This window comes from Janthinobacterium sp. P210006 (assembly GCF_036231885.1).
GTDB classification, from domain to species: Bacteria; Pseudomonadota; Gammaproteobacteria; order Burkholderiales; family Burkholderiaceae_D; genus Janthinobacterium; species Janthinobacterium violaceinigrum.
On the sequence record NZ_JAZARD010000002.1, the window covers coordinates 456,416 to 512,260 of the forward strand.

The 55,845-nt window shown below is 64.1% G+C and carries 56 protein-coding genes (1 of these 56 running past the window's edge); 38 read left to right on the forward strand and 18 right to left on the reverse strand.

Going from position 1 to position 55,845, the window contains the following annotated elements; genetic code table 11:
- Positions 1-237 precede the first annotated feature (237 nt).
- The 9 genes from VPH41_RS10450 (at position 238) to VPH41_RS10490 (ending at position 6,418) form a co-directional block, all read left to right on the forward strand.
- Positions 238-426: a hypothetical protein gene (locus tag VPH41_RS10450; RefSeq protein ID WP_152280931.1), complete on the forward strand. Its 189-nt coding sequence runs from the start codon at positions 238-240 to the stop codon at positions 424-426.
- A gap of 228 nt (positions 427-654) precedes the next feature.
- Positions 655-846: a hypothetical protein gene (locus VPH41_RS10455; RefSeq protein WP_328569942.1), complete on the forward strand. Its 192-nt coding sequence runs from the start codon at positions 655-657 to the stop codon at positions 844-846.
- Between the two features lie 77 nt (positions 847-923).
- Positions 924-1,937 carry an ATP-grasp domain-containing protein gene (locus VPH41_RS10460; protein WP_328569943.1) on the forward strand — a complete coding sequence of 338 codons (1,014 nt, stop codon included), beginning with the start codon at positions 924-926 and terminating at the stop codon, positions 1,935-1,937.
- Positions 1,919-2,797, forward strand: a complete 879-nt coding sequence (locus tag VPH41_RS10465) for an SDH family Clp fold serine proteinase (protein WP_328569944.1) — start codon at positions 1,919-1,921, stop codon at positions 2,795-2,797. The genes VPH41_RS10460 and VPH41_RS10465 overlap by 19 nt, the downstream gene beginning before the upstream one ends.
- Entirely contained in the window at positions 2,791-3,324 is a 534-nt protein-coding gene (locus VPH41_RS10470) for a MauE/DoxX family redox-associated membrane protein (protein WP_328569945.1), read from the forward strand. Before VPH41_RS10465 ends, VPH41_RS10470 begins: the two co-directional genes overlap by 7 nt.
- The gene (locus VPH41_RS10475; protein ID WP_328569946.1) at positions 3,324-3,878 is read left to right on the forward strand and encodes a TlpA family protein disulfide reductase; all 555 of its coding nucleotides are present in this window, start codon (positions 3,324-3,326) and stop codon (positions 3,876-3,878) included. The genes VPH41_RS10470 and VPH41_RS10475 overlap by 1 nt, the downstream gene beginning before the upstream one ends.
- Complete coding sequence (locus VPH41_RS10480) at positions 3,875-5,647, forward strand: ABC transporter ATP-binding protein (RefSeq protein WP_328569947.1); 1,773 nt, start codon at positions 3,875-3,877, stop codon at positions 5,645-5,647. The genes VPH41_RS10475 and VPH41_RS10480 overlap by 4 nt, the downstream gene beginning before the upstream one ends.
- A gap of 11 nt (positions 5,648-5,658) precedes the next feature.
- Positions 5,659-6,060: a GFA family protein gene (locus VPH41_RS10485; protein WP_328569948.1), complete on the forward strand. Its 402-nt coding sequence runs from the start codon at positions 5,659-5,661 to the stop codon at positions 6,058-6,060.
- Between the two features lie 109 nt (positions 6,061-6,169).
- Positions 6,170-6,418, forward strand: coding sequence for a DUF3297 family protein (locus tag VPH41_RS10490; RefSeq protein WP_010398340.1), 249 nt, complete (start codon positions 6,170-6,172; stop codon positions 6,416-6,418).
- A gap of 65 nt (positions 6,419-6,483) precedes the next feature.
- Here the strand turns inward: VPH41_RS10490 and VPH41_RS10495 are convergent, their stop codons facing one another.
- From VPH41_RS10495 to VPH41_RS10525, 7 genes are all read right to left on the reverse strand, one after another.
- Positions 6,484-7,383 (reverse strand): DNA-binding domain-containing protein, encoded by a 900-nt coding sequence (locus VPH41_RS10495; protein ID WP_328569949.1) that lies wholly within the window; start codon positions 7,381-7,383, stop codon positions 6,484-6,486.
- A complete protein-coding gene (gene bufB / locus VPH41_RS10500; RefSeq protein ID WP_328569950.1) occupies positions 7,373-8,296 on the reverse strand; it encodes an MNIO family bufferin maturase in 924 nt (307 codons plus the stop codon). Before bufB ends, VPH41_RS10495 begins: the two co-directional genes overlap by 11 nt.
- Before the next feature lie 11 nt (positions 8,297-8,307).
- On the reverse strand, positions 8,308-10,332 hold the full coding sequence (locus VPH41_RS10505) for a ferritin-like domain-containing protein (RefSeq protein ID WP_328569951.1): 2,025 nt from the start codon (positions 10,330-10,332) through the stop codon (positions 8,308-8,310).
- A gap of 281 nt (positions 10,333-10,613) precedes the next feature.
- On the reverse strand, positions 10,614-11,261 hold the full coding sequence (locus VPH41_RS10510; RefSeq protein WP_328569952.1) for a hypothetical protein: 648 nt from the start codon (positions 11,259-11,261) through the stop codon (positions 10,614-10,616).
- Positions 11,258-12,112, reverse strand: a complete 855-nt coding sequence (locus tag VPH41_RS10515; RefSeq protein ID WP_328569953.1) for a hypothetical protein — start codon at positions 12,110-12,112, stop codon at positions 11,258-11,260. Before VPH41_RS10515 ends, VPH41_RS10510 begins: the two co-directional genes overlap by 4 nt.
- 81 nt (positions 12,113-12,193) lie before the next feature.
- Complete coding sequence (locus VPH41_RS10520) at positions 12,194-13,024, reverse strand: glutaminyl-peptide cyclotransferase (protein WP_328569954.1); 831 nt, start codon at positions 13,022-13,024, stop codon at positions 12,194-12,196.
- Between the two features lie 26 nt (positions 13,025-13,050).
- Positions 13,051-13,959 carry a LysR family transcriptional regulator gene (locus VPH41_RS10525; RefSeq protein WP_328569955.1) on the reverse strand — a complete coding sequence of 303 codons (909 nt, stop codon included), beginning with the start codon at positions 13,957-13,959 and terminating at the stop codon, positions 13,051-13,053.
- Positions 13,960-14,062: 103 nt separating this feature from the next.
- On the opposite strand from VPH41_RS10525, the gene VPH41_RS10530 reads away from it, so the two are divergent.
- Both VPH41_RS10530 and VPH41_RS10535 read left to right on the forward strand, forming a co-directional pair.
- On the forward strand, positions 14,063-14,530 hold the full coding sequence (locus VPH41_RS10530) for a CidA/LrgA family protein (protein WP_328569956.1): 468 nt from the start codon (positions 14,063-14,065) through the stop codon (positions 14,528-14,530).
- Positions 14,527-15,216: an LrgB family protein gene (locus VPH41_RS10535; RefSeq protein WP_328569957.1), complete on the forward strand. Its 690-nt coding sequence runs from the start codon at positions 14,527-14,529 to the stop codon at positions 15,214-15,216. Before VPH41_RS10530 ends, VPH41_RS10535 begins: the two co-directional genes overlap by 4 nt.
- Here VPH41_RS10535 and VPH41_RS10540 read toward each other — a convergent pair.
- The gene (locus VPH41_RS10540) at positions 15,213-15,896 is read right to left on the reverse strand and encodes a TetR/AcrR family transcriptional regulator (RefSeq protein WP_328569958.1); all 684 of its coding nucleotides are present in this window, start codon (positions 15,894-15,896) and stop codon (positions 15,213-15,215) included. The genes VPH41_RS10535 and VPH41_RS10540 overlap by 4 nt on opposite strands.
- Positions 15,897-15,985: 89 nt before the next feature.
- On the opposite strand from VPH41_RS10540, the gene VPH41_RS10545 reads away from it, so the two are divergent.
- From VPH41_RS10545 to VPH41_RS10610, 14 genes are all read left to right on the forward strand, one after another.
- Positions 15,986-17,128, forward strand: a complete 1,143-nt coding sequence (locus VPH41_RS10545) for an FAD-dependent oxidoreductase (protein WP_328569959.1) — start codon at positions 15,986-15,988, stop codon at positions 17,126-17,128.
- Positions 17,129-17,206: 78 nt separating this feature from the next.
- A complete protein-coding gene (gene mnmH, locus VPH41_RS10550) occupies positions 17,207-18,298 on the forward strand; it encodes a tRNA 2-selenouridine(34) synthase MnmH (protein ID WP_328569960.1) in 1,092 nt (363 codons plus the stop codon).
- A gap of 43 nt (positions 18,299-18,341) precedes the next feature.
- Complete coding sequence (gene selD / locus VPH41_RS10555) at positions 18,342-19,406, forward strand: selenide, water dikinase SelD (RefSeq protein WP_287773746.1); 1,065 nt, start codon at positions 18,342-18,344, stop codon at positions 19,404-19,406.
- A 26-nt stretch (positions 19,407-19,432) separates the two neighbouring features.
- Complete coding sequence (locus tag VPH41_RS10560; RefSeq protein WP_193317333.1) at positions 19,433-20,311, forward strand: putative selenate ABC transporter substrate-binding protein; 879 nt, start codon at positions 19,433-19,435, stop codon at positions 20,309-20,311.
- A 112-nt stretch (positions 20,312-20,423) separates the two neighbouring features.
- Positions 20,424-21,236 carry a phosphonate ABC transporter ATP-binding protein gene (locus tag VPH41_RS10565; protein ID WP_328569961.1) on the forward strand — a complete coding sequence of 271 codons (813 nt, stop codon included), beginning with the start codon at positions 20,424-20,426 and terminating at the stop codon, positions 21,234-21,236.
- The gene (locus VPH41_RS10570) at positions 21,230-22,060 is read left to right on the forward strand and encodes a PhnE/PtxC family ABC transporter permease (protein WP_152280911.1); all 831 of its coding nucleotides are present in this window, start codon (positions 21,230-21,232) and stop codon (positions 22,058-22,060) included. Before VPH41_RS10565 ends, VPH41_RS10570 begins: the two co-directional genes overlap by 7 nt.
- Positions 22,057-22,857 carry a phosphonate ABC transporter, permease protein PhnE gene (phnE, locus tag VPH41_RS10575; RefSeq protein WP_328569962.1) on the forward strand — a complete coding sequence of 267 codons (801 nt, stop codon included), beginning with the start codon at positions 22,057-22,059 and terminating at the stop codon, positions 22,855-22,857. Before VPH41_RS10570 ends, phnE begins: the two co-directional genes overlap by 4 nt.
- A 28-nt stretch (positions 22,858-22,885) precedes the next feature.
- Positions 22,886-23,251 (forward strand): hypothetical protein, encoded by a 366-nt coding sequence (locus tag VPH41_RS10580; RefSeq protein WP_152280909.1) that lies wholly within the window; start codon positions 22,886-22,888, stop codon positions 23,249-23,251.
- Entirely contained in the window at positions 23,248-23,760 is a 513-nt protein-coding gene (locus VPH41_RS10585; RefSeq protein ID WP_328569963.1) for a GNAT family N-acetyltransferase, read from the forward strand. The genes VPH41_RS10580 and VPH41_RS10585 overlap by 4 nt, the downstream gene beginning before the upstream one ends.
- Positions 23,761-23,941: 181 nt before the next feature.
- Entirely contained in the window at positions 23,942-24,298 is a 357-nt protein-coding gene (locus tag VPH41_RS10590) for a hypothetical protein (RefSeq protein WP_328569964.1), read from the forward strand.
- A gap of 14 nt (positions 24,299-24,312) precedes the next feature.
- Complete coding sequence (locus tag VPH41_RS10595; protein WP_328569965.1) at positions 24,313-24,807, forward strand: GNAT family N-acetyltransferase; 495 nt, start codon at positions 24,313-24,315, stop codon at positions 24,805-24,807.
- A 29-nt stretch (positions 24,808-24,836) separates the two neighbouring features.
- Positions 24,837-25,472, forward strand: a complete 636-nt coding sequence (locus VPH41_RS10600; RefSeq protein ID WP_328569966.1) for a hypothetical protein — start codon at positions 24,837-24,839, stop codon at positions 25,470-25,472.
- A 102-nt stretch (positions 25,473-25,574) separates the two neighbouring features.
- The gene (locus tag VPH41_RS10605; protein WP_328569967.1) at positions 25,575-25,745 is read left to right on the forward strand and encodes a hypothetical protein; all 171 of its coding nucleotides are present in this window, start codon (positions 25,575-25,577) and stop codon (positions 25,743-25,745) included.
- Between the two features lie 87 nt (positions 25,746-25,832).
- A complete protein-coding gene (locus VPH41_RS10610; RefSeq protein ID WP_328569968.1) occupies positions 25,833-26,315 on the forward strand; it encodes a hypothetical protein in 483 nt (160 codons plus the stop codon).
- Positions 26,316-26,327: 12 nt separating this feature from the next.
- Here VPH41_RS10610 and VPH41_RS10615 read toward each other — a convergent pair whose 3' ends face one another.
- From VPH41_RS10615 to cyoA, 7 genes are all read right to left on the reverse strand, one after another.
- Positions 26,328-26,864, reverse strand: a complete 537-nt coding sequence (locus VPH41_RS10615; RefSeq protein WP_034788474.1) for a response regulator transcription factor — start codon at positions 26,862-26,864, stop codon at positions 26,328-26,330.
- Positions 26,854-28,203 carry an ATP-binding protein gene (locus VPH41_RS10620; RefSeq protein ID WP_092797722.1) on the reverse strand — a complete coding sequence of 450 codons (1,350 nt, stop codon included), beginning with the start codon at positions 28,201-28,203 and terminating at the stop codon, positions 26,854-26,856. Before VPH41_RS10620 ends, VPH41_RS10615 begins: the two co-directional genes overlap by 11 nt.
- On the reverse strand, positions 28,187-29,020 hold the full coding sequence (locus VPH41_RS10625) for an SURF1 family protein (RefSeq protein WP_442906253.1): 834 nt from the start codon (positions 29,018-29,020) through the stop codon (positions 28,187-28,189). The genes VPH41_RS10620 and VPH41_RS10625 overlap by 17 nt, the downstream gene beginning before the upstream one ends.
- Positions 29,017-29,403 (reverse strand): cytochrome o ubiquinol oxidase subunit IV, encoded by a 387-nt coding sequence (gene cyoD, locus VPH41_RS10630; protein WP_099667923.1) that lies wholly within the window; start codon positions 29,401-29,403, stop codon positions 29,017-29,019. Before cyoD ends, VPH41_RS10625 begins: the two co-directional genes overlap by 4 nt.
- Positions 29,400-30,038 (reverse strand): cytochrome o ubiquinol oxidase subunit III, encoded by a 639-nt coding sequence (gene cyoC / locus VPH41_RS10635; protein WP_086144570.1) that lies wholly within the window; start codon positions 30,036-30,038, stop codon positions 29,400-29,402. The genes cyoD and cyoC overlap by 4 nt, the downstream gene beginning before the upstream one ends.
- The gene (cyoB, locus tag VPH41_RS10640; protein ID WP_328569970.1) at positions 30,031-32,034 is read right to left on the reverse strand and encodes a cytochrome o ubiquinol oxidase subunit I; all 2,004 of its coding nucleotides are present in this window, start codon (positions 32,032-32,034) and stop codon (positions 30,031-30,033) included. The genes cyoC and cyoB overlap by 8 nt, the downstream gene beginning before the upstream one ends.
- Positions 32,035-32,118: 84 nt before the next feature.
- Entirely contained in the window at positions 32,119-33,102 is a 984-nt protein-coding gene (gene cyoA, locus VPH41_RS10645) for a ubiquinol oxidase subunit II (RefSeq protein WP_226938890.1), read from the reverse strand.
- A 217-nt stretch (positions 33,103-33,319) separates the two neighbouring features.
- Between cyoA and VPH41_RS10650 the strand changes: the two genes are divergently transcribed.
- Positions 33,320-34,666, forward strand: coding sequence for an MFS transporter (locus VPH41_RS10650; protein ID WP_328569971.1), 1,347 nt, complete (start codon positions 33,320-33,322; stop codon positions 34,664-34,666).
- Positions 34,667-34,755: 89 nt separating this feature from the next.
- On the opposite strand, the gene VPH41_RS10655 is transcribed toward VPH41_RS10650, so the two are convergent.
- Entirely contained in the window at positions 34,756-35,208 is a 453-nt protein-coding gene (locus VPH41_RS10655) for an Hsp20/alpha crystallin family protein (protein WP_328569972.1), read from the reverse strand.
- Positions 35,209-35,516: 308 nt separating this feature from the next.
- Here VPH41_RS10655 and VPH41_RS10660 point away from each other — a divergent pair, with 308 nt between their 5' ends.
- From VPH41_RS10660 to VPH41_RS10675, 4 genes are read left to right on the forward strand one after another with little or no spacing between them, the layout of a single operon-like run.
- Positions 35,517-39,011 (forward strand): response regulator, encoded by a 3,495-nt coding sequence (locus VPH41_RS10660; RefSeq protein WP_328569973.1) that lies wholly within the window; start codon positions 35,517-35,519, stop codon positions 39,009-39,011.
- 28 nt (positions 39,012-39,039) lie between these two features.
- A complete protein-coding gene (locus VPH41_RS10665) occupies positions 39,040-39,918 on the forward strand; it encodes a CheR family methyltransferase (protein ID WP_328569974.1) in 879 nt (292 codons plus the stop codon).
- Complete coding sequence (locus VPH41_RS10670; RefSeq protein ID WP_328569975.1) at positions 39,915-41,105, forward strand: hybrid sensor histidine kinase/response regulator; 1,191 nt, start codon at positions 39,915-39,917, stop codon at positions 41,103-41,105. The genes VPH41_RS10665 and VPH41_RS10670 overlap by 4 nt, the downstream gene beginning before the upstream one ends.
- Positions 41,106-41,112: 7 nt before the next feature.
- Entirely contained in the window at positions 41,113-44,013 is a 2,901-nt protein-coding gene (locus VPH41_RS10675; protein WP_328569976.1) for a hybrid sensor histidine kinase/response regulator, read from the forward strand.
- 23 nt (positions 44,014-44,036) lie between these two features.
- Here the strand turns inward: VPH41_RS10675 and VPH41_RS10680 are convergent, their stop codons facing one another.
- Positions 44,037-47,276 (reverse strand): PAS domain-containing protein, encoded by a 3,240-nt coding sequence (locus tag VPH41_RS10680; protein ID WP_328569977.1) that lies wholly within the window; start codon positions 47,274-47,276, stop codon positions 44,037-44,039.
- 113 nt (positions 47,277-47,389) lie between these two features.
- Between VPH41_RS10680 and VPH41_RS10685 the strand changes: the two genes are divergently transcribed.
- The 5 genes from VPH41_RS10685 to VPH41_RS10705 all read left to right on the forward strand — a co-directional run bounded on the left by VPH41_RS10685 (position 47,390) and on the right by VPH41_RS10705 (position 52,363).
- On the forward strand, positions 47,390-48,304 hold the full coding sequence (locus VPH41_RS10685; RefSeq protein WP_328570514.1) for an alpha/beta hydrolase: 915 nt from the start codon (positions 47,390-47,392) through the stop codon (positions 48,302-48,304).
- A 12-nt stretch (positions 48,305-48,316) separates the two neighbouring features.
- Complete coding sequence (locus VPH41_RS10690) at positions 48,317-48,838, forward strand: demethoxyubiquinone hydroxylase family protein (protein WP_328569978.1); 522 nt, start codon at positions 48,317-48,319, stop codon at positions 48,836-48,838.
- 115 nt (positions 48,839-48,953) lie between these two features.
- Positions 48,954-50,132: a DUF7832 domain-containing protein gene (locus tag VPH41_RS10695; RefSeq protein WP_328569979.1), complete on the forward strand. Its 1,179-nt coding sequence runs from the start codon at positions 48,954-48,956 to the stop codon at positions 50,130-50,132.
- Positions 50,133-50,301: 169 nt separating this feature from the next.
- Entirely contained in the window at positions 50,302-50,886 is a 585-nt protein-coding gene (locus VPH41_RS10700; protein ID WP_328569980.1) for a LysE family translocator, read from the forward strand.
- A 10-nt stretch (positions 50,887-50,896) separates the two neighbouring features.
- Positions 50,897-52,363 (forward strand): aminotransferase-like domain-containing protein, encoded by a 1,467-nt coding sequence (locus VPH41_RS10705; protein ID WP_328569981.1) that lies wholly within the window; start codon positions 50,897-50,899, stop codon positions 52,361-52,363.
- 217 nt (positions 52,364-52,580) lie between these two features.
- On the opposite strand, the gene VPH41_RS10710 is transcribed toward VPH41_RS10705, so the two are convergent.
- A complete protein-coding gene (locus VPH41_RS10710) occupies positions 52,581-53,111 on the reverse strand; it encodes an SRPBCC family protein (RefSeq protein WP_328569982.1) in 531 nt (176 codons plus the stop codon).
- A 130-nt stretch (positions 53,112-53,241) separates the two neighbouring features.
- On the opposite strand from VPH41_RS10710, the gene VPH41_RS10715 reads away from it, so the two are divergent.
- The 3 genes in view from VPH41_RS10715 to VPH41_RS10725 are tightly spaced (at most 17 nt apart) and all read left to right on the forward strand, a layout consistent with a single transcriptional unit that may run on beyond the window.
- Positions 53,242-53,676 (forward strand): MarR family winged helix-turn-helix transcriptional regulator, encoded by a 435-nt coding sequence (locus VPH41_RS10715; protein ID WP_328569983.1) that lies wholly within the window; start codon positions 53,242-53,244, stop codon positions 53,674-53,676.
- A complete protein-coding gene (locus VPH41_RS10720; RefSeq protein WP_328569984.1) occupies positions 53,673-55,247 on the forward strand; it encodes a DHA2 family efflux MFS transporter permease subunit in 1,575 nt (524 codons plus the stop codon). Before VPH41_RS10715 ends, VPH41_RS10720 begins: the two co-directional genes overlap by 4 nt.
- A gap of 17 nt (positions 55,248-55,264) precedes the next feature.
- On the forward strand, positions 55,265-55,845 hold the beginning of the coding sequence (locus tag VPH41_RS10725) for an efflux transporter outer membrane subunit (RefSeq protein ID WP_328569985.1). 871 nt of this gene lie beyond the right edge of the window; only the first 581 of its 1,452 coding nucleotides appear in the window; its start codon is at positions 55,265-55,267; its stop codon lies off the right edge, out of view.

Here is a 55,845-nt window from a genome sequence, read left to right on the forward strand (position 1 = left end):
GATAGTGCAGCGCAATAATCAATCGGCCTTCCGCTCATTTAAAACCGCACCATGATTATTTATCGCACCGCAATAACTTTTTATTCCACGTGACATTTGGTGAGTATCTGCGGAAGATAATCGTAAATACGATTCATTTTCAAGTTGACGCCTATTTATTCCGGCGCTAATATCGAATGGCCATATACCATGGCATACAACGCAAGCAGTACTTAACCATCACAAGAGGATAGTACAATGCAAAACCAACCAAAATTGTTCGCATTCAAACTGGCTGAGAAACAGGAACAAAAACCGGCAGTGCCCGCCACCGCCTGGAAAGTGCGCGACGGCGTCGCCGTGGCCGGCTGCACCGCAGTCGGTACCAATGACCAGTACCGCGATTCTTCGCGCTTCCAGCCAAACGACCGCGGCCAGTATTGCTGATACTCGCGGCGCATTCACCCCGCCTGGCGCGGGGTTGCATACCATCCCATCCATTAAAACTGGCGCGAATTGCGGCGCGGCTATTGCGTGCGTGCCGGATTCATATGCGGGATATCGTATTTCCAAAATGGCCGGCCATTCGCTGATGCAATATTGGCCTGAAATAGGCATTTGAAATGCACGCCATTTTCCGGCAGCGGCTGTTAACCATCACAAGAGGATAAAAACATGCAGAAGCAAAATCAAACAAAATTGTTCGCATTCAAGCTGGCAGAAAAGAAAGAACAGGAAAAACCGGTCCTTCCTGCGCCCTGGAAGGTGCGCGATGGTGTCGCCGTGGCCGGCTGCACGGCAGTCGACAGCGAAGAGCAATACCGCTATTCGCGCATCGGTTCGAGCGACGGCGGAGAGTTTTGCTGATCTTTGCTGACCTTTGCGCCAGCTGAAAGCCTTGCCACGGCAAGGCTTTTTCATCTTCCCTTACGCAGGCTCCCTACATGCACAAAAAGGTTTTGATTATCAGCCATAGCGGCGACCTGCACGCCGACCTGGTCGAAGCCATCCTCGCCGAGCGCGGCCATGCCCCTTTCCGTATCGATCTCGACGCCTTTCCCCGCGATTACCAGCTGTGCCAGCGCCTGCTGGACGGCCAGGCCCGCTCCCGGCTGCGCCGCCTGCCCGACGGCGACTGGCTGGACCTGCGCGCAGTAGGCGCCGTCTGGCTGCGCAAGGCCGCCGACTATGCCTATGCCAGCGCCAACCTGACGCCGCAGGAACGCGCCTATGCACAGCTGGAAACGGAGCAAGCCATCTTCAGCGTGCTGTACACACTCGATTGCTACTGGCTCAGCCATCCTCTGGCCCTGCGCGGCGCGCAATGGAAGGGCGAACAGCTGGAACGGGCTGCGCGCATGGGCTTTCGCGTACCCGCCACCGTGATCAGCAACGTGGCCGACGACGTGCGCGCCTTCCGCAGCGCCGTTGGCGGCCCCATCATTTTCAAGAGCATGTCCACGCCCAGCCTGGCCGCCGAGACCGTCGATGCGGCCGAGCGCATCAGCGGCGGCATCGGCACCACCATCGTCGACGACGCCATGCTGGAAAACCTCGACGCCGTCGGCGAACTGAGCTGCCAGTTCCAGGAATACATCGCCAAGCAATACGAGCTGCGGATCACCGTCATCGGCAAGCAGCTGTTTGCCGCCTGCCTGTATTCCCAGGACGATGCCCGCACGGCCATCGATTCGCGCGACATGTCGGCCCCCATCCGCTATGAAGCGGCGGCCTTGCCCGAGGAAATACGGCAGCGCTGCCTCGATTTCGTGCACAGCTATGGCCTCGAATACGGCGCGCTGGACCTGATCGTCACGCCCCAGGGCGAATACGTTTTCCTGGAAAACAATCCTGTCGGTCAATTTTTATATGTACAACAACTGGTGCCCGCCTTGCCCATGCTGGAATGCGTGGCCGACACCCTGATCGAAGGAGCGCTATGCCACAGCCAGACCTGAGCCTGCTCCCGCTGCGGCTGCGCGAACTGGAACAGCAGCGCGACAGCCGGGCCATCGTGCTGGCCGCCTCGCACCTGGACATGGAGCTGCTGCCCGCCCTGTACGAGCTGTGCCAGGGAATCGGTCCCGTGGCACGGCTCGACGTGGTGCTGCACGGACGGGGCGGCATCGTCAACGCGGCGCGCCGCATCGCCATTCTGCTGCGCCAGCATGCGCGCCACCTGAGCTTTATCGTACCCTTCCACTGCCAGTCGGCGGCCACCCTGCTGGCCCTGGGCGCGGATGACATCATCGCCGGCGACCTGGCCCTGTTCTCGCCCATCGACCCGCAGCTCGAAGGCGCGGACGGCGGCGCCTTTTCCAGCCTCGACATCAAGGTCTTCGGCGACATGGCGCAGCAATGGTTCGGCGTGGATGCAGCCGACGCGCGCCAGCAATCGCTGTCCCTGCTGTGCGGCAGCATCTTCCCCCCTTCCCTGACGGCCTTTTACCGCACCACACTGGAGCTGGCGCAGATCGGCGAGGAATTGCTGGCCTGGCAATTGCCCGATGCCACACCCGAGGCGCGGCGCGCCATCGTCGCCCAGCTGGTGACGGGCTACCACTCGCATAACTATGCGCTGACGCGCGAGGAACTGGCCCGGCTGGGCCTGAACATGGCGCGCGATGCCCACGCCGAACGGCTGGGCTGGGCCATTTCGACGCAATTGCAGGCAAGCATAGGAGGCGCCCTGCGCAGCGCGCCCGACGAACCATGGACGGACGCCCTGCTGGCCTCGCGCGACGGCGTGCAGCTGCGGCACCAGCGTCCGGGCGGCTACGCGCCCGTATGGAGCACGCCAGCGGAGTGCGCATGCTGACGCCGCTTTTGGCCCCGTCCTTGACTGCCTTGCTGCCCCAGGTGGCGCGCTGCTGCATCGCCTGGCTGCTGCTGGCGGCGGGCGTGGGCAAGCTGCGCAGCTATGGCGCCTTCCGCAACAACCTGGCCACCTCGTTCGGCGTGCCGCCTGCCGCCGCCACGGTGGCGGCACCGGCCCTGGTGGCAGCCGAGCTGCTGCTTGCCGGCTGGCTGCTGGCCGGCGGCGCGGATCTGCCCATGCTGCTGTCGTTCTTGCTGCTCGGCACGCTCACCGCCGTGCTCGCCTACCGCTATTTCACGCACAGCGTGGTGCGCTGCAGCTGCTTCGGCGAAGCGGCGCGGCCCGTCTCGCAGTACGACCTGCTGCGCAACGTGCTGGTGGTCGGCATCAACGGCGCCTACTTTGCCTTTGCGCCAGGGGCGGCTCTGTCCATGGCCACCAGCGTACTGGCCGCCGGCCTGGCGGCCATCGTGTGCGTGGCCACCATTTCCCTGCACGACATCGCCACCCTGGCAAAGGCCGACTGATGGATTCCACCACATTGCAATGGGTACTGGCGGCGCTGGCGTTTGCCGTCGCCGGCAATATCTGGCTGACCCTGGCCGTGCTGCGCGCCAGCCGCCGCGAACGTATCACGCCGGCGACGCTGGTGCCGGGTGAGCCCCTGCCTGCCGTGCAAGCCCGTCCGCTGGACGGCAGCCCCCCATTTCAGCCGGGCGCGGCCGGCCAGGCCACCGTGCTGCTGTTCCTGGCCAGCCGCTGCCCGAAATGCGGGGAAAAGCTGGCCGGCGTCGAACAGCTGATGCCGCTGGCGCGCGAAGCGGGCCTGGCCCTGTGGCTGCTCAGCGAAGAGCCGCCCCGCCGCTTGCGCGCCTTCTTGCCCAGCAACAGCCTGCGGGCGGCCACGGCGCGCCTTGCGCTGCGCGACTACCGGCGCGTCAATCCCCTGATGAGTTCGCCCTCGTATGTCTTTGTCAATTACCAGGGACAGGTGGAAGCGGCCGGCCTGATCGGCGACGAAGACTGGCTGGCCCTCGTCGGGCAATTAAACGCCGAACCGGCACAGGAGCGCGCCGCATGAGCCATCTGAACATCGCTCCCCACCTGGAACGCCTGCGCCTGCTGTATCCCGTGCGCTGGCGCATCGCCGCCGGCCTGCTGTGCATGGCCCTCACCGTGGGCGCGCAGCTGGCCTTCCCGCAAGCCATCGCCTATTTCATCGACAACGTGGCCGCCCTCACCAAGCGCGGCGTCACGCCGGGCATGGTGGCCGCCATGCTGGCCTTCAGCGTGCTGTATGCGCTGGCTTCGGCCGCGCGCTTCTACCTGCTGCAATCGGGCGGCCACATGATCGTCATGGGGGTGCGCCGGCGCCTGTTCGACGTGGTGATCAACCAGCCCATCGCCTTTTTCGACAAGCACCATGGCGGCGAGCTGAACAGCCGGCTCACGTCCGACGTGTCGGCCCTGCATGAAAGCCTGACCATCGGCGCGGCCAATGCCCTGCGCTCGCTGTGCGTGTTTGTGGGCGGCATCGCCATGCTGCTGCAGCTGTCGCCCATGCTGAGCCTGCCGCTGGCCCTGTTCATTCCCATCAGCCTGTATCTGGGCAAGCTGTCTGGCAGCAATTACCGGCTGCGCGCACGGGCCATTTCCGCCAGCCTGGCCGCCAGCGGCAAGGTGGCGCAGGAGTATTTTGCCCATGCGCGCCTGGTGCAAGCGTTCAACCAGCAGGGCGGCGCCATGGCCCGCTATGCGCAAGCCATGCGGCAACTGCTGGACGTGTCCCTGGCCGGCACGCGGCTGCTGGCCGTGTTCCAGGGAGCGCAGGGGCTGCTCGCCTTCGTTGCCCTGCTGACCACCCTGTGTTTCGGCGCGCACCTGATCGGCCAGGGGCGCCTGAGCGTGGGCGAGCTGACGGCCTTCGTCATCTATGCCAGCATGGTGACGGATACGGCCGGCTCCATCAGCGAATTCTGGAACACCTGGATGCGCACCATGGGGTCGACCGACCGCATCTTCGACATCCTGCGCAGCCACCGTCCCGTGCCCGAATCGGCGCCGCAGCCGCCGCTGGCGGGCCATATCGCGCTGCGCGAAGTGCGTTTCGCCTACCCCGAGCGCACGCAGGTCACGGCGCTCGACGGCGTCAGCCTGGCCATCCGCGCGGGCGAAAAGATCGCCCTTGTGGGCGCCTCGGGCGCGGGCAAGTCCACCATCGCCAGCCTGGTGCTGGGCCACTACCAGCCCGACGCGGGCAGCCTGCAGTTCGACGGCATCGATGCGCGCGTGCTGGGCGTGGCGCAGCTGCGCCGCCAGATGGCCGTGGTGGAGCAGGAACCGGCCCTGTTTTCCGGCAGTATCGCCGACAATATCGCGTTTGCCGTGCCGGACCGCCAGGTGACGCGCGAAGAGATGCTGGCGGCGGCGCGCCTGGCGCATGCGCACGATTTCATCACGGCCTTCCCGGACGGCTACGAGACCCTGGTGGGCGAACGGGGCGTGCAATTGTCGGGCGGACAGAAGCAGCGCATCGCCATTGCCCGCGCCATCCTGCGCGCGCCGAAGATCCTGATCCTCGATGAAGCCACCAGCGCGCTCGATGCGGCCAGCGAACAGCTGGTGCAGCGCGCCCTCGATACCCTGATGCAGGGGCGCACCACCATCATCATCGCCCACCGCTTTTCCACCATCGTGAAAGCGGACCGCATCATCGTGCTGGACAATGGCAGGATCTGCCAGCAAGGCACGCACGCCCAGCTGCTGCGCGCGGGCGGCCAGTATGCGCGGCTGATGCAGCAGCAGCTGTCGCAATTCCAGCAGTTGCATGACAGTACGGCAACGCTGTAAAGTAGGACACGATGAAAAGAACCTGTCATGGCAGTTGCCACTGCGGCGCCGTGCGCTTCGCGGCCGAGATCGACCTCGCGGCGCCCAGCCTGCGCTGCAACTGCTCCTATTGCCTGAAAATCCGCTGCTGGGCCAGCCAGGTGCCGGCCACGGCCTTCCGCCTGCTGGCCGGCGAGGCGGACTTGAGCGAATACCGCTTCGGTGCCGGCCGCGAACGCCACTATTTTTGCCGCCACTGCGGCGTGCGCCTGTTCGGCCGCGGCGACTCCGCCCGCAGCGGAGCGTTTGTCGGCATCGGCGTCAACTGCCTGGACGACGTGTCGGCGGCCACACTGGCCCAGGTACCCGTCACCTTTGTCGATGGCATGCATGACGAGTGGAATGTGCCGCCGCAGGAAACACGGCATCTGTAGGGGCGGAACGACGGCGGATATAGGAAATGCGGGGCGCCGCGCCGCGGGCCGCCAGATAAGCATGCGCACCCCGTTGTCTGGATCGGCATTCTGGGCGATAATTACGCCCATGAACGATACCACCACCTTACCCCCATTGCCCGATCGCCTGTCGATCGACCCCAGCAGCCCTTACCACGTTGCAGCCGTGTTCGAGAACGACGTCGGCATCCGCTTCAACGACAAGGAACGTCTTGACGTGGAAGAATATTGCATCAGCGAACGCTGGATCAAGGTCGCTTCCACCAAGTCGCTGGACCGCCGTGGCCGTCCGCTGCAGATCAAGCTGAAGGGCAAAGTCGAAGCGTTTTACCGCTAAGCAACACATTCAGCCGTCATCGGGGCCGATTTTCATCGGCCTTTTTTGCGTCCGCCGCTTTTCGCTCAGGCGTGGCTGCTGACGAGCCCTGCCGCGGCCGCCATGGGCAGCCACAGCATGGCGTCCGCCTGCACCTCGTCCAGCGTCCTGCCGCCCGCGTGCGCCGCCTGCCGCGCGCACTGCGCCAGCGGCGCGCCGCCGTCCAGCGCCTGCAGCCAGTAAAACTGCCATGGCTGCAGCTCCTGCATGACGATCCGGTAATGCATGCGTGAAATGGCAACAAAAGCGGGACTGGCCTGCGGCTGGGCCGGCACGGCGTCGCCGGACGCGGCCTGCGCCTGCTGCCAGTAGTCGCACAAGGGGAACGACAAGGCCAGCAGCCGCGCGCACGGCGCCAGACGCCATTGCTGCAACGGTCCCAGCAGCAACTCCAGGCCGGAAGGCAGCATGGGCGGCGCCAGCTTTTCCAGGCCGGGCGCCCTGCCCGCCTCGCTGCGCGCCCGTTCCAGCCGCGCCAGTTCCACGGGGAAACGCAAGGCCTCCTGCCGTTCGCCGGCGTCACGCTGGCTGGCGGCGAGAAAATCGGCAAAGCCGCCGCCCAGGTCATGCAAGGTCGCGGAGGCGGACGGGTAGCGCCAGACATAGGCGCGGGCAAAGAACGCAAACAGCTCGTCGCCCATGACCTTGCGCAAGACGGGATAGTCGGCTTGCAGGCATTCGAGCAGGCGCTGCACATAGCCGTCCGCATGGATATGCAGCGGCGCCGGCCCGCCCCTGGCCCGTTTCAGCACTTGCTCCTGCGTCAATCCATGGCGTTCGCCGGCCAGCTGGGCGCCCCGCGCCGCGCCGCCCGGCGCCGTCATCGCCGTCAGGAACCACGCCTGCAGTTGCGCCAGCGGCACGGGGGCGTCGCCAGCGCCGTCTTCAGCTACGTCAACCTCGCTGCCGGCGGCGCTACGGTGCATGGGCAGCCTCCAGGTGAAATCCCAGCGGCGCCGATACGGCGCCCGCAGCGCCGGCCATGGCGGGCGCCGCATCGGCGAATTCTCCCCGTTCTGCCGCGCGCGCCTTGCCCAGTTCGGCCAGCATCTGCGGGTACGGGGGGATGTCGGCATCCCATTCCAGCAGCGCCGACACGCCGCCCGTCAACTGCTGCGCCAGCGCGTACAGGCGCCACACGGCGGTCGGCACGGGGGCGTCGTGGGTGTCGATCAGCACGGCGCCGCAGACGGTGGGGCCGGCCAGGTGGATCTGCACGATGTGCGCGTGCGGCAGCTGGCGGATGTAGTGGGCCGCGTCATAGCCATGGTTATGCGCGCAAACGTGGACATTGTTGACGTCCAGTAAAAGTCCGCAACCCGTGTCTTCGGCCAGGCGGCCCAGGAACTCCCACTCCGGCATGCTGGACTGGGTAAATTCCACGTAGCTGCTGGGGTTTTCCAGGACCAGGGGACGGCCCAGGAACTCCTGCACCTGGCGCACCCTGCCCGCCACGTGGCGCAGGCTGGCCTCGTCCAGCGGCAGCGGCAGCAAGTCGTGGCTGTTCAGCGAGGCGGCGCCCGTCCAGCACAGGTGGTCGGAAATCCACGCGGGGCGTATCTCCCCGGCCAGTTGGCGCAGCTGACGCAGGTAGGCAAGATTGAGCGGATCGCTGCTGCCGATCGACAGCGAGACGCCATGCATGACGATGGGCACCTGCGCCGCCACCTGCTCCAGCACATGGCGCGCATAGCCATGGTTGTCGATGAAGTTCTCGCTGATGATCTCGAACCAGTCCACCTGCGGCCCGTGGCGCAGGATGTCCGCATAGTGCGGCGGACGCAGCCCCACGCCCAGGCCCAGGTTCGGCAGGCCCAGGCGCGGCGGCACGTCATGCATGGCGCGCGGCATCAGGTCGATGGCGGCAAGGCCAGGCGCAGGTCGGTGGGCGGCGGCGGTGCCCCCACCGGCGTGCCGCGCGCCGCCATCACCTTGCCGTAGGCTTCCCAGGCCTTGTCGTAGACATTGTCGCCCAGCGCAAAGCTCATGGTCTGGCCCAGCGCAATGCTGCGGTGGTCGGGCGCGGGACCGAAATCGTACAGGGTCATGGTGGCAGGCTCGGGCGGTTCCTTGCCCGTCGTGTTCGGATACAGCTGCGAGGCCGAAATCGGCACGGCGCAGCCGCCGAAGCCGCCGCATTTGTTGTCGCTGGGCGCGCTGTAGACCTTGTCGGGCTGCGGCGGCGGTGGCGGCACGTAGCACGGCGTGCCGGGCGACGCGGCAAGTTTGACCGAGTGGCCGCAGGACGAGCCGCCCGTGTCGGCCTGGGCAAAGCCGCAGCCGCCCTGGGCATGGCAGCCGTTCGAGCCGCGGCAAGTGTGGTAGACGGCCAGCGCGGCGCAGGTGGACGAGGCCTCGCCCTCCAGGTGCATGCCCTGGCAGGCGTGGTACAGCACGCTTTTCTCGGCCAGCGGCACGCCCGTCGCCAGGTTCGGCGCCTGGCCCAGCACGGCCCAGCAGATGGCCATGCGGTCGCCCGCGCCCACCATCGACGGATACGGGAAGTCCAGGTCCTGGTTCAGCCAGTACTTGTCCAGCACGGAAGTGATGCCGTAGATGGCACCCGTGGCGACCGTGCTCAGCATCTGCAGGGTACCGCTGGCGTCCTTCAGGCGGTTCAGGGCGCCTGCCACGGCGGCGGGCGCAGGGATGTTCTTTGGCGCGGTGGCCGGGTTATAGCGCTCGTTGGTCAGCATGGCCTCGGTCCAGCGCTGGCCCTCGCCGTGCCAACTGGCCCAGGTTTTTACCGGCAGCATGGCCTTGACCTGGCCGAAACGCTCGTAATGGTCGAACGGCGCGCTGTCGTGGCGCGCTTGCGCGTCGCGCGATTCCGCATCCTTGCCATTGTTCGCGTACGACGGATAATCGCATTTCAAGGCGGCCAGGTCTTCGCGGTAGTCGGGCTGCACGGCCATCAGGCGCTGCGCCGCGTCGCGCCGGTAGCGCCGGATGGCCGCTTCGCTGCCCTCGCCCTGGTCCGTAATGGCCGCCATCATGTCGATGGCCTTGTTGAACGAGCCCGTCTGGCCGCCATCCTGGTCTTGCGGGCCGAAGCAGGTGTCGAACTTGGGAAATTCCGCGCGCGCATGGCCCTGCACCTGGCTGTTGAACATATCCTGCTGCACCGAGCCGTTGACGAACAGCTTTTGCCACAGGGTCTGGCCATCCGCGTATTCGATGCTGATGTAGCGCGCATAGCATTCATACATGTAGCCGATGGTGCCGAACAGGGGCAGGTCCTGCACGTGCTTGCCCGGCGTCCAGCCCACGAACGGCACTTCGGGGAAATATTTGGTGTGGTTGTGCTTGTCGAACTCGGCCAGCTGGGCCCGTGCCTGCTCTTCGGGCTGTTCGATGGCGAGGAACAGGTCGCACTGGTTACTGTTCAATTCTTCCAGGTTGACGCGCACGTGGCGGTAGCCCGAGGTGTCCTGCAAGTCGACGATGTGCGGGATCACCGTGCACTGCGTGCCATAGCAGGTCCAGCCGTGGTCCTGCGACTGCAGCTCCGACCCCGTGAAGCACGGCGCCGTGCCGATGGCCGTGGCCAGGTTGGCCGCCATCTGCAAATGCAGCATTTCCTGGATGAAGACGCTGAAGATGACGTTGAACGCCTTTTGCTCCTTCAGTTCAGGGCGGGCAGTGGTGCCCATGCCCGGCCACTGGCGCCCCTCATAATAGGTGATGCCTTTCGAGTTGATCTGGTGCGTGCCATGGATCGAGTACATGGTGGCCATGTACAGGGGAATGGTGAACAGTTCGACGCTGACGGCCGCCTGGGCGATGGCGCGCACGGCGGCCTTGTCCGTGTCCAGCATGTCGAGGGGGCGCCTGGTGATGGCTGGCTGGGTGCTGCCTAGAACGGGCATTTTCATTCTGTCTCTCCACAGGAAGGATGCGTTTCGGATATCGGGCCGGGACGCGCCATCTGCGTGCGCTGCTCACGGCAAGGAAATCATACGCTTGAGAAAGATATTTTTGCGGCAAGATTTATGCGCTGGCCCAGGCATGGTTGTGCGTCAGTCCAGCCTGCCTTTCGCCATGAAAATAGCCGTTGTACGCGGCCATTCGATGACAATTGAATAGAATCGGCAAAACGCGCGCGTGTATAAGCACGGCGCCGGCAAGCGCCGGCCCGTGGCTTGCATGATGCAAGTCAGGTGCCCGGCGGCGGCAGGAACGCGCAGAAACCGGGCCACTGGTCGCGGCTGTCGCATACTTTCAGGCAGCCTTTGTTATCCTTGAACGTGGCGACCACCTTGATGGCAAAGCCGTAGATAGGCGTGGTGGCCAGGAAGGCGGACGGGCAGCTTTGCTCGTTGCTGAAGCGGAAAGTGATTTCTTCGCGGCGGCCCTTGCGCTCAAAGCCCAGCATGAAGGTCTCATTGCTGTTCCACTGCGCCTTGCCCGGCACGCGGAAGCGGTAGCGGGGGCTGCCCTGCTGCTGGCCGTCAAGTTTCTGGCCGAAGACGCGGCTGCTGGCCGTGGCCGTCTCGACCTTGGCGATCGGATAGGGCACGGCAAACATGTAGGTGCCGGCAAAACCCTGGTCGAAGCCGAGTCCCTTCTGGTAAAACGGCACGACGATATGCGGCGCGCCCGTGTATTCCACGGTATTGCGGGCCGTCACGCGCGACGTCAGCTTGTCATCGGGCGCTTGCCCGAAGACCACGTCCAGTTCCAGCAAGGCTTGCTGCTTGTCGATGTCTTGCGCCAGATAATCCTGGGCGAATATTTCCCCGTGCACGCAGCCGGCCAGCACAGAGGCGGCGAGGCAGCCGGCGATCAGTCTCGGTATGCTCATGGCTGTTCCCCCTCGGGCGGCACGGAACTGAGGCCCAGCCCCGTCACCTGCAAGCCGTTCTTGCCCTGTTTCCATTGAAATTGCTGGCCGAACCAGGCCAGTTCCAGCTCGCGCTGGATGCGGTTCGAATCCGTGCGGCCCTGGCGCGCCTTGATGGCGGCGCCCGCCTGCTCGGCAGCGGCCTGCGACAAGGGCTTCAGCCACCGTTGATAGGTGTCGGGCGGCAAGGCCAGCACGCCTGCCACGCCGTCGTCGCGCGTGGCGACGACGACCTCCACGCTGGTCGCCCTGCGGACCAGATAGGCGCCGCGCCGGCTGTCGGGCGAGACGGAGACCAGCATGGCGGGCGCGTAATCGCCCGTGACGATGCCCGGCATGTCAAACCACAGCAGTTCGCCCGAGTCCGTGTCGAGCGCGCGGCCGTCGCGGGCAAACAGCAGTATTTCGCTGCGGCCCGGCTGCGGCACGCCCCATTCGGGGTCGCGCTCCGTGCGCACCATGTCGTCGCGCCGCAAAGGACTGACGGGGCGCATCAACGGTTCGCCGTTCTGCACGCCGATCAGGATGGTCCCCTGCCCCGTATAGCCCTTGGTAAAGGCCAGCAGCATGGGCTGGCCATCGCGCGTGGCCTTGAGGGGCCGCACTTCCACCACTTCGCGTGCGCCGCCGGGCCAATAGCCGTGCTTGCGGAAAGACAAGTTGACGAGCGGGTCGTGGCGGTCGCGCGTGACGACAAAGTCGCCGTATTGCTTCATCACGGGCACGTATGGTGTTTGCGCCTGTGCGGCGGGCAAGACGGCGGCAAGCAAGCCGGCGGCGGCCGCCAAACGGCATAAAGGAAGAGACAGCATGGCATCCTGCAAGGGTCGCGCAAGGCGAAGGAACCGCATCATAGACGATTCCTCGTCAGCAACACTGTCCGATAGGAAACATCAGTGACGCTGGATTTCGATCAGTTCGATCTCGAACAGCTTGGGCCACAGTTTGCCCGTGACAAACAAACGCTTGCCGCGCGCATCCCAGGCGATGCCGTTGAGCACGGCGTCGGGATTGGCCGTGCCCCGCTGCTCGGGCGGCAGCAAGCCCGTCAGGTCGATCCAGCCCACGACCTTGCCGCTGGCCGGGTCGATGCGGGCGATCACGTCCGCGCCCCACACGTTGGCAAACAGTTCGCCGTCGACCATTTCCAGCTCATTCAGGCGGTCGATGGCACGGCCCTCGGCCTTCACCTCGATGCGGCGCACCTCGGCCATGGTTTTCGGATTGAGCACGCGGATGGCGGACGTGCCATCGCTCATGTAGACGAAATGACCATCGCTGGCCAGGCCCCAGCCTTCGCCCTGGTAGCTGAATTTGCGCTTGAGCTTGAACGTCTTCAGGTCGAACACATAACCGGTCTGCGAAATCCACGTCAGGCCCAGGATTTCGTCGCCCACGTCCGTGATGCCTTCGCCGAACACATTCTTGTCCAGCATGCTTTTCTGCAGCACCTTGCCCGTCGTCAATTCCACCTTGCGCAAGGAGGACTGGCCGTTCTGGCCCGTGCTTTCATACAGATGGCCATCCTTGAACAGCAAGCCCTGCGTGAAGGCCTGGGGATCGTGCGGATAGGTATTCTTGACGAAATAGCCATATACGGGAAGCGCGGCCTGGGCGTAGCCCATTTCGCTCATCAGGCCCACGGTGCATAACAATCCCAGCAGCAGCGAGCCGGCGGTACGTTTGATTTTGGCTGTAACCTTGGCATTGACGTTGATGTTCATCTGGTCGGGCGGAAGTTGGCGAGCGCCTATTGTAAACGTGCCGCGTCCGCCATGCGTGCCCTGACGAGGTCCAGCCACGCGCGCCCCGCGAACGACAGCCGCCCGCCGCGGCGCCAGGCCAGCATCAGATTCCACTCCACGGTCGGTCCCGCCAGGGGAATGACGGCAAACTGCGATTGTTCCAGGGTGTCGCAATACATCTTCGGCAGCAGGCAGATGCCCACGCCCAAGCGCACCAGCGAGGCAATGAAGTCCCACTGGCCGCTGCGGCCCGTGATGCGCGGCGCAAAGCCGGCCCGCTGGCAGGCATCCTGCACGATGTCGTTCAGGGCAAACGCGGCGCCATAGAAAATGAAGGGGCTATCGGCCAGCTCGGCCAGGGCCACGGAGGAACGGCCCTGCCACGGCGAGCCGGGCGCGGCCAGCAGGCACAGGGGCGAACGCAAGAGGGGCAAGGCTTCGAAATCCTGCCAGGTGGCCGCATTGCCCGGATAGTCGAGCATGGTGCCCAGCTCCACCGTGCCCGTGCGCAAGTCGCGCTCGATGGCCTGCGTGCCGCTCTCGTACATTTTCAGCTCGATGCCCGGATAGCGCTGGTGGTATTCGGCCAGCCATGGCGCCAGGGTGGAATGGGTCTGCGGCGACACGCCCACGCGCAGCTCGCCCCGCTCCATCTGCTGCAGGTCGCGCAATTCCACCTTCAGTTCCCCGTGCAGGGCCAGCAATTCATGCGCGCGCGACAGCACCACCTTGCCCGCGTCCGTCAGGGTAAAGCGCTTGCCCGCGCGGTCCAGCAAGGCCAGGTCCAGCGACTGTTCCAGCTGGGCAATCATCTTGCTCACGGTCGGCTGCGTCACGTGCAGCTTGGCGGCCGCGCGCGTAAAACTGTTTTGCTCGACCACTTCGACGAAGTAGCGCAGGGAGCGGATATCCATGATGCATTCCAATATCGAATGATGATCATGAGTTTAAGTCATTTTATCTTTTGATGTCGGGTCCCTACAATGAAGCCTTCCCCCAGCCGTTTGAGAGTCCGCCGTGAAAGCCCCCGTCCTGCACCACCCCGCCGCCGTCTCCCGGATGCCTGCCCCCGCCTGGCGCCAGCCGGCGCAGACCTTGTGGCAGGTGGGCGTGCTGATCGCTGCCTGGTGGCTGGCCGACGCAGCCGCCGCCGCCCTGCACCTGCCGTTTTCCGGCGGCGTGGTGGGCCTGTTCGCGCTGGTGGCCCTGCTGCTGGCGGACTGGGTACGGCCCGCCGCCATCGAACTGGGCGCGAACTGGCTGCTGGCCAATATGCTGCTGTTCTTCATTCCGCTGGTGGTGTCCGTGGTGCAATTTACGCAACTGCTGAAGGCGCAGGGGTTGATGCTGTTCTTCAATATCGGCCTGGGCTTTGCCAGTGTGATGCTGGCCACGGCCTTGACCGTGGAATGGGTGTGCCGCTATGAACGCAAGCTGCGCCTGCAAAGACTGCGGCGCCAGCGCGCGGCGAGGACGGCCGCATGAATACCCTGGTCCTGTCGCTGCTGTTTTTGCTGCTGACCCTGGTGCTGTTCTATGCCAACCAGGCGCTGCACAAGCGCCACCCGCATTTCCTGCTCACGCCCGCCATCTGCACCTCGGCCATCCTGATCGTCATCGTGCAGGCGACCTCGACGCCGTTCGCCACGTATTTCGGCGAGACGCGCTGGCTGCCGTGGCTGCTGGGCCCGGCGACGGTCGCGTTCGCGCTGCCCATCTTCCAGGAGCGCAAGCTGATCCGCAAGCACTGGCTGGCCCTGAGCCTGGGCAGCTGCGCCGGCATCGTGGCCTCGGTCGCCGCCACCCTGCTGCTGGACCGGCTGCTGGGCGTGCACGGCGACATGGCGCGCAGCCTGCTGGCCCGCTCCGTGTCCACGCCGTTCGCACTGGAAGCGTCGCGCCACATGGGCGGCTCGGCCCAGCTGACGGGCATCTTCGTGGTAATGACGGGTTTGTTTGGCTTGATGCTGGGCAAGCCGCTGCTGAAACTGCTGCCCCTGCGCATGCGCATCGCCCGCGGCGCCCCGTATGGCGCGGCCGCGCACGGTTTCGGCCTGTCCGTGGCGCGCCGGGTGGGCACGGAAGAAGGCGCCGTGGCCAGCCTGACGATGATCTTTTCCGGCGTCGTGACGGTGCTGCTGGCGCCGCTGCTGGGGCATCTGCTGGGCTAGCGGTCCGCTTGCAGCGCCTGCATGCCATGCACGATCAGGTCGATGCCCGCGAGGAAATCCTCGCGGTCGTCGTGCGCGCGCAACTGCCCTGCCACCTTGCGGGCAAATGGAAACGCCTGCGCGTCGAGGCGCGACCATACGCCCGCCATGGTGTCGAGGAAATGCGCGCGCTCCAGCCCCTTTTCCCGCGCGATGGCGGCATTGGCTGCATTCTGTCCGCTCACGCCCAGCAAATAATTCAACAGGGTGCATGCCGCCAGCCATTGCCCTTCCGGCGGCACGCCCAGCGCGTCCACCTGCCGGCCCAGGCGCTCGAGGATGCGCACGGTGGGCAGCTGGCCCGGCGCGCGCGACAGGGCCGAGCCCAGCCACGGATGCGCATCCATGGCCTCGAACATGGCCAGCGCCACGGCGCGGATGCCAGCCTGCGGCGTATCGCCGTGCGGCGCCCCATCCATGGCGCGGGCCACGATGGCGTCGCTGGCGGCTGTAAACAAATCGTCCTTGTCGGCCACGTGCCAGTAGATGGCGCCCGCCCCCGTGGCCAGGCGCGCGGCCAGGGCGCGGAAGGTCAGGCCGCCCTCGCCGGCCGTGTCGAGCAGGGCAATGGCGGCGTCGATGATGGTGTCGCGCGTCAGCGAGTCAGCGCGTCGTGGTGGGGTCGCTACGGTATCGGGCATCGCTTATCTTGACACAGATGCCGGCGTGCCGCAAAATTCTTGTGGAACGTCGTTCCAGTTCCATTTTAAAACCACCTTAAAGGATCACCATGCATATCGCCATCATCGGCGCAGGCCTGGGCGGGCTGATGCTCGCCCGCGTGCTGCACGTCCACGGCATCGCCGCCACCGTGTATGAAGCGGATGCGTCGCCGCAGGCCCGCAGCCAGGGCGGCATGCTCGACATTCATGCGGACAGCGGCCAGCGCGCGCTCAAGGCGGCGGGCCTGCATGACGCGTTCCGCGCCCTTATCCATGCGGGCGGCGAAGCGAGCCGCGTGCTCGACCGGCACGGCACGGTGCTGCTCGACGAAGGGGACGATGGCACGGGCGGCCGTCCCGAAGTGCCGCGCGGCGAGCTGCGCCGCCTGCTGCTGGACGCGCTGCCGGCCGGTACCGTGCGCTGGGGCCACAAGCTGGCCAGCGTCGCAACGTTGGGCGGCGGCCGGCACATGCTGGGCTTTGCAAATGGCGCCACCGTGACGAGCGAGCTGCTGGTGGGCGCGGACGGCGCCTGGTCCAGGGTGCGGCCCCTGCTCTCCAGCGCGCAGCCCGCGTACAGCGGCATCACCTTCATCGAGACGTATCTGCTCGACAGCGACCGCCGCCACGGGGCCAGCGCGCAAGCCGTGGGCGCCGGCGCCCTGTTCGCGCTGGCGCCTGGCAAGGGCATCCAGGCCCACCGCGAAGCCGATGGCGTGCTGCATGCATACGTGGCCTTGCGCAAGCCCGAAAGCTGGCTGGCCGGCATCGACTTTGCCGATCCCGCCGCCGCCCGGGCCTGCATCGCCGCGGAATTTTCCGGCTGGGCGCCCGCGCTCACGGCCCTGATCACGGACGCCGACACGCCGCCCGTCCCCCGTCCCGTGCACATGCTGCCCGTTGACCACCGCTGGCAGCGCGTGGGGGGCGCGACCTTGCTGGGCGATGCGGCCCACCTGATGGCGCCGGCCGGCGAAGGCGCCAACCTGGCCATGCTGGACGGCGCCGAGCTGGCGCAGGCGCTGGCCGCGCACCGGGGCGACGCGGAAGCGGCCCTGCTGGCGTATGAAACGGTGCTGTTTGCGCGCAGCAGCGCGGCCGCGGCGGAATCGGAACGCGTGTTGCGCCTGTGCCTGGACGACGATGCACCGCACAGCCTGGTCCGGTTCTTCACGGCCATGCAGGACGGCGGCCAGGCGCGGGAAGCGTAAGGGGCGGCGTTTGCCCCCACGCCGGCGGCCTTTATCGGGGATAATACGTCTTTCCCCATTCCAAGCAGCCGCGCCACGATGAAATACCCTGCAGTCCTGCCTTTCAGCGACATCCTGCCCCGCCTGAGCGAGTTCGATGCCATCATCGATGTGCGCAGCCCGTCCGAGTTCGCGGAAGACCACTTGCCGGGCGCCATCAACCTGCCCGTGCTGGACGATGAAGAACGCGTGCGCGTGGGCACCCTGTACAAGCAGACGAGCGCCTTCGAGGCAAAGAAGCTGGGCGCGGCGCTGATCGCGAAAAATATCGCGCGGCATATCGAGGAAGGCTTTCTCCGCCACCCGCAGCACTGGAAACCGCTCGTCTACTGCTGGCGCGGCGGCAACCGCAGCGGCGCCATGGCGCACATCCTGGCGCGCATCGGCTGGCCCGTCACGCAGCTCGACGGCGGCTACAAGGAATACCGGCGCCACGTGAACGCGGAGCTGGCCACCCTGCCCGCCCGATTCGATTTCATCAACGTGCTGTGCGGCCCCACGGGCAGCGGCAAGAGCCGTTTGCTGCAAGTGCTGGACCGGCAAGGCGCGCAAGTGATCGACCTGGAGCAACTGGCGGCCCACCGCGGCTCCGTGCTGGGCGGCTTGCCCGAGGCCGAGCAGCCTGCGCAAAAGGCGTTTGAAAGCGCGCTGTGGCAGCAGCTGCGCCATTTCGACCCTGCGTTGCCCGTGTTCATCGAGTCCGAAAGCAAGAAAGTGGGCCGCTTGCGCGTGCCCGACGCGCTGATGGACAAGATGCGCGCGGCGGCCTGCACGGACGTGCAGCTGGCCACGGAGCAGCGCGTGCAGCTGCTGATGCAGGATTACGAACATTACGTGGCCGATGCGGCGCGCCTGAACGTGCAGCTGGCCCTGTTGACGCAGCTGCATGGCAAGGAGAAAATTGCCCATTGGCAGCAGTTGGCGACGGCGGGCCGCATGGCCGAGCTGGTGGAAGAATTACTGGTGCAGCATTACGACCCCGTCTACCGGCAATCGATCGCCCGCAACTTCAGCCGCTACGCCCAGGCGACGCCGCTGCACTTGCCCGACATTTCAGAACATGCCTTTGAGCAAGCCGCGCGCGCATTATGTGCTATCGTCGGCGACAACCGTACCGCCAGCGCCGCGTAAGCCGGCGCAGCTTTCAATGACCTTTTTGAGCAGGATGACGACCATGTCCGATAGCGCAGCAACACCAAATACTCCCATCCGGTTGACCGAATTTGCCCATGGCGGCGGCTGCGGCTGCAAAATTGCGCCGGGCGTGCTGGCCGACATTTTAAAAGGCAGCGGCGGCTTTCCCCTGCCGAAGGAATTGCTGGTCGGCATAGAAACCTCGGATGACGCGGCCGTCTACCAGCTCAACGACGAGCAGGCGCTGATCGCCACCACGGATTTCTTCATGCCCATCGTCGACGATCCGTTCGACTTTGGCCGCATCGCCGCCACCAACGCCATTTCCGACGTGTACGCCATGGGCGGCACGCCCATCATGGCGCTGGCCCTGGTCGGCATGCCGATCAACAAGCTGCCCGTGGAAACCATCGGTCTCATCTTGAAAGGCGGCGAAACCATCTGCGCCCAGGCCGGCATCCCCATCGCGGGCGGCCACACCATCGATTCCGTCGAACCGATCTACGGCCTGGTCGTGCTGGGCCTGGTCCACCCGTCGCAAGTGAAACGCAACGCGGGCGCGCGCGCCGGCGACAAGCTGGTATTGGGCAAGCCGATCGGCGTGGGCATCCTGTCGGCGGCGCTGAAGAAAAATGCGCTGGACGCGCAGGGCTACGCTTCCCTGATAGCCAACACCACCAAATTGAATACCCCGGGCAAGAAACTGGCCCTGCTGGACGGCGTGCATGCGCTGACGGACGTGACGGGCTTCGGCTTGCTGGGCCACACCCTGGAACTGGCGCGCGGCGCCAGGTTGCAGGCGCGTATCGCCATGCAAGACGTGCCCCTGCTGCCGCAAGTGCAGCAACTGGCGCAGAACGGCAACATCACGGGTGCCTCGGGCCGCAACTGGCAGGGCTATGGCGCGCAAGTGCAGCTCGATGACGGCTTGAGCGCCATCGACAAGGCGATCTTGACGGACCCGCAGACGGCCGGCCCCCTGCTGGTGGCGTGCGCGCCGGAAGCCGTCGAGCAAGTGCTGGCGATTTTCCGCGCCGAAGGCTTTGGCGACGCCGTCGTCATCGGCGAGATGCAGGAAGGCAGTACCGGGGTTTCCGTAATCTAATGAATATTTTTTGCAAAGGCAGTCCCATGACCACATTCTCCAACTCATTTTCCAAGTTCCCCGCCATCCTGGCCACCGTCGCCGCCACCCTGGCCATCCACAGCGGCCTGGCGCAGGCACAGCAAGTGCTGCGCGTCTCCGCCATCCCCGACGAAGCGCCGACGGAATTGCAGCGCAAGTTCAAGCCGCTGGGCAGCTACCTGGAAAAAAAACTGGGCATGAAGGTGGAATTTACGCCCGTGACCGACTACGCGGCATCCGTGGAAGGCTTGATCAATAACAAGCTCGACATGGTCTGGTTCGGCGGCTTTACCTTCGTGCAAGCGAACGTGCGCAGCGGCGGCAAGATCGTGCCCCTGGTGCAGCGCGAGGAAGACACGAAGTTCCGCTCCGTATTTGTTACCACCAGCAAGGACATCAACCAGTTGTCCGACCTGAAAGGCAAGAACTTCACGTTCGGCTCGGAATCGTCGACGTCGGGCCACTTGATGCCGCGCTACTACTTGCTGGCCGCCAAGATCAACCCGGACACGGACATGAAGCGTATCGCGTTTTCGGGCGCGCATGACGCCACCGTGGCGGCCGTGGCCGGCGGCAAGGTCGATGCGGGCACCTTGAATATCTCCGTGTGGGAAAAGCTGGTGGAAGCGAAAAAGGTCGATCCCGCCAAGGTGCGCGTGTTCTACACGACCCCCGGCTACTACGACTATAACTGGAGCGTGCGCGCCGACATGAACCCCGCCGTGCGCAAGAAGCTGACGGACGCCTTCCTGGCGCTCGACCCATCCACGCCTGAAGGCAAGGAAATCCTCGAACTGCAGCGCGCCACCAAGTTCATCCCCACCAAGGCGGAGAACTACAAGGATATCGAAGCGGCTGCGCGCAATGCGGGTTTGCTGAAGTAATTTCCGACACGCGGCAGAAATCTGGGGTCAGACCCGTCGGGTCTGACCCCGGCTCTTTGCCCCGGACTTCAATAGATGTAACAACTCTCCAGCAATCGTAGCCAACAAACGCATGACATTCCAACTTCACAAGGTCAGCGTCCACCACGCGGGCGCCGCCGGCAATGCGCTGGCCCTGCGCGAGCTGAGCCTGGACGTGGCCCAAGGTGAACAGATCGCCCTGATCGGCCCTTCCGGCGCCGGCAAGACCAGCCTGCTGCATACCCTGGCCTGCGCGCTGCGCCCCGAGTCCGGTACCTTGACCATCCTTGGCACTTCTCCGTGGCAAATCGGTAGCGGCGAACGCCACGCCTTGCGCGCGCGCCTGTTCCTGGCGCCGCAGACGCCGCCCTTGCCGCCGCGCCAGCGGGTCGTCAACGCCGTGCTGGCGGGCCGCTTGCCCCAATGGAGCTTGTGGACGGCCATCCGTTCGCTGCTGGCGCCCGTCGACCCGCGCGCCGCCTGGGACGCCTTAGCTAAATTCAACCTGCAGGATAAGCTGTATGCGCGGGTCGACCGCCTGTCCGGCGGCGAACGCCAGCGCTGCGGCATGGCCCGCGCGCTCGTGTCGGATGCGCACGTGTTCCTCGTCGACGAACCGCTGTCCGCGCTCGACCCCACGCTGGCCTTGCAGACCATCCATGTACTGCAGGCGGAAGCGACGGCGCGCCACGCCACCCTGATCTGCAGCCTGCACCAGGTGGACATCGCCCGCGCCTGTTTTCCCCGCATCGTCGCCCTGCGCGACGGCAGGATCGTTTTCGACTTGCCTGGCGCAGAAGTCAGCGACGCCATGATCGAAGCGCTGTACCGCAACAAGGCCGATACGGCCCCGCAGTTCGAAGCCGTGGAAACGCAGCTGGACGCCGCGAGGCCCCTTTGCTGACCAGCACCGCCATTCCGCGCGACCCCGCCTGGCGCGGCCGCCTGACCGGCGCCGCCGTCGTGCTGCTCGTGCTGTGGCCGATGCTGGTGCAAGCGGAATTCAAGCCCTGGATATTATGGGATGCGCAAAGCCTGGCCGCCACCTGGCAATTCCTAGCCAGTTTCGTGCCGCCCGCCCACTCGCTGGAATTCCTGCAACTGGTGGCCATTTCCAGCTGGGAAACCATTGCCATGGCCACGGCCGGCATGGCGCTGGCGATGCTGGGCGCCATCCCCCTGACCTTGCTGGTGACGGAGCGCCTGTCCATTTCGCGCATCGGCTCCGGCCGGGTATCGCCGCTGGCCGCCGCCCTGCGCCACGCAATCCGTGCCCTGCTGGTGCTGCTGCGCAGCGTGCCGGAACTGGTGTGGGCCTTGTTATTGGTGCGCATCGTGGGACTGGGGCCGACGGCGGGCGTGATCGCCATCGCCCTCACCTATTGCGGCATGCTGGGCAAGGTCTATGCGGAAATCCTCGAATCGTCGGACGCAGCCGCCTGCAACGCTTTATTGCACAACGGCAGCGGCAGACTGAAAGCCCTGCTGTATGGCGCCCTGCCCGAATCGGCCGCCGAACTGGTGTCCTACACGATCTACCGCTGGGAATGCGCGATCCGCGGCTCCGTCGTCATGGGTTTTGTCGGTGCGGGCGGCCTGGGCCAGCGCATGGATGAATCGATGAAGATGATGGCGGGCAGCGAGCTGGCCACCATGCTAATGGTCTTCGTGCTGCTGGTGGCGGGCGCCGATGCCGTCTCGGCCATGCTGCGCCGGAGGCTGGCATGAAGAGCGATACGTCCATGCTGCCTGTTGCCGAGCCCGTGCGCTGGTCCACCTGGGCCCTGCTGGCCTGCTTGCTGCTGCTGGTCATCGCCAGCTTTGCCACCCTGCCCCTGAAATGGGGCGAGTTCTTCAGCGCCGACGCCGTGCGCACGAGCGCCGACTTTCTGCACGGCTTCGCGCCGCCCGAGCTGGCGCCGAACTTCCTCATGAAAGTAGGCGTGGCCACCTTCGAGACCCTGGCCATGTCCGCCATCGGCACGGTGATTGCCGCCGTGCTGGGCGCGCTGCTGGCCCTGCCCGCCAGCGGCCGTTTTGGCAATGTGGCGCGCAACGCGACGCGGGGCGTGTTGAATGTGCTGCGCTCGATTCCCGAACTGGTCTGGGCCTCGATCCTGCTGATCGCCGCCGGCCTGGGTCCGTTCGCGGGCACCCTGGCGCTGGCCCTGCACACGGTGGGCGTGCTGGGCCGCTTGTTTGCCGACGCGTTCGAGAATTGCCCGCCCTTGCCGGCCGCCACCTTGCGCATCAATGGCGCGCGCCCCGCCGTGGCCTTCCTGTACGCCACCTTGCCGCAGTGCAGCCCGCAAATGATGTCGTACACCCTGTACCGCTGGGAAAACAATATCCGCGCCGCCGCCATCCTCGGCGTCGTCGGCGCGGGCGGCCTGGGGCAGATGCTCAAGTATCACCTGTCGCTGTTCCAGATGCCGAGCGCCGCCACCGTCATCGTCGCCATGCTGCTGATGGTGGCCGCCGTCGATGGCCTCAGCTACCTGCTGCGGCGCGCCATGACCCGCTGATCCGTATAATTTTTCACAAGGAAACCCCATGTCCGGCTGGTGGACCATTATCTCGACAGAAACGCCCGAACAGATGGCAGATATGACGAAAGTCGGCAAGCAGGCGTTTCTCGCCACCTGGGAAGCGGGCCTGTCCGGCGCGGACTGGATCGCGCAACTGTGTACGCAAGGCAAGGCCACCCAGCTGGCCTTCAACGGCTTCCCCAACCGCTACACGGCCACGGCGGACGTCATCGCGCCCCTGCTGCAGGCAGGCATTGCCGAAACGCACGATGACGAATTTCCACAGGACCGGCCCACGGGCTGGCCCGGCACCATCACCGTGCACGGCGAACGCATCGCCGCCTGCACGCCCGGGCAATTGCTGACCATCGAAGTGTGGGACCAGTCATGACGCAAGCGTTGATCATTCGCAAGGAAACCGCGGCCGACATCACAGCCATCGACCAGCTCACGCGCGAGGCGTTCCTGAATGCCGAACACACGGACCACACGGAACAGTTCATCGTGCACGCGCTGCGTGCCGCGGGCGCCTTGAGCGTGTCGCTGGTGGCCGAACGGGAAGGCGCCATCATCGGCCACGTGGCCGCCTCCCCCGTCAGCATCAGCGACGGCACGCCGCGCTGGTATGGACTGGGTCCCGTTTCCGTTGCCCCTGACCATCAGCAACAGGGCGTGGGCAGCCAGCTCATCGGGCGATTGCTGGACGACTTGCGCCAGCTGGGCGCGGCCGGCTGCGTGGTGCTGGGCGATCCACGGTATTACGGGCGTTTCGGCTTCCGTGCGGACGCTGCCTTGGTCCTGCCGGGCGTGCCAGCCGAGTATTTCCAGGCACTGCATCTGGCGGGGCCCTTACCAACAGGTAACGTGACCTACCACCGCGCGTTTGAGGTCAACAGCTAGGCAAAGTCTTACGCGCATACAACACCGCAGCATGCACGGGTACCGACAAGGCGGTGATGCTGTTAATATTGCCAAATACTTAAATGACTGGCGCCATCCATGGACGCGCGCCACGCCATTCAAGCATGACGGACGTCTTTCCCGCCTATGCGGGCCACCCTTGCATGGAATTGCCGGCACCATGAAAAAATTGTTTTTTGGTATTACCACCGCCTGCTGTGGGCTGTTCACCAACGCCAGCGCCGCCCCTGTCGAAGACTTTATCGGCACCTGGAAACTGGAACGCACCACCGTGCCGAACTATGTCGTCATCAAGCACGATGGCGACCGGCTCGTGGCCCTGCGCTACTCGCGCAATGTCCTCACCAGCAAGATCGTCGAGCGGCGCTTTCCCGCCAGCTATGCGGACGGCGACGTGACCATCGCCGCGGGCGAGACGGTCATCGAAGCGCGCAGCGTGAACGACGTGGCGACCGTCACGATGCTGGCGGAAGCGTACAGAAAGATTTCCTCGTCCACGGACGCGCCCACCAGTTAAGGAATGTTACCGACTTGAATCACATCGTCATCCGTCCCACCAGCGCCGCCGACTGGCCGGCGCTAAAGTCCACGCGCCTGGCCGCCCTGCTCGACGCCCCCACGGCCTTCGGCGCCAGCCACGCCAGCGCGGCCCGTTTTTCCGATGCGGACTGGCAGCAACGCGCCGTCAGCACGCCGCAGCGCACGTTTTTTCTCGCCTTTGATGGAGAGCAAGCCATCGGCCTCGCCGCGCAAGTGGTGGGCGCCAATGGCGAGTGCCATCTGATCGCCATGTGGGTGCATCCCGAATATCGGGGCCTGGACGTGGCGCGCAAGCTGGTCGATGCCGTAAAACAATGCGCCGTCGACAATGGCCATCCTCGGCTGGTGCTCGACGTGGCGCCGGACAACACCCGCGCGGCCGCGTTCTACCAGAAACAGGGCTTTGTCTTTTTGCCGGAATGGGAGCCGCTGGAAAGCCATCCCCATATCCAAGTGCAAAAGATGGAGTGGCAGGAACATGCATAGGCATTAACAGTGGAAAGATAAAAAACGCGATGCGACGATCTATTGCAACACTCCTGCTATTAATAACTGCCCTTGCCGGCAAGGCGAACGCTGGCAATATTCCAGCCATCGTTCTTGACTACGCCAGCGCTTTCGCGCAAACGCAGGCAGCGGACAAACAATCGCCCGCGCTGCCAGCCGAATACGCGCAATGGTTCTTTCAAGGCTTGATCCACCCATCGGGCGGAATCGTGACGCAATCGGCCCCCATGCGCGATGCCTACACGAATGGCCAGCGCTATTGGCGCGATCATCCGTCCGAACGCGCCAATATCATGGCAGGCTATGGCTACCTTGCCATCGAGCGCGAAGGCATCTGGTCGCGGGGCTTTGAAAAGAGCACTTTTCAAGCTGCCCATGTTGACCTTGGTACTGACGCCGGCGCATGGTGGCTTGACTCCTTTGGCGGCGTTGCGTGGCGGGACGTGGGCCTGGTGCCGCCCGATTCAATATATGACCATCCGCGCGTGCATATTGTCGGCTATCTCAGTCCCAAAGGTCATTATGGCCATCTGGGCGCCTATGAGCGCGAGGTATTGGTCATTTCGGGAAATACCGTGACAGCCATCTCACCGATGGCGAATCCGGAAAACAGCGGTTTCCAGCATTCCATTCATCCCAATTGACACTCTGTCTTAAAAACCGCCATGCACCTTCATTTCTTTCTACACTCATGCCAAGGTTAACTTGACAAGCAATGATTTGAGATTCAAATGAACAGGATGAATATGCATGCAATCAAAAAAGCCGGTCTTCTGCTGTGTTTATATGGCGCCGTGGTGCAGGCTTATGCTGATACGGAACAAACCACGGAGCAAACCGCCCAGGAGGCGGCCGCATCCGTCAATGTCAAAGGCATCCGGGATCCGGACTGGAAACCCTACAGCGCCATGCTCTAGGGCGTCAAACGGTTTGAAGAAAAGCATGCGCTGGCGCCCGGCGCCGAGCTGCGTTTCATCCTGGAGCCGCGCCGTGCCGATGTCGACATGCACGCCATCGCGCTGCGGCTGGAAAGCGACGACGCGGGCATGGCGATACCGCTGGGGGAACGCAATATCTTCAGCTTGCCCGTCGAGCAGGGTCCCCTGTATGACAAGGCCGAGCTGACCTTGAACCGCAAGGCGGGGTCCGTCAGGTGGATACCCTACGTCAGGAGTGCGGCCACCAGCGACACGATCCGCCGCCTGGGCGACCTGCGGCTGGCGTGCGAAGTCCATTGGGCCATCGACAAGGAAACCTTGCCGTTTGCGATGCGCACGGCGATGGGCGCGCTGGGCGGGCCGTGCAATTTCGTGTCGCAAAAGGGTACCTACAGCTTTGCCGAACCGCGGCGCATCGCGGCGGCGACGATCAGTTTCAACGGCAAGAGCGCGCCCGTGCCCTTCAGCGGCTCATCGTTCACGCCGCCGCTGCGGGAACAGGATTGGAGCGACGACAGCGTGCTCGAACTGACGTTCGCCGACGACTAGCCGGCGCGGCGCCTATTTCACCCGCTGCTTTTCCAATTTGCGCGCCAGGGTGCGCCGGTGCATGCCCAGCCTTCTCGCCGTTTCCGAGATATTGAAATCCGTCTCGGCCAGCATTTCGTGGATGCGTTCCCATTCCAGGGTCTTGATGTTGGTGGCGCGGTTCGTCAGTTCGATGTCGGCGTTGCCGGCCACGTGGCCGAAGGCCGCTTCGATATCGTCCGTGTTCGACGGTTTCGCCAGGTACTGGCAGGCGCCCAGCTTGATCGCTTCGACGGCCGTGCCGATGCTGGCATAGCCCGTCAGCACGACGATCAGCATCTCCGGGTCGTGCTGGTGCAGCATCTGCACGCAGGCCAGGCCCGAGGTATTGCCGTTAAGTTTTAAGTCGACGACGGCGTAGTCGGGGCAATGCTGCTCGAGCAAGGCGCTCGCTTCGTCGAAATTCGTGGCCAGGATGACCTGGTAGCCGCGCCGCTCGAACGAGCGGCCCAGGGTGCGGGCGAACGCGGCGTCGTCTTCCACGATCAGTAACAGACGGTCATCCTGCATGGTGGTCGCTTTCTCTTTCCAGTTTGATGGCCGCCAGCGGCAGGGCCAGGTGCACCACCGCCCCGCCCTGCACCCGGTTGCGCGCCGTCACCGTACCGCCCAGGGTGCGCGCAACGTTGACCACCAGGAACAGACCGAGGCCGCCGCCGGGCTTGCCCTTGCTGCTTTGATACGGTTTGCCCAGGTGCGTCAGCATCGATGGCTCGAAGCCGGGGCCCGCATCGGTAATGACCAGGTGCAAGGCGTCCGCTTCGCGCGTGGCTTCGAAGCGCAGCCAGTCGGGCGACGCTTCCAGCGCATTGTCGAGCACATTGCAAATGGTTTGTTTCAGGGTCGAATCAAAGACGACGGGCACGTCGTGCTCGATGCGGTTATCGTACTCGAAATCATGGATGGGCCGGCTGCTGCGCCACTCGTCGACCAGGTCGTTGAGGAAGGTGTTGATCGTCGTCTTCACGGACGATTCGCCGCGCGCCTCGCCTGCCGACAGCAAGATGCCGCTGACGATGCTCTTGCAGCGCTGCAATTGCGCCTGCATTTCCGTGATTTCTTCCAGCAATTCGCTGTTCTTGCTCAATTCCGGCATGCGGCGCCAGTCGCCGAGGATGACGGACAAGGTCGCCAGCGGCGTGCCCAGCTCGTGCGCAGCGCCCGAAGCGAGCAAACCCATGCGGATGATGTGCTCCTCTTCCGCCGCGCGCTGGCGCAAGTCGGCCACCTTGGCGTCGCCGGCGCGCTGGTTGCGGTTGATGCGCGTAATAAAGACCACCAGCAAGGCCGCGTTGAGGATGAAACAGATCAGCAAGCCCTGCACGTACAGGCTGGAAAAGCCCCGTTCCGGGTCGATGGGCAGGATCAGGGGGCCGGGCAGCAAGGCCAGGCCGGCCAGGCACAGGCTGGTGATGGCCACCATGATCCAGGTCGACCACACTTCCAGCAGCACGGCGCTGAGGATGACTTGCAACAAGTACAGGAAGGCAAACGGGTTGCTGATGCCGCCGCTCAGGTAGAGCTGGGCCGTCAGTACGGTGACGTCGACCAGCAGGGCGAGGAACAGGGCCGTGTTGGACACGGGCTGGCGCTCGTGCCAGCGCAGCAGGCTGGCCAAATTAAAGGCGATCAGGCAAGACAGCACTTCCAGCATGTAGGGCACGGGCAAGGCGATGCCCAGTCCCACGCCCACGCCGAAGATCGTGCTGATCTGGCCGATCACGGCCAGCCAGCGCAGCTGAATCAGCAGCTTCATGTTCTGGTGGCCGGCCGGATGTTCCATTTCGGCCGCCACCGCACCGCGCTCCAGCACTTCGCGGTTGGGCAGGATCTCAATCCTGCCCGGCATGATCACTTTCTTGGGTACTGTTGCCGCCGGCACGGCGCGCGCGGCGGCGCTTGTCTTCGCGCACGATCCACCACGTGATGCCGGCGACCATCAAGGCCAGCGCGAACCACGTCAGCGCGTACACGAGGTGGCTGTTATGGAAGGAAATCACGGTCAGGCCGCCGACGGGGGCGTCGGCAGCCGTTTCCGACTTTGCCTTGGCGTCGACAAAATATGGCGCCACATTGCTCAGCATGTGCGAGGCGCCGATGGCGGCCACGTCGCGCGAATACCAGTGCTGCGTGGCAGGACTGTTTTCGCGCAAGAAACCGCCGCCCGTCTCGCTGATGCGCAGCAAGCCATCGACCTCGACAATGCCGGCCGGCGTGCTGGCGCCAATGCTTTCGCGCTTGGGCACGAAGCCGCGGTTGATCAGCACGGTGCTGCCATCGGCCAGGCGCAAGGGCGTCACCAGCCAATAGCCGCTGCCCAGTGCCGTCGTTGCTTGCACCAGGGTATTGAAAATGGGGAGATACGTACCGGAGAGTCGCACATGGCGGTATTCATCCGTTTGCTGCGTGACACTGGCCCAGGCTGCGGGTCCAGGTGCGTCCGTTGCGGGCGCATGTACGCGTTGTTCGACGCGCTCGATCAGGTCAAGCTTCCAGAACAGGCGCTTGACTTGCCAGGTGCCCAGGGCACAGAAACCGGCAAACAAGATCCCCGCCAGCAAGGCCAGTGCATACCGCACAGCCATGCCGCGTGGGCCTGGCGCGGCATCTTGCGATGCGGCGCCAGGGGCGCGCCCGGTGTTGCTTGGGCGCGGTTGACTCATCATGGAGCCGTTTTCGTATGCATGTACTCAGGCATCAGATCCGGCATCATGTTGTGGTTCATGTGGTACATGACCCACAGGGAACCAGCCATGGCAATACCCACGATCATGATCGTGAAGATCAGCGCCATCATGTTCCAGCCGCCTTCGGACTTGGTGTTCATGTGCAGGAAGTACACCATGTGTACCACCACTTGAACCGCCGCGAACGCCAGCAGGACCAGGCCCATGGTGCCCGAGTTGGTGATGGCTTTCGTCATCACCAGCCAGAAAGGAATGGCCGTCAGGATCACCGACAGGATGAAGCCGATGGTATAGCTTTTCAGGCTGCCATGATCGTGATCGTCATGGTGGTGGCTATCGCCGTGTGTGTGGTGGTCGCTCATGGCAGCACTCCCATCAGGTAGACAAAGGTGAAGACGCCGATCCAGATGACGTCCAGGAAATGCCAGAACAGCGACAGGCACATCATGCGACGGCCGTTTTCCGGGGTCAGACCATGCTTGTTCAACTGGAACATCAGGGTCACGAGCCAGATCACGCCGAACGTCACGTGCAAGCCGTGGGTACCGACCAGGGCGAAGAACGACGACAGGAACGCGCTGCGCTGCGGACCGGCGCCTTCGTGGATCAGATGAATGAATTCATACATTTCCAGCGACAGGAAGGCCAGGCCGAACAGGCCCGTGATGCCCAGCCAGACCAGGGTGCTGCGCAATTGCTTGCGCTGCATTGTCAGCATGGCGAAGCCGTAGGTGATCGACGACAGCAGCAGCATGGCCGTGTTGACGGCCACCAGCGGCAGGTCGAACAGCGCGGCGCCCGTCGGGCCGTCCGCGTAGCTGCGGCCGACCACGGCGTACGTGGCGAACAGACAGGCGAAGATCAGGCAATCGCTCATCAGGTAGAGCCAGAAACCCAGCAGGCTGCCGTTTTCCGGGTGGTGCTCGCGCACAAAGTAGCTGCGCGTGCTTGGTGCGGCGCCAGCGGCGCCGGTGTTATGGGCGATGGTATCAGACATGGCTGCTCAGCAATTTAGTATAAGCGTCTTCGGTACGGACCACTTCTTCCGCAGGAATGTAGTAATCGCGCTTGTAGTTAAAGGTATGGACGATGATGGTGACCATCATGATCACGAAGCCAATGCTGGCGACGAGCCACATTTGCCAGATCAGGCCAAAACCGACCAGTGCGGACAGTGCGGCGATCACGAAACCAGCCCAGGTGTTCTTCGGCATGTGGATCTTCGTGAAACCGGACATCGGACGCTGGTAACCGTGTTTCTTCATGTCAGTCCATGCATCGAGTTCGTGCACTTGTGGCGTGAAGGCGAAATTATAGTCTGGCGGTGGCGACGACGTCGACCATTCCAGCGTACGGCCGCCCCATGGGTCGCCGGTCACGTCGCGCAGGGCGTGACGATTGCGGTAGCTGACGAAGAACTGGATCAGCATGGAAGCGATGCCCAGTGCGATCGAGACGGCGCCAAACCAGGCGATGATGGTCCAGATTTGCAGCGATGGATCTTCAAAGTGGTTGACACGACGGGTCACGCCCATCAGGCCCAGTACGTACAGCGGCATGAAGGCCAGGTAGAAGCCGACGAACCAGAACCAGAACGAGCACTTGCCCCAGAACGCGTCGAGCTTGTAGCCGAAGGCTTTCGGGTACCAGTAGTTGATCGCAGCGAAGACACCGAACACCACGCCGCCGATAATCACGTTATGGAAGTGGGCGATCAGGAACAGGCTGTTGTGCAGCACGAAGTCCGCTGGTGGTACGGCCAGCAACACGCCGGTCATGCCGCCGATGGTGAAGGTGACCATGAAGCCAATCGTCCACAGCATGGGCAACTCAAAACGGATACGGCCGCGGTACATGGTAAACAGCCAGTTGAAGATCTTCGCGCCCGTCGGGATCGAAATGATCATCGTCGTGATGCCGAAGAAGGAGTTGACGCTGGCGCCCGAACCCATGGTGAAGAAGTGATGCAGCCATACCAGGTACGACAGGATCATGATGACGCAGGTGGCGTACACCATCGAGGCGTAGCCGAACAGGCGCTTGCTGCTGAACGTGGCGACCACTTCCGAGAACACGCCGAACAGCGGCAGTATCAGAATGTACACTTCCGGGTGACCCCAGATCCAGATCAGGTTGACGTACATCATGGCGTTGCCGCCCAGTTCCGTCGTGAAGAAGTTAAAGCCGGCAACGCGGTCCAGCGACAGCATGGCCAATACAGCCGTCAGCACCGGGAAGGCGGCGACGATCAGGATGTTGGTGCACAGTGCGGTCCAGGTGAAGACTGGCATTTTCATCCAGGTCATGCCTGGCGCGCGCATCTTGACGATGGTGGCGATCAGGTTGACACCGGACAATAGCGTCCCGACCCCGGCAATCTGCAGGGACCATATGTAATAGTCTACCCCCACATCCGGACTGCCGACGATGCCAGACAGCGGCGGATACGCCAGCCAGCCCGTGCGGGCGAATTCGCCGACGAACAGCGAAGCCATCACCAGGACGGCGCCCATGGAGGTCATCCAGAAGCTGAAGTTGTTAAGGAAAGGGAAAGCCACGTCGCGCGCGCCGATTTGCAGCGGCACCACGTAGTTCATCAGACCCGTCACGAAAGGCATCGCGACGAAGAAGATCATGATCACGCCGTGGGCGGTGAAGATCTGGTCGTAGTGATGCGGTGGCAGGAAGCCGGCATTGTCGCCAAAGGCGATTGCCTGCTGGGTGCGCATCATGAGCGCGTCGGCAAAGCCGCGCAACAGCATGACGAGGCCCAGGATCATGTACATGATACCGATTTTTTTATGGTCGATACTGGTGATCCAGTCGCGCCACAGGGTACCCCAGACGCGGAAATACGTCAGTGCCGCAACGAGTGCGATACCGCCCAGGGCGACCATTGCAAAGGTCGCCAGCAGGATAGGTTCGTGAAATGGAATTGCATCCCAAGTCAGACGGCCGAATATAAGCTTCGTCAGATCAATATGGTCTAGCATTGTTACTCTCAGAGAAAAAAGGGAGGCGCCAGGCAAGCGGCGCCAGTATCTGCAGCGCATTGCGCTGCGGGATTCATGCAGTCGTTACTTGGCTTGAACGCCCTTTTCAACTACTGCATCGCTAGCGACTACTGCCGTTACGGCCGCTACCGGGCTATTTGCCATCGTCAATTTGTATGGCTCGACCGGCGTCACGCACAGGGCGTCGGAAACGATGGTGCGGTTCAGGATTGCCTTGTACAGATCGCTAGGTACGGCGCTGTAGCGGCGGACCGGGTCGCGTTCGCTCGGCTTGGCCAGTTCCAGGTAGTCGTCGCGGTTCAGCGCGCCGCCACCGGCACGTGCCGATGCCACCCATTTATCGAAGTCCGCATCGTTCACGCCGTGGAACTTGAAGCGCATGCCCGAGAAACCGGCACCGCTGTAGTTGGCGGAAAAGCCCTTGTATTCGCCAGGCTTGTTGATGACGGCATTCAACTGGGTTTCCATGCCCGGCATGGCGTAGATCTGACCTGCCAGTGCGGGGATGAAGAACGAGTTCATGACGGACGAAGCGGTGATCTTGAAGCGGATCGGACGGTCGACGGGCGCGTACAGCTCATTCACGGAAGCGATGCCTTGCTCCGGGTAGATGAACAGCCATTTCCAGTCCAGGGCCACGACTTCGACGATCATCGGTTTGTGGCTGGCAGGAATCGGACGGTTGGCGTCGATACGGCTCAGCGGACGATAAGGATCGAGGGTGTGGGTGCTGATCCAGGTCAGCAGGCCCAGCACGATGATGATCAGCAGGGGCGCGCCCCAGATGATCAGCTCGAGGCGAGTCGAGTGGTCCCAGTCCGGCTCGTATTTGGCCGCGGTGTTGTTTTTTCTATAGCGCCATGCGAAAAGCAGGGTCAGGGCGATTACCGGAACGATAATCAACAGCATCAGCAATGTCGAGATGACAATCAGATTGCCTTGCTGAACTGCGATGTCTCCGGACGGATTCAGTACCACCGTATTGCAACCAGCCAACAATGCGAGAGGTAAAAGAAGCAGTCCGCGACGAACTTTTAATGAAAACATACAGGAAAGTCCAGTACAGGGGATGAAGATATGGTACTGTATTCTCACTGGAGCGCGTTGGCAATTGGACGTTTTGTCCTACCCCTTGCTCGGATTTTCACTCGGTGGTTGCGGAGTTTTCCTACAACTACCTATTGAATAGTCCTACTCCGGGCGTGAGACACCCGGGGTATGTTACGCGTTGGCCGAACTCGAAACTATATTGGAGACGATCATCATGTCCAGCACGCGCATACACAGCGGGGATGTACCCGCTGACTTTTCCCCCCATTCCCTGCGCGACGCAAGCGGGGCCGGCACGGTCGAATCGCATATCGACCCCGGTGAGATCGCCGTCGGCGTGATCATCGGCCGCGCTTCCGAATACTTTGACTTCTTTGTCTACGCCATCGCTTCGGTGCTGGTGTTTCCGCGCGTCTTCTTCCCATTCGAAGAACGCCTGGAAGGCACTTTATATGCCTTCCTGATTTTCTCGTTCGCCTTCATCGCCCGTCCGTTCGGCACCGTGATCTTCATGGAGATCCAGCGCCGCATGGGACGCAGCGCCAAGCTGACGTTCGCCCTCTTCCTGCTGGGCGTGTCCACGGCCGGCATCGCCTTCCTGCCCACCTATTCCCACCTGGGCTTTGCCGCCATCATCTGGCTGTCCGTGCTGCGCATCGGCCAGGGCGTGGCGCTGGGCGGCTCATGGGATGGCCTGCCATCGCTGCTGGCCCTGAACGCGCCGGAAAACAAGCGGGGCTGGTACGCCATGCTGGGCCAGCTGGGCGCGCCCGTCGGCTTCCTGATCGCCGCCGGCCTGTTCTGGTTCATGCTGACCACCCTTACGGATGAAGACTTCCTCGACTGGGGCTGGCGCTATCCGTTCTATGTGGCGTTCGCCATCAACGTGGTGGCCCTGTTTGCCCGTCTGCGCCTGGTGTCGACGAATGAATATGCGCGCCTGCTCGACGAACGCGAACTGCAGCCCGTGAGCGTGTTTGAAATGAGCCGCGGCCAGGGCCGCAATGTGCTGATCGGCGCCCTGGCCGCGCTGGCCAGCTACGCGCTGTTCCACTTGGTGACCGTGTTCCCGCTGTCGTGGATTTCCGTCTACCAGACCCGTTCCGCGCCGGACTTCCTGCAGATCCAGATGCTCGGTGCCGTGCTGGCCGCCATCGGCGTGGTGATTTCCGGCTTGCTGGCCGATAAAGTGGGCCGCCGCACCACCCTGGGCGTGCTGGCCGTGCTGATCGCCATCTTCAGCGCCTTCGTGCCGACCCTGATGGGCGGCGGCAATACGGGCCAGGACGTGTTCATCCTCGTGGGTTTCAGCCTGCTGGGCTTGTCCTACGGCCAGGCAGCCGGCGCCGTGACGGCCAACTTCCCTGCCCGCTTCCGCTACACGGGCGCAGCCCTGACGTCCGACCTGGCCTGGCTGGTCGGTGCCGGCTTCGCCCCGCTGGTGGCGCTGGGCCTGTCGGCCAACTTCGGCCTCGCCTACGTCAGCTTCTACCTGCTGTCGGGTGCCGTCGCCTCGCTGGCCGCGCTGAGCCTGAACCGGGCACTGGAAATCCGCGACTGACATATATATAGTGTGCAGCGCGCGCAGTACTGAAAAACGCCGGCATCGTCCGGCGTTTTTTCATGGGCCGGTGCAACCTGACGCCACGCTCACTGTATCGCCAGCTGCCGCCCGCCCGTGCCCTCTTTCTTCGGCAAGTCCAGCAGCAGGACGCCATCCTGGTAGCGCGCCTGGGCACCCGCATCGTCCACTTCCTGCGGCAGCACGAAACTGCGGTACTGTTGCCCGTACTCGCGCTCGCTGCGCACGACCTTGCCGCCCGCGTCACGCGTCTCTCTCTCATTCTTGCGTTCCGCACTGATGGAGACCCGGTTGCCGTCGATCGACACCTTGATGTCGCCTTTGCTGACACCGGGAATTTCCGCCTGGACCAGATAGGCTTGCTCGGTCTCGGAAATATCGACACGCATGCGTCCATTGCCTACATCGCGCACGTGCAATACGGGCGCGAAAAAATCGTGCATGAATTCTTCCATGTCGCTGAAGGGGTCGAAACGCCCCAGCGGGTGCTGCGGATCGCGGCGGATCAGATGGTTGGCCATGATGTGTCCTCCTGCATGGGCTGGCTTGCACACGGTAGCCTCCCTGCCCCAGCATCTTGCGCTTGGCGCACGGACGCCACCACCTCCTGCATCTTAGGGCGCGAACGGCCAATCTCTTTGATCTGCCTCAATCGTGACCCGCTTGATTTTCCTGGATGGGCATTCCGTGCGCTGTCACGCATTGCATCGGCGTGCGGGTCCGCAATTCCCCCCCAAGGCTGTTATGCTAGCGCACGCTATGCTTGACCACTAGAAAGCTTGCATTTCAATTAAAATTGACTTTTTCGCGACAGCCTTACACGGACATGATGAATACCAAGACCCCGATCGACTCCTTCAGCTTTCGCCGCATCCTGGCCCGCAACGTTACCTTGCCACTGGTCATCGGGGTCGTCACCGCCCTCGTCTTCGTCGGCCTGATCGCCTACCTGCTCTCGGCCCTGCGCTCGGTCGAGCATTCCGAACGGGTGATCGGCAATGCGAATGAAGTCATGAAATTGTCCGTCGACCTGGAGACGGGCATGCGCGGCTACTTGCTGACGGGCGACGAAACGTTTTTGGCGCCGTATAAATCGGGCAAGGCAAAGATCGCCGTGGAAATGAATACCCTGCTGGAACTGATCTCCGACAGCCCCATCCAGGTGGACCGCCTGCGCCGCATCCGCGCCCTGCAAGGCCAGTGGATGGAATACGCCGAAGCCGTGATCGCCCAGCGCCGCAGCAACCAGGAATTCCTCGCGCGCGTGCGCCAGGGTGAAGGCAAGCTGGAGTTTGACGAAATCCGCCGCGAATTCCTTACCTTCCTGTCCATGGAACAGCGGCTGCGCCAGGAGCGGGCCGATACGGCAGAGAGCCGCACCATGCTGGCCGTGGTGGTATTCCTCGTCCTCAGCCTGGGATTGTCGGGCCTGCTGGCCTACCTGGGCCGGCGCGAGCTGCTGCGCCTGTCCGATATCTACAGCGATGCGCTCGAGCAGCGCGGCAAGGACAACGACGTGCTGCAGGAGCAGGCGTGGCTGCGCACGGGCCAGACGGAACTGGCGGCCCACACGAGCGGCCAGCTGGGCTTGCCGCAACTGGGACGGCATGTGCTGGACTTCCTCGCCCACCGGCTGGAAGTGGCCGTGGCCACCCTGTACGTCGTCGACGACGATGGCAGCCTGCGCCGCACGGCCGTGTACGGTTTCAACGAACAGGGCGTGAAGGACAAGCAGGTCTTCAAGCTGGGCGAAGGCCTGGTGGGCGAGACGGCGCGCGAGAAGCGCCTCAAGCACATCAAGCAGTTGCCGCAGGATTATCTGACCGTGACGTCCGGCCTGGGCCATGGCGCGCCGCTGGAACTGGTCCTGGCGCCCGTCAACAATGAAGGCGTCGTCAACGGCGTCATCGAGCTGGGCTTCACGCATCCCGTCAGCGAACGCGCCAAGGAATGGCTGAATCTGATTGCGGCAAATGTCGGCACCTCGCTGGAAGCGGCCCTGTACCGCCAGCGCCTGCAAAACGTGCTGGAAGAAACGCAGCAACTGAACGAGGAACTGGAAGTGCAGCAGGAAGAGCTGCGCACGGCCAATGAAGAACTGGGCGAACAGTCGCGCGTGCTGGAACAGTCGCAAGCCCACCTGGAAGAGCAAAAGGCGGCGCTGGAGCAATCGAACGAGCAACTGGCCGTGCAAGCGCTGTCGCTGGACCAGAAAAACATGGCCATCGGCCAGGCCCACGCCCAGCTGGAAGCGCGCGCCGAAGAGCTGCAGCGGGCCAGCCGCTACAAGTCCGAATTCCTGGCGAATATGTCGCACGAGCTGCGCACGCCGCTGAACAGCTCGCTGATCCTTTCCAAGCTGCTGTCGGACAACTCCAGCGGCAACCTGACGCCGGAGCAAGTGACGTTTGCGCAAACCATTTATTCGGCCGGCAACGATCTACTGACCCTGATCAACGATATCCTCGACATTTCCAAGGTCGAGGCGGGCAAGCTGGAATTGAACCCGGAAGCCGTGCCCTTCGACGAGCTGCTCAGCAGCATGAAGATGCTGTTCGGCGCCCAGGCGCAGCAAAAGAAACTGGGCTTTGACGTCAAGGTGGCGCCCGATACCGCGCCATCCTTCGTCAGCGACCGCCAGCGCCTCGAGCAGATCCTGAAGAACCTGCTGTCGAACGCCATCAAGTTTACGGATGCGGGCACGGTATCGCTGCACGTGAGCACCGATGCGGCCGGCCAGGTACGTTTCCAGGTGCAGGATTCGGGCATCGGCATCGCCGACGACCAGCAGCAAAAGATTTTCGACGCCTTCCACCAGGCCGACGGCACCACCAGCCGCCGCTATGGCGGCACGGGCCTGGGCCTGTCGATCTCGCGCGACCTGGCGGCCTTGCTGGGCGGCAGCATCGAACTGGCCAGCACGGCCGGCCAGGGCAGCACCTTCACCCTGGTGCTGCCGCACAGCATGCCCGAGCGCGCGCCGGAAGCCGCGCCGGCAGCCGTGGCAGCGTCATCCACGCCGCAGCCGTCCGCAAAGCCGGCCGCCGCAGCCGCACCCAAGGCGGCGCCCGCCGTCAAGCCCGTGCCCCTGCCCACCTTCCAGGACGACCGCGACAGCGCGACAGCGGGCAAGACGGGCCAGCGTTCCGTGCTGGTGATCGAGGATGAACCGTCGTTCGCGGGCATCCTGTTCGACCTCGCGCATGAAATGCAATACCGCTGCCTGGTGGCGCATGGCGCCGACGAAGGCCTGCGCCTGGCGGAAGAGTTCCTGCCCGACGCCATCCTGCTCGACATGGGCTTGCCGGACCGCCCGGGCTTGCTGGTCTTGCAGCAGCTCAAGGAAAACCCGCTGACGCGCCACATTCCCGTGCACATCGTGTCCGGCAATGACCAGATGCAGGAAGCCATGCAGCTGGGCGCCATCGGCTACGCCACCAAGCCGCGCACGCGCGAGCAGCTGAAGGAAGTGTTCCGCAAGCTCGAATCGAAGTTCACGCAAAAAATGAAGCGCATCCTGCTGGTCGAGGACGACGAACGCCAGCGCGAAAGCGTGGTGCACCTGATCAGCGACGACGACGTGGAAATCACGGCCGTGGCACTGGGCGAGCAGGCGCTGGAATTGCTCAAGACGCAGATTTTCGACTGCATGATCATCGACCTCAAGCTGCCCGACATCCAGGGCAACGAATTGCTCGAACGCATGGAACATGAAGAGCTGTGCTCGTTCCCGCCCGTCATCGTCTACACGGGCCGCAACCTGAGCCGCGAGGAAGAAGCGGACCTGATGAAGTATTCGCGCTCCATCATCATCAAGGGCGCCCGCTCGCCCGAGCGCCTGCTGGACGAAGTCACCCTCTTCCTGCACAAGGTGGAATCGGAACTGTCGAGCGAGCGCCAGGGCATGCTGCAGCAGGTGCGCAGCCGCGAGCGCGTGTTCGAAGGCCGCAAGATTTTGCTGGTGGACGACGACGTGCGCAATATCTTTGCCCTGACGAATGCGCTGGAACAAAAAGGCGTGGTGGTGGAAATCGGCCGCAACGGCTTCGAGGCCATCAGCAAGCTCAACAGCGTGGACGATATCGACCTCGTATTGATGGATGTCATGATGCCGGGCATGGATGGCCTGGAAGCGACGCGCCTGATCCGCGCAGACGGCCGCTACAACAAGCTGCCCATCATCGCCATCACGGCCAAGGCCATGAAGAATGACCAGGAAGAATGCCTGCAGGCGGGCGCGTCCGACTACCTGGCCAAGCCGATCGACCTGGACCGCTTGTATTCGCTGCTGCGCGTGTGGATGCCGAAGATGGAACGCATGTGATGGCACGCCATGTCAGGGAGCGGCGCTGATGTCCCAGCGCTATACGGACGCGCAGCTGCACGCGCTGATGGAAGCGCTGTATCAGCGCTACAGCTATGATTTTCGCGACTATTCGCTGCCCTCGCAGCGACGCCGCCTCAATCACGCGCTCGATCGTTTCCACTGCGCGGACCTGGCAGCGCTGCAGCAGCTGGTGCTGGCCGATGCCGCCGCCTTCGGCGGGCTGCTGCAGATTTTGACCGTGCCCGTCACGCAAATGTTCCGCGACCCCGCTTTTTTTCTCGCCCTGCGCGACCACGTGGTGCCCGTACTGAAGACCTACCCATCGCCGACGATCTGGGTGGCCGGCTGCTGCACGGGCGAAGAAGCGCTGTCGCTGGCCATCGTGCTGCACGAGGAAGGCGTGCTCGAGCGCAGCACGATTTATGCCACCGACATCAATCCGCAAGCGCTGGCCACGGCCGCGCGCGGCGTGTATCCGCTGCACCGCATGGCCGATTACGGCGACAGCTACCTGGCCGCGGGCGGCCTGGGCCAGCTGGCCGACTATTACACGGTCGAGCATGCGACGGCGCGTTTCCAGCAGCGATTGCTCGACAGGATCAACTTTGCCGACCACAGCCTGTCCACGGACAGCGTTTTTATTGAAACGCAATTGATTTGCTGTCGCAATGTCCTGATTTACTTCAATAAAACCTTGCAGGAGCGGGCCCTGGGCCTGTTCCACGACTCGCTGTGCCACCGGGGTTTCCTGGGTTTGGGCAGCAAGGAAAGCACGCACTTTACCCGCTTTGCCGCCGACTTCGAGCCATTGCCGGGTCCCGAAAAGCTCTACCGCAAGCGTGCGCCGTCGCACGCCGCTTCCCACTACGCTGGACGGCAAAGCCATGCCAGGAATGAAACATGATGAATGAAACAAGCACCAAACTGCTGATCGTCGACGATTTGCCGGAAAACCTGCGCGCGCTCAATGCGCTGATACGCGAAAGCGACCGCAGCGTCTACCAGGCGTCGTCGGGCGAAGAAGCGCTGGCCCTGCTGCTGGAACACGATTTCGCGCTGGCCATCCTCGACGTGCAAATGCCGGAGATGGATGGCTTTGAATTGGCACAATTAATGCGCGGCACGGAAAAAACGCGCCACATCCCCATCGTCTTCGTCACGGCGGCCGGCAAGGAAATGAATTTTGCCTTCCAGGGTTACGAAAGCGGCGCCGTCGACTTCCTGCACAAGCCGCTCGACATCAATGCCGTGCAAAGCAAGGTCAACGTCTTCGTGGCCCTGTACCAGCAGCGCAGCGAGACGCGGCGCCAGGTGCAGGCGCTGGAACACAGCCGCCAGCAGCAGGAAGCGCTATTGAAAGAGTTGCGCGCCACCCAGGCGGAACTGCAGCGTTCGCTGCGCCTGCGCGACGAATTCATGTCCATGGTGGCGCACGAGCTGCGCACGCCCCTCAATACGCTGTTCCTGGAAACGCAGATGCGCACCGTCAACCTCGAACGGGGCAACCTGGCCGCTTTCGAGCCGGATAAGCTGAACAAGATGGTGGCGCGCGACGGGCGGCAAATCCGCAGCATGGTGCGCCTGATCGACGATATGCTCGACGTCTCGCGCATCACCAGCGGCAAGCTGTCGATCCGCCGCGAAGCCGTCGACCTGACGTGCCTGGTGCGCCGCGTGGCCGACGACCTGGGGCCGTACGCGGCCGCCACGGGCAGCGTGCTGGAAGTGCTGGCCTTCGAGCCCATCCAGGGCTACTGGGATGCCTTCCGCGTCGAGCAGATCGTCGTCAACCTGATCAGCAATGCCGTGCGCTACGGCCAGGGCCAGCCCGTGGAAATCAGCCTGGCGCACACGCAGAACAGCGCCGTCATCGAAGTGCGCGACCATGGCATCGGCATCAACGCGCGCGACCAGGAGCGCATCTTCGATGCCTTCGAGCGCGTCATGCACCAGGACCGCACGGGCGGCCTGGGCCTGGGCCTGTTCATCACCAAGCAACTGGTCGATGCGCATGGCGGCGCCATCACCCTGCAAAGCCAGCCCGGCAATGGCGCCCTGTTCAGCGTCACCCTGCCGCTGGCCGGCAGCTGAGGCCGCCATGACCAGCACTCCTGTCTCCCGCAGCCAGGCCGGCACCAGCGGCGTGGCCTTTCTGCTGCAACTGGAACGGCGGCTGCGCCTGCTGCAAGACACGGGCGAGATCCTGTCCCTGTCGGCGCAGCTGCTGGGGCAGCGCCTGGGCGCCCAGCAAGTGGCCTGCTTCGACATTGCCCAGGCCCTGCAATGCCCCACCCTCCAGCATGCGTGGAGCGACGGCCTGGCGCCGGGCGCCGCCGGCGAATATTTCCTCGGCGATTATGCCGCCCGCCTGGCCGATACGCTGTCTGCTGGCCAGGCACTGGCCGTCAGCGACGTGATGAACGACCCGCGCACGGCCATGCCGGCCGCGCTGGCCACGTTTGCGCGCCTGGATATCCGCGCCTTCCTGAACATTCCCATCGCCAAGGATGGCCAACTGGCGGCCCTGTTCGTCGTGCACAGCCGCGCCGCGCGCCTGTGGCATGCGGACGAGATCGAACTGGCCGTGCAAGTGTCGGAACGGGTCTGGTCGACCATTTTGCGGGCCCAGGCGGAATCGCGCCTGCGCGCCCTCAGTGCCAGCATGGAAACGCAAGTGGCCGAACGCACGCGCGAATTCGGCCGCACCTGGAACGTCAGCCCCGATTTGCTGGGCGTGCTCAACCTCGACGGCTATTTCGAACACTCGAACCCCGCCTGGCAAGCCACCCTGGGCTGGTCGGCGGAGGAAATCCGCACGACGAAATTCCTCGAGCTGGTCCACCCGGAAGACTTGCCGCGCACCTATGCGGCCTGGGACGCGGCCAACCAGGGCCAGCCCGCGCTGCGCTTTGAAAACCGCTACCGCCACAAGCTGGGCGGCTGGCACTGGCTGTCGTGGGTGGCCGTGCCCGAGGGCGACAAGGTGTATTGCAGTGCGCGCGACATCACCGTGGAAAAGAAACTGGAAGCGGACCTGGCCGCGCGCAACAGCGAGCGCGAGCGCCTGTGGCGCAGCGCGCAAGACCTGATGGTGGCCATCGATGCCGACGGCTGCTTTGCCGCCGTCAACCCGGCCGCCAGCGCCATCCTGGGCTGGCTGCCCGAGGAAATGCTGGGCCGCAGCATCTTCGACTTCGTGCTGCCCGAAGATGCCGCCGCCACGCGCCAGGCGCTGGCGCAAGTGACGCACGAAGCCATGCCCAGCTTTGAAAACCGCTATCGCCACCGCGAGGGCGGCCATCGCTGGCTGTCGTGGTCGGCAGCGCCCGAAGGCGACCTGGTGTTCGCCACGGGACGCCACGTCACCCTGGAAAAGGAAGCGGAAAGCACCTTGCGCCGCATGCAGGAATCGCTGCGCCACAGCGAGATGGCCCTGCTGCAATCGCAAAAGCTCGAAGCGCTGGGCAAGCTGACGGGCGGCGTGGCCCATGATTTCAATAACGTCCTGCAAATTATCTCGGGCAATCTGCAGCTGCTGCAGCTGAACCTGAACGACGACCCGCTGGCCGCCAAGCGCATCGCCAGCGCCTCGGCCGCCGTGGAACGGGGCGCCAAGCTGTCGGCCCAACTGCTGGCGTTTGCCCGGCGCCAACCGTTGAAACCGCTGGTGACGGACCTGGCCCACCTGCTGCGCTCGACGGAAGAACTGCTGCGGCGGGCCACGGGCGAAACCATCGAGACGCGCTTGCTGCTGGCCGACGACTGCTGGCGCGCCCTGGTCGACCCGCACCAGCTGGAAAACGTCATCCTCAACCTGGCCATCAATGCGCGCGACGCCATGGATGGCCAGGGCCAGCTGACCATCGAGCTCAGTAACAGCGTGCTGGGCAGCGACTACGCGGCGCGCCATGCGGACGTGACGCCCGGCGACTACGTGCAGCTGGCCGTGTCGGATACGGGTACGGGCATTCCCGCCGACCTGCTGGACAAGATTTTCGAACCGTTCTTCACGACGAAGAAGGAAGGCGAAGGCACGGGCCTCGGCTTGAGCATGGCGTACGGCTTCCTGCGCCAGAGCGGCGGCCACCTGACGGTGGACAGCGTGCCCGGCCACGGCAGCACCTTCCGCATCTACCTGCCGCGCTCGCTCGAAGCGGAGACGGAACTGCCGCTGCAACTGGGCGGCCCCGTGCTGGGCGGCAAGGAAACCATCCTCGTCGTGGAAGACGACGTGCAGGTGCAGACGACGGTGGTGGACATGCTGCGCGGCCTCGGCTACGCCGTGCTGCGCGCCAGCGATGGCGAAAGCGCGCTGGCCATCGTGGGCAGCGGCGTGGCCATCGACCTGCTGTTCACGGACGTGGTGATGCCGGGCAAGGTGGCCAGCACGGCGCTGGCGCGCCAGGCCCGCATGCTGCTGCCGCAGCTGGCCGTCTTGTTTACCTCGGGCTACACGCAGGACGCCATCATGCAGGGCGGGCGACTGGAACCGGGCGTGGAGCTGCTCAGCAAGCCTTACCGGCGCGAAGATCTGGCGCGGCGCATCCGCCACCTGCTGGCCAATGGCCGCCACGTGACGGCTCTGCACCAGTACCGCGCGCAGCTGGCGCCGCAGCCGCCCGCGCCGGGGCTGCAGCCCGGCATGCGCCACATCCTGCTGGTGGAAGACAATGCGGACGCGCGCGCCATGACCAGCGAACTGCTGTCCATGCTGGGACACACGGTGCTGGCCGTCGGCACGGCCGAGGAAGCATTGCCCCTGCTGGGCACGCCCGGACTGGAACTGCTGCTCACCGATATCAGCCTGCCGCACATGTCCGGCGTCGAGCTGGCCGAACTGGCGGCCCGCGAGCGGCCGCAGCTGGAAGTGGTGTTTTCCACCGGCCATGCGCCCGCCAATTCCGGCGTGCTGGACCCGGCCGCGCGCTTCCTCGTCAAGCCATTTACCGTCGAGCAACTGCAGCAAGCGCTGCTGGCGCCCGCCGTCCCGCCTGCGTAACCGGCCAAAGCTGCCCAAGCTGCCTAATAGACTTCCAGCCGGCGCGCCTTCAGTGCGCCGGCCAGCTCTTCCAGTCCAAACGGCTTGCGCAGGAAGCGCGCGCTGGGGTCCTGCATCAGGCTGGAACCCCAGTCATGCCCGGAAGCAAACACCACGTCCAGCTGGGGCCAGTGCGCGCGCGCATGGCGCGCCAGTTCCAGGCCCGACATGGTGGGCAGGCTGATGTCCGTCACCAGCACGTCCAGGCCCGGCATGGCCAGCAATGGCAACGCTTCCTCGGCGCTGGCCACGCCGTGCACCGTGTGCCCCAGCATATTGAGCATTTCCGTCGTCATTTCGCGCGCGTCGTCATTGTCTTCCACCAGCAGGATGCGCCGCCCGGACGGGTCGGGCGCGCCCACCAGGCGGCGGTCGGCCAGCAAATGGCGCACGCGCCGCGCCAGGTCTTCGCGCCGGTACGGCTTGCTCAGCAGTTCCACGCCCGGGTCCAGCCGCCCGCCCTGCATGATGGCGTTGTGCGTATAGCCCGAAGTAAACAAGACGGCCAGTTCCGGCAGCAGCAGCCGGGCCTGCTGCGCCAGCTCCTTGCTGCTGACGGGACCGGGCATCACCACGTCCGTAAACAGCAGGTCGATGGCCACGCCCGTGCCCAGCAGGGCCAGTGCCGAGGCGCCGTCGTCCGCATGCAGCACGTCGTAGCCGAGGCCGCGCAGCATGTCGACCACCGTATGCTGCACGGGCGCATCGTCTTCCACCACGAGAATGGTCTCGCTGCCGCCCAGCACGGGGCCGGACAGGCCCGGTGGCGGCTCGGCCAGCGTTTCCAGCGAACGGGGCAGATAGATCTTGAAGGTCGTGCCGGCGCCCGGCGCGCTGTGCACCTTGATGTGGCCCGCGCTCTGGCGGATGAAGCCGTAGGCCATGGACAGGCCCAGGCCCGTGCCCTCGCCTTCGCGCTTGGTGGTGAAGAACGGCTCGAAGATCTGGTCGATCACGTCGCGCTCCATGCCGTGGCCCGTGTCGGTGATGGTCAGCAGCACGTATTGCCCCTCCAGCACGTCGGCATGCAGGCTGGCGTAGGCGGCATCGAGCGTGACATTGCTCAAGGTAAAAGTCAGGCGCCCGCCCCCTTCCATTGCGTCGCGCGCATTGATGGCCATGTTGAGCAACACGTTTTCCATCTGGTTCGGGTCGACCAGGGTATGCCACAAACCTTCGCTGATGAAAGTTTCTTCGGAAACCGCCTCGCCCAGGGCGCGGCGGATCAGCTCATGCATGCGGCGCAGCAGATGGCCCAGGTCCGTCACCAGCGGCTTCAACGGCTGGCGCCGCGCAAAGGCCAGCAGTTGCGACGACAGCTTGGCGCCCCGCTCCACGGCCGAGGCTGCCGAATCGAGGCGCTTGGCCGCCTGTGGATTGTCGGCCACCGTCAGTTTCAGCAACTGCAAATTGCCGGAAATGATTTGCAGCACGTTATTGAAATCGTGGGCCACGCCGCCCGTCAGCTTGCCGATCGATTCCAGCTTCTGCGCCTGCAGCAGCGCCTGTTCGCTGCGCACCAGCGCCAGCCGCGCCTCTTTTTCATCGGTGACGTCGCGGCCGATGGCGTGGATCAGCTTTTGCGCCGGCACGGCCGTCCAGGAAATCCAGCGGTAGCCCCCGTCGCGGCGCCGGTAGCGGTTTTCCATGCGCAAGGTGGGCGCGCCATGGGCCAGCCGCGACAAGTCCTTCAAGGCGGCCATGCGGTCATCGGGATGCACGAGGCTGATGAAATCCATGCCCAGCGATTCGATTTCCGGCCGGTCCAGGATCTGGCTCCAGGCGGGATTGACGGCGATGATCATGCCGGCCAGGTCCGCCACCAGCATGATATCGGTCGACAGCCGCCACATGCGGTCGCGGTCGGCCGTGCGGTTGGCCATTTCCACTTCCAGCGAGGAATTCAGGTAGGCCATCTTTTCCAGCACGTTCTTCTGTTCCTGCACGTCCGTGTTCGTGCCCACCCAGCGCAGCACCTTGCCCGCCTCGTCGAACAGGGGCAAGGCGCGGGCCAGGAACCAGCGGTAGGCGCCGTCGCTGGCGCGGCGCATGCGGAATTCGTATTCGTAGGCGCTGGCCGTGGCGACGGCCCGTTCCCAGCTTTTCTGCGTGGCCTGCACGTCGTCCGGATGCACGCAGTTGCGAAAACCGCTCGACACGAGGGACTTCATCGATTGTCCCGTGTACTCGCACACCTGTTCGTTGACCCAGTAGGTGGCGCCGCTGCCATGCGCAAGCCAGGCCTGGTTGGGCATGGTCGAAGCGAGCGAACGGAACTGCGCCTCGCTGTCGAGCAAGGCATTGCGCGCCTGCCAGTGCTCGTCGATATCCTCGCACGAGCCATACCATTTCACGGCCTGGCCCCGCTCGTCGAGCCGGCAGTAGGCGCGCGAATGCACCCAGCGGTACAGGCCGTTCTGCCAGCGCACCCGCATTTCCGCATCGAAAGGCTGGCCGCTGCCCACCGCCTCGCTCCAGGCCGCCAGGGAATGGCGCACGTCGTCGGGGTGGATGGCGTCCAGCCAGTTGGTGCCCAGGCCGCTGCAACCGGTCCATTCGCGCCAGCGCTGGGCCACGTAGTCGAGCTTGCCATCGATATCGGCCGTCCACAGCACCTGCGTGTTGAGTTCGATGGCGTAATGAAAATGTTCGCGGCTGTCGTGCAGGGCTCTTTCCAGCTGGCCCCGCTCGATGACATGCGCAGACACGCGCGCGGCCAGCGCCAGCAATTCGATTTCAGGCTGGGTGGGATGGCATGGCGCCTGGAAAAACAGGCCCAGCACGCCCAGGATATGTCCCTTGGCGCCAAACACGGGAGCGACCCAGCAGGCGCGGTAGCCGTGCAGCATGGCTTCCTTGCGTCCCGCGCTCCAGTTCACGTCGCGCGTGATGTCGCCGCAATACACGGGCGCGCCGGAAAAGGCCGCCGTGCCGAACGGCGAAGGCAGTTCACCGCCGTGGCGCAAGGCGAGGCACAGGTCTTGCGGCAGGCTGGGCGCGGACAAGCCGCAAAAGCGGTCGGCCTCGTCGATGAGCACGAGGCAGGCATGGGCGCCGCCTTCGGCCAGGTCTTGCAGCGCCAGCAACAAATGCTCCAATGCATGGGCCAGGTCCGCGCCTGCCGCGATACTGCCCAGCGCACCATGCTCGGCGTCCAGCAATGAAAGAATGTTGTTTGCGTGCACCGTGTCGATAAGGGAAAACTGATGCCCGGAATATACCATGGGGCACCCCTGTTGAAGGAGGAAAACAGCTCAGTGTTTCATGCCCGGGCCGGACGCAGGCAGGCGGACGGCCCTATGCTACAGTGTTGTTCTCTTCTCAAGCGTAACCTATGATGCCCACGTCCCTGCCCTCCTCCCTGATCGCCACCGCCCTGCTCGCCGCTACCCACGGCGCCGTCGCCGCTCCCATGAGCCTGGACGACTACCTGGCCCTGAACGGCCCCGCCCCCACGGCGCAGCTCGTCTATGGTCCCGCGCCGTCGCAGTATGCGCAGCTGTTCCGGCCCGAAGGCAGCGGACCGTTCCCCGTCGTCGTGCTCGTGCATGGCGGCTGCTGGACGGTAGCCTTCGGCGGCATCAGGCAGATGCGCAACGTGGCCGGTGCCCTGGTGGCGCAAGGCATCGCCGTGTGGAATGTGGAATACCGGCGCGTGGACGAGCCGGGCGGCGGCTACCCGGGCACGTACGAAGACATGCACGCGGCGCTGGACAGCCTGCAGCAGCACGCGCCCCAGTACCAGCTGGACGTGGACCGCATCGTGGCCATGGGCCATTCGGCCGGCGGCCAGCTGGTGCAATGGATTGCCGGGAGGGAAAAACTGCCGAAGACGAGCCCCCTGTACCGCGACAAGTTCCTGCCCGTGAAAAATATTATCAGCCTGGGCGGCCTGGCCGACCTGCGCCATGAAAAAGAGTTGATCAAGACCAGCTGCGAGCGCGACATCGCGCAACTGGCAGGCAGCGCCAGCACAGAGCGCCCCGACATCTACAGCGACACCAACGCGGCCGAGCTGATCCCCAACGGCAGCCGCACCGTGCTGATCACAGGAGAATTGGACACCATCTCCCCGCCCCGCGTGGCGCACGATTACGCGGCCAAGGCAATCAAGGCCGGCGACCATGCGGAAGTGCTGATCTTGCCGGGCGCCAGCCATTATGACGAGATTGCGGCCACGTCGCATGCGTGGACGATGATTTTGCCGGTGATTCGGCAGATGCTGGGGATGACGGACGGCAAGAGCCGATAAGGCAGGCGATCGATGGATGCGAAGACGCAGTTTTCGAACCGGGCAATGAAGGTGAACCATGCGGGAGAGCAAGGTGCCATCGGCATTTATACGGGCCAGATCTTCATGGCACGTTGGACGGCAAGCCATCTCGTGCAGGAACTGCGCGCCTTCAGGATGCATGAACGGGAACACAGGACGATATTTCACGACGTTCTCGAGCGCCGTGGCTTGCCGCGCTGCCGCAGCTATTACCTGTGTGCAACTGGAGGCTACGTGCTGGGCATCGTTACGGGGCTGTGCGGCGCGCGCGCGATCTCGCTGACGACCGTGGCCGTCGAACGCGTGGTCCTGCAGCATCTGCGCCACCAGCTCGCCATGCTGAGCGACGACGATGACGCAAGCGGCGCCATTACAGCGATACTCAGGGACGAACAGGAACATCACGACCAGGCATCCATCCGCACGCAAGACAGCGGCATGTTCGGACGCATGCTGAGCGCCGTAGTGTCCGGCGCCACGGAATCGGTGATCTGGCTGGGAATGCGCCTGTAAGCCAAAAGATGTCGAGTTCCTGGTGTTTGCATGTCGTCGTGACGACGGGGCAGAGGCATATTCACCGCTGGAGCGACTCAAAGTTATAATTTCGATATTTTTATGGGCATATACAATGGCGTATGACAGGATTGATTGGCATTCTGACGAAAACTATCCCGATGACTTGCCGGAAGAGAATGGCGGCATCCATATCGGCATGTTCCTGGCCTGGCTGCTGAACCAGGACATGGCGAGCGCCTTCCACCGCACGGATTCCCCCGATGAGCTCAAGCGCCTGGCACGCCGGGAAATGACCGGACTCCAATTTCTGATCGATGCTTGCGATGGCAAGCTATGGGAAGAGGATCTCAACGATCAGGGCAATGCTTTCACCGTTGACTATTACGATAAAAAGTCGGCATTCGCCCAACAGCATGGCAGCTTTCTGCAAGACTATTGTGACGTATTCAACCGTCACGCCGCCGAACATGGCTTCGAGTATCCCAGCGTCTATCACGTCCAGAATACCTGGGAGAAATTCGATCTGCTGAAACCCATCCTCGACCAGCGCTACAGCCAATGGCAAGCGTGGTCGGCCGATCCCGCCAACCGTCAGCGCGATCCCAAAGCCCAGTTTCTCCAGGCATGCCAGGAAGTCGGGAAGTTTCTCGTGCCGCATGGCTTTAAACCGAACAAGGCAGGAACCGTCTGGAAGAAGACGGCGGCCGACAAGGACACCGTTTTCGAGGTGTCCTTCGAGCCCGAGCGCTACAATTCCCGCAGCGATGTTCGCATGACGGTCGACCTCTCCATCGCCAGCAAAGCGCTCAAGAGGTGGCTTGCGGAGAAGGGAACCGGCGCAGGCTACGCTGGCTGCGTCCTATTCGGCGGCTTGCGTCGGCCCGACAGGGATGCCAGCGCCATAGTCTGGCAGGTGGCGGGCTTGTCGGCGCGCTCCTCGATTGAGGAGATGGGACAGTTGCTCACCGAACGTAGCCTGCCGCTTTTCTCCCTGTTTGCCGATCGTCTGCGGGCGCTGGAACATCTTGCGTCGCATGGGGGCGGTTTCCCCGCCATTTGCGAGCCAACGGCGACCCCTTTGTCATTCTTGTTGTGCTTCGGGACCCAGGAACAGGCGCAGCGTTTTTTCACTGGCTATGTTGCTTCCAGACCATCCCCGTGGCGGCGCAATATCATTGCAACATTCAACAAGCTGCAAGCAGGGGAAGTTTGGGAATATTCCGCCTACTCGCATGAAACGGATATCAAGCTGGCGTTCCAAAGCGGCCTGAGTCTGCCGCAAAATGCCTGACTTTCCGAGCGGACGCGCGCCAGATTGAAGATGGGAGCGCATTGATCCCTGGCCGCTTGTAGCAGTCGTTCGACTGATACAGCATGTGCCTGTACGCGGCGCCTTGTGCCTTGTCCCTGCCGCGCCGCGCTTCTAGACTGGGGGCCTTTCCACGCTGCGACCGCCTGCCATGACCGAACTCCTTCCCCTGATGAGCTATTGCTTTGTCATGTCCGCCACGCCCGGACCGAACAACGTCATGCTGGCCACCACCGGCGCCAATTTCGGCTATCGCGGCGCGCTGCCGGTGATCCTCGGCATCCAGGCCGGCATCTTCGTGCAGACCGTCCTCATGTGCGTGGGGCTGGGCAGCGTGTTCGTCGCGTATCCGATGGCGCAGCAGCTACTGCGGATCGCGGGCGCGCTGTACCTGATGTTTTTGGCCTGGAAGCTTGCCGGCGCCTCGGTGGCGGGAGCCAGCGCACCGAAGGCCGTGTCGTTTGCGCAGGCGGCGCTGTTTCAGGCGCTGAACCCCAAGAGCTGGCTCAAGGCGGTCACCATGGCGTCGGTCTTCATGCCTTCGCAGGGCAACATGCTCGCCAGCGCGCTGCTCGTGTCCGTGATCGGCACCGTGGTGGGCACGCCGTGCAACGCCATGTGGGCGCTGTTCGGCGTCTCGATCCGCAGCGTGCTGAAAGCGCCCCGCAACCAGCGCATATTCAACCTGGCGATGGGAGCCATCCTGCTGGTCCTCGCCGTGATGTTTTTACGTTAGACTGCCATCCATGTTCTCCATCGACCGCTCCTCCCCCATCGCCCTGTTCAAACAGATCGAGGCAGCATTGCGCCAGCAGATCGCGCAACGCGTCTTGCCAGGCGGGACCAGGCTGCCGTCGATCCGCCAGCTCGCCGCCCAGCTTGCGGTCAGCACCAACACCGTGGTGGTGGCCTATGACAGGCTGGTGGCCGCAGGCGTCATCGATACGCACGGCACGACGGGCTTCTTCGTCTGCGCGCCAGTGGACGCCAGCCGCGCCATTCCCGACGAGGTGGCGCTGGAAGCGGGCCAGGAGCAGGAACCGGTTTGGCTGAGCCAGCAAGTGAACGACCAGCGGCCGGGCGTGCTGCTGGCCAGCAGCGGCGCCTTGCCGCCCACCTGGCTGCAGGATGCGCTGCCGGCGGCAGCCGTGCAACGCGGCCTGGCGCGCAGCGCGGCCGGCATGGCTTCGCGCTGTCCGCCGCAAGGGTTGGCCGAACTGCGCGAACAGATCGCGCTGCTGTTGCGCGGCATCGGCATCGCTGCGGACGCGAGCCATATCCTCACCACTTTCGGCGGCACCCATGCAATCGACCTGATCTGCCGCACGTTTCTGCAGCCCGGCGATACGGTGCTGGTGGAAGACCCCGGATACTTCCTGATGTTCGGCAGGCTGCGCCAGGACGGTGTGCGCCTGATGCCCATCAAGCGCCGCCCCGATGGCCTCGACCTGGACGAACTGGAAGCCGCCTGCCGCGCGCACCGTCCGCGCCTGCTGTTCATGCAGACGGCGTTGCACAATCCCACCGGGTGGAGCAGCAGCGCCGCCAACCTGCACAAGGTGCTGATCATGGCGCAGCAGTATGGCTTCCTGATCGCCGAAGACGACGTGCACGGCCATTTCCAGCCGGGTCACAGCACGCGGCTGGCATCGCTGTCCGGACTGGACGGCGTGATCTATTACTCCAGCCTGTGCAAGGCGCTGAGCCCGGCCCTGCGCATGGGCTACCTGGCCGCGGCGCCCGCCCTGCTCAAGCTGCTGATGCGGACCAAGATCCACGCCATCATGACCTTGCCTGCGCTGAACGAATACGTTCTGCTGGAAGTACTCAAGGCTGGCAACCTGCGCAAGCACCTGGAGCGGCTGCAACGCAAGATCATGGTGGCGCGCAACGCCAGCACGCGGCAACTGAGCGCGGCCGGCGTGCTGTTCGAGCAGCCCGGCGACGCAGGGATTTTCCTGTGGGGCAGCATGCCCGAAGGGCTGGACGTGGACTTGCTGGTGCAGGACGCCTACCGCAACAAGATCCTGATGATGCGCGGCGCCGCGTTCTCGGCCAACGACACGCCCGACCAGCACATCCGCTTCAACGTCGCCTTCAGCCAGCATCCCCGCGTGAGCGCCTACCTTGAAGAGCGCCTGCGCGCGGTGGCAGGCGCGCGCTCGACCTTGGCCCGCGCCAGCGGCGCCGCCAGCATCGAGGGCAAGTCCTGAGTTCGGCTGCGCCACAGTAGACGTCCTCAAGCGCAAACTGTCACGACAGCAAGAACCCGCCCCCGCCACCAATCCAGGCTCTCCGGGCCCAGCGGGCCTGAAAAATGGCCAGGGCAAGGCGCGCGGGCGAAGACAGTACGGTTAGTACGGCGAGCCCAAGCAACGCAGCCATGGGCATTTTCTCAGGCCCGCGGCTCTGGCCCGCTGTTCTTGAGTATTACTGCACCCGCGCCAGATACTGTGCCAGCTGGCCGAACGTCGCCTTGAACCCCTGCGTCATCGACTCATGCCCTTCCAGGAAAGTCCGATGCTGCTCATCGGTGGCCTTGTGCGGCGTCGAGCGCAAGGTCATCGTCGTCTTGCCGTTTTCCTCCGTCAGGGTCATGACATTGAACGATTCCAAAGGCCAGGTGGCGCTGACGGGGTGCTGCACGGGGTTGCCCTGCTTGTCCGCGAACGACAGGATAGAGACGATCTTTTCCGGCGCTTCGATGGCCTGGTAGGTGAACTTGCCCCACATCTCGTAGCCATTGTCGGCGCGCATGCCGTAGTGGAAGACACCGCCCGGCTTGAGGTCGAGCGCCAGCACGCTCAGTTCGAAGCCGACGGGGCCCCACCATTGGGCCAGGCGTTCCGGTTCCACCCACGACTGGAACACCAGTTCGCGGGGCGCGTCGAAGGTTTGCGTGATGACAAAGTCGCTGCTGTCGCGGTGCTGTCCGTCCTGCTTCTGTTTTTCCGTCGTCATGCTGTCTCCTGATGGTGGTGGGCCCCCTGTTAATGTACCAGCGGCGCCGATAAACGGGAAGGCCTGTACGCCTGCCAAACGGCCATGCTAGAATATTAGTTCGATACCTAACTATTAGACGACTCACCTTATGACTTCTATCGAAGAGCGCTTTTCCGCCGCGCTCCACAAGACGGCGCGCGGCTGGCGCCATGCGATCGACCGGCGCCTGAAGGACCTGGACCTGGGGCAAGCGAGCTGGATGTGCATCGCCATGATCGCCAAGTCGCCGCAGCCGCCCTCGCAGAGCGAACTGGCGCACCAGCTGGGCGTGGAAAACCCCACCATGGTGTCGATGCTGGACCGGCTCGTGAAATCGGGCTTCGTGCAGCGCCAGCCATCGGAAACGGACCGCCGCGTCAAGCTGGTGGTGCTCACCGATGCGGGCATGCAGGTGTACGACACGGTGCGCAAGGAAGCGGACGGTTTCCGCAATGAGCTGCTGCAAGGCATTGATCCCGATCAGCTGCGGGCCGCCACCGAACTGCTGGAAGCGTTACAGGCGGCCACGGAGAAATCCGCATGAGTTCGGCCACAGCCAGCGCCGCACCGGCGCTGCCCGCTTCACAGGATCCCACCCTGAACCGGCGCATGATCACGATTTCCATCATGCTCGCCACCATCATCCAGGCGCTCGACGGCACCATCGCCAACGTCGCCCTGCCCCACATGCAGGGCAGCCTGTCCGCCTCGCAAGACCAGATCACCTGGGTGCTGACCTCGTTCATCGTCGCCGCCGCCATCGCCACGCCCCTGACGGGCTGGCTGTGCGACCGCTTCGGCCAGAAAAACACCTTCCTCGTTTCCGTGGCCGGCTTTACGCTCGCCTCCGTGCTGTGCGGCCTGTCCGGCACCCTGTCCGAGATCGTTGCCGCGCGCCTGCTGCAGGGCGTGTTCGGTGCGGCGCTCGTGCCGCTGTCGCAGGCGGTCTTGCTCGACATCAATCCACGCGAAAAGCACGGCTCGGCCATGGCCATCTGGGGCATGGGCGTGATGATCGGCCCCATCCTGGGTCCCACCCTGGGCGGCTGGCTGACGGACAGCTACAGTTGGCGCTGGGTCTTCTTCATCAACATCCCCATCGGCGCCATGGCCTTCTATGGCATCTGGCGCTATATCCGCAAGGACCCGCCGAACCGGCGCATGAACTTTGACATGTTCGGCTTTGCCACCCTGAGCCTGTCCATTGGCGCGCTGCAGATGCTGCTGGACCGGGGCGAGCAGAACGACTGGTTTTCTTCCACGGAAACGTGGATCGAAGCCATCGTGCTGGCCATGAGCTTGTGCTATTTCATCGCCCACACAGCCTTGCGTCCGGCCGGCAAGTCCTTCCTCGACTACCGCTTGCTGAAAAACTCGAACTATGTGAGCGGCCTGCTGTTCATCTTCATCGTCGGCATGGTGCTGTTCGCCACCCGCGCGCTGACGCCGTCGATGCTGCAAGGCTTGATGAATTACCCGGCGGCCATCGCGGGCCTGGTGACGGCCCCCAGCGGCCTGGGCACGATGCTGGCCATGCTGATCGTCGGCAGGCTGACGGGCAAGATCGATACGCGCATCCTGCTGGGCGTGGGCTTTTCCATCACCGCGTTTTCGCTGTGGCAGATGGCCAATTTCACCCTGGACCTGGTGCCGAAAACCGTCGTGTGGAACGGCATCATCCAGGGCATCGGCCTGGGCCTGGTGTTCGTGCCCCTGAGCGCGGCCACGTTTGCCACCCTGTCGCCGCAGATGCGGGCGGAGGGCACGGCCATCTACAGCCTGGTGCGCAACATCGGCAGCAGCATCGGCATCGCCCTCGTGCAAACCTTGTTGGTGCGCAATACGCAGATCGCCCACGCTTCCCTGACGGAACACATCACCATCGCCAACCCGGCCCTGCATGACCCCGGCATTGCCCAGGTGTTCGACTTGGGCACAAGCACGGGCATGGCGGCCCTGAATGGCGAAATCACGCGGCAGGCGTCGATGATCGCCTACCTCGACGACTTCTGGCTGATGATGTGGCTGACCATCCTCGTGCTGCCGCTCTTGCTCCTGATCAAACCACCGAAGAAGAATGCGCCTGTCGTGGTCGACCACGCGGCCATGGAATAACCCTCATGCACACACCTATGAAACTCTCCCTGAGCGTCCTGGCGCTGAGCCTGGCCCTGGCCGGCTGCGCCAGCATCCCGCCCGACACGCAACCATTGCCGCAGCAAGACCTGGCCAAAGTCCAGCTGGCGGCCGACATCCACCTGGCCAGCGAAGGCTGGCCCGCCGCCCAGTGGTGGCGCCAGTTCCAGGACAGCCAGCTGGACCAGCTGATCGAGCACGCGCTGTCCAGCAGTCCGAACCTGGACGTGGCAAATGCCCGCATCGGCTCGGCCCTGTCCGCGTTCGATGCCCGGCATGCGGACCGCGGCCCCAGGGTAGACCTGGGCGCGAATGCCAACCGCCAGCGCTACTCGGGCAATGGCCTGATGCCCGCCCCCATCGGCGGCAATTACTACAATGAAGTCACCGTGGGCGTGCAAGCCCATTACGACCTGGACTGGTGGGGCAAGCACAAGGCGCAGATCGCCGCCAGCCTGGGCGAAGTCAACGCGCGCCGCGCCGAGTACGCGATGGCGGAACAGATGCTGGCCGCCGAGATCGCCCGCCACTACTTCAGCATGCAAAGTGGCTGGGCCCGCATGGACAACCTGCATGC

Coding starts and splice junctions, on each gene's coding strand:
- VPH41_RS10450 (WP_152280931.1), top strand. CDS start 238: ATGCAAAACCAACCAAAATTGTTCGCATTCAAACTGGCTGAGAAACAG.
- VPH41_RS10455 (WP_328569942.1), top strand. CDS start 655: ATGCAGAAGCAAAATCAAACAAAATTGTTCGCATTCAAGCTGGCAGAA.
- VPH41_RS10460 (WP_328569943.1), top strand. CDS start 924: ATGCACAAAAAGGTTTTGATTATCAGCCATAGCGGCGACCTGCACGCC.
- VPH41_RS10465 (WP_328569944.1), top strand. CDS start 1,919: ATGCCACAGCCAGACCTGAGCCTGCTCCCGCTGCGGCTGCGCGAACTG.
- VPH41_RS10470 (WP_328569945.1), top strand. CDS start 2,791: ATGCTGACGCCGCTTTTGGCCCCGTCCTTGACTGCCTTGCTGCCCCAG.
- VPH41_RS10475 (WP_328569946.1), top strand. CDS start 3,324: ATGGATTCCACCACATTGCAATGGGTACTGGCGGCGCTGGCGTTTGCC.
- VPH41_RS10480 (WP_328569947.1), top strand. CDS start 3,875: ATGAGCCATCTGAACATCGCTCCCCACCTGGAACGCCTGCGCCTGCTG.
- VPH41_RS10485 (WP_328569948.1), top strand. CDS start 5,659: ATGAAAAGAACCTGTCATGGCAGTTGCCACTGCGGCGCCGTGCGCTTC.
- VPH41_RS10490 (WP_010398340.1), top strand. CDS start 6,170: ATGAACGATACCACCACCTTACCCCCATTGCCCGATCGCCTGTCGATC.
- VPH41_RS10495 (WP_328569949.1), bottom strand. CDS start 7,383: ATGCACCGTAGCGCCGCCGGCAGCGAGGTTGACGTAGCTGAAGACGGC.
- bufB (WP_328569950.1), bottom strand. CDS start 8,296: ATGCATGACGTGCCGCCGCGCCTGGGCCTGCCGAACCTGGGCCTGGGC.
- VPH41_RS10505 (WP_328569951.1), bottom strand. CDS start 10,332: ATGAAAATGCCCGTTCTAGGCAGCACCCAGCCAGCCATCACCAGGCGC.
- VPH41_RS10510 (WP_328569952.1), bottom strand. CDS start 11,261: ATGAGCATACCGAGACTGATCGCCGGCTGCCTCGCCGCCTCTGTGCTG.
- VPH41_RS10515 (WP_328569953.1), bottom strand. CDS start 12,112: ATGCTGTCTCTTCCTTTATGCCGTTTGGCGGCCGCCGCCGGCTTGCTT.
- VPH41_RS10520 (WP_328569954.1), bottom strand. CDS start 13,024: ATGAACATCAACGTCAATGCCAAGGTTACAGCCAAAATCAAACGTACC.
- VPH41_RS10525 (WP_328569955.1), bottom strand. CDS start 13,959: ATGGATATCCGCTCCCTGCGCTACTTCGTCGAAGTGGTCGAGCAAAAC.
- VPH41_RS10535 (WP_328569957.1), top strand. CDS start 14,527: ATGAATACCCTGGTCCTGTCGCTGCTGTTTTTGCTGCTGACCCTGGTG.
- VPH41_RS10540 (WP_328569958.1), bottom strand. CDS start 15,896: ATGCCCGATACCGTAGCGACCCCACCACGACGCGCTGACTCGCTGACG.
- VPH41_RS10545 (WP_328569959.1), top strand. CDS start 15,986: ATGCATATCGCCATCATCGGCGCAGGCCTGGGCGGGCTGATGCTCGCC.
- mnmH (WP_328569960.1), top strand. CDS start 17,207: ATGAAATACCCTGCAGTCCTGCCTTTCAGCGACATCCTGCCCCGCCTG.
- selD (WP_287773746.1), top strand. CDS start 18,342: ATGTCCGATAGCGCAGCAACACCAAATACTCCCATCCGGTTGACCGAA.
- VPH41_RS10560 (WP_193317333.1), top strand. CDS start 19,433: ATGACCACATTCTCCAACTCATTTTCCAAGTTCCCCGCCATCCTGGCC.
- VPH41_RS10565 (WP_328569961.1), top strand. CDS start 20,424: ATGACATTCCAACTTCACAAGGTCAGCGTCCACCACGCGGGCGCCGCC.
- phnE (WP_328569962.1), top strand. CDS start 22,057: ATGAAGAGCGATACGTCCATGCTGCCTGTTGCCGAGCCCGTGCGCTGG.
- VPH41_RS10580 (WP_152280909.1), top strand. CDS start 22,886: ATGTCCGGCTGGTGGACCATTATCTCGACAGAAACGCCCGAACAGATG.
- VPH41_RS10585 (WP_328569963.1), top strand. CDS start 23,248: ATGACGCAAGCGTTGATCATTCGCAAGGAAACCGCGGCCGACATCACA.
- VPH41_RS10590 (WP_328569964.1), top strand. CDS start 23,942: ATGAAAAAATTGTTTTTTGGTATTACCACCGCCTGCTGTGGGCTGTTC.
- VPH41_RS10600 (WP_328569966.1), top strand. CDS start 24,837: ATGCGACGATCTATTGCAACACTCCTGCTATTAATAACTGCCCTTGCC.
- VPH41_RS10605 (WP_328569967.1), top strand. CDS start 25,575: ATGCATGCAATCAAAAAAGCCGGTCTTCTGCTGTGTTTATATGGCGCC.
- VPH41_RS10610 (WP_328569968.1), top strand. CDS start 25,833: ATGCACGCCATCGCGCTGCGGCTGGAAAGCGACGACGCGGGCATGGCG.
- VPH41_RS10615 (WP_034788474.1), bottom strand. CDS start 26,864: ATGCAGGATGACCGTCTGTTACTGATCGTGGAAGACGACGCCGCGTTC.
- VPH41_RS10620 (WP_092797722.1), bottom strand. CDS start 28,203: ATGCCGGGCAGGATTGAGATCCTGCCCAACCGCGAAGTGCTGGAGCGC.
- VPH41_RS10625 (WP_442906253.1), bottom strand. CDS start 29,020: ATGATGAGTCAACCGCGCCCAAGCAACACCGGGCGCGCCCCTGGCGCC.
- cyoD (WP_099667923.1), bottom strand. CDS start 29,403: ATGAGCGACCACCACACACACGGCGATAGCCACCACCATGACGATCAC.
- cyoC (WP_086144570.1), bottom strand. CDS start 30,038: ATGTCTGATACCATCGCCCATAACACCGGCGCCGCTGGCGCCGCACCA.
- cyoB (WP_328569970.1), bottom strand. CDS start 32,034: ATGCTAGACCATATTGATCTGACGAAGCTTATATTCGGCCGTCTGACT.
- cyoA (WP_226938890.1), bottom strand. CDS start 33,102: ATGTTTTCATTAAAAGTTCGTCGCGGACTGCTTCTTTTACCTCTCGCA.
- VPH41_RS10650 (WP_328569971.1), top strand. CDS start 33,320: ATGTCCAGCACGCGCATACACAGCGGGGATGTACCCGCTGACTTTTCC.
- VPH41_RS10655 (WP_328569972.1), bottom strand. CDS start 35,208: ATGGCCAACCATCTGATCCGCCGCGATCCGCAGCACCCGCTGGGGCGT.
- VPH41_RS10660 (WP_328569973.1), top strand. CDS start 35,517: ATGAATACCAAGACCCCGATCGACTCCTTCAGCTTTCGCCGCATCCTG.
- VPH41_RS10665 (WP_328569974.1), top strand. CDS start 39,040: ATGTCCCAGCGCTATACGGACGCGCAGCTGCACGCGCTGATGGAAGCG.
- VPH41_RS10670 (WP_328569975.1), top strand. CDS start 39,915: ATGATGAATGAAACAAGCACCAAACTGCTGATCGTCGACGATTTGCCG.
- VPH41_RS10675 (WP_328569976.1), top strand. CDS start 41,113: ATGACCAGCACTCCTGTCTCCCGCAGCCAGGCCGGCACCAGCGGCGTG.
- VPH41_RS10680 (WP_328569977.1), bottom strand. CDS start 47,276: ATGGTATATTCCGGGCATCAGTTTTCCCTTATCGACACGGTGCACGCA.
- VPH41_RS10685 (WP_328570514.1), top strand. CDS start 47,390: ATGCCCACGTCCCTGCCCTCCTCCCTGATCGCCACCGCCCTGCTCGCC.
- VPH41_RS10690 (WP_328569978.1), top strand. CDS start 48,317: ATGGATGCGAAGACGCAGTTTTCGAACCGGGCAATGAAGGTGAACCAT.
- VPH41_RS10695 (WP_328569979.1), top strand. CDS start 48,954: ATGGCGTATGACAGGATTGATTGGCATTCTGACGAAAACTATCCCGAT.
- VPH41_RS10700 (WP_328569980.1), top strand. CDS start 50,302: ATGACCGAACTCCTTCCCCTGATGAGCTATTGCTTTGTCATGTCCGCC.
- VPH41_RS10705 (WP_328569981.1), top strand. CDS start 50,897: ATGTTCTCCATCGACCGCTCCTCCCCCATCGCCCTGTTCAAACAGATC.
- VPH41_RS10710 (WP_328569982.1), bottom strand. CDS start 53,111: ATGACGACGGAAAAACAGAAGCAGGACGGACAGCACCGCGACAGCAGC.
- VPH41_RS10715 (WP_328569983.1), top strand. CDS start 53,242: ATGACTTCTATCGAAGAGCGCTTTTCCGCCGCGCTCCACAAGACGGCG.
- VPH41_RS10720 (WP_328569984.1), top strand. CDS start 53,673: ATGAGTTCGGCCACAGCCAGCGCCGCACCGGCGCTGCCCGCTTCACAG.